This is a genomic window from Exiguobacterium sp. s145, from assembly GCF_018618835.1.
Taxonomy (GTDB): Bacteria; Bacillota; Bacilli; order Exiguobacteriales; family Exiguobacteriaceae; genus Exiguobacterium_A; species Exiguobacterium_A artemiae.
This window is the reverse complement of record NZ_JACSMV010000004.1, coordinates 57,672-114,124: the sequence shown is the minus strand read 5'-3', so window position 1 is coordinate 114,124 and position 56,453 is coordinate 57,672. Positions and strand designations below refer to the sequence as shown.

Sequence of the window (56,453 nt, the reverse complement as noted above, 5' to 3'; positions counted from 1 at the left end):
CATCGACTGGGCGAATGAACTGGAACCTGTCGCGAAAAAAGTTTATGTCACGTACCGGAAAGACTGCTTCACAGGGCATGAAGCCCAGGTCGAACAGCTTGTGAACAGCTCCGCCGTTTGTCTATTAAACACGACAATCCATAAGCTGATTGCGAGCGACGACCACCACCGGATTGCCTCGGTCGAACTGATCGATTGCACGACGAACGAAACGGTGGCGCTTGAAATTGATGAAGTCATCATCAACCACGGTTATGAGCAGGATGCCGAGCTGCTGGCGAACTGTGATCTCGATTTACAACAGGTTGATGATTTTTATATCGCTGGAACAGCATCAAGTGAATCGAGTGTACCTGGTCTCTACGCGGCAGGAGATATCCTGTCGCATGAAGGAAAAGTCCATCTCATCTCAGGTGCTTTTCAGGATGCGGCGAACGCCGTCAACCGGGCGAAAAAATATATTGAACCGGAGGCACCAAAAGTCGCGATGGTTTCGTCCCATAATGAAGTCTTTAAAAAACGAAACCGGGAATTGATTCAGGAAATGGTCAATCAAAACCGTTGAAAATAACGAAATAGCAAAGAGACGGCTTCTGTTTTTTAAACGGAAGCTGTCTCTTTGTTTGTATTGTACTATAACAGAACGGTTTGACAACGGTCTGTATTTAGGACAAAATGCTCTTATGTGTTTTTAAATGTGTGAAATTAAGGAGGAAAATTATGGCAGTAACGAAACGTAAGCCACTTGGTTTGGCTTGGCAGATTTTAATCGGATTGATTCTCGGGATTACCGTCGGTGGTATCTTTTACGGGAATCCACATGTCGCGGAGTGGCTGAAGCCAATCGGTGATATTTTTATCCGGATGATGAAAATGATCGTCGTCCCAATTGTCTTTACAACCATCGTTCTCGGTGTCTCGTCAGTCGGAAGTCCAAAAAGTCTCGGACGCCTTGGCGCAAAGACGCTTGGTTACTTTACGATCGTCACGATGATTGCCATCTTTACCGGATTATTTGCAGCAAACCTTGTTGAGCCGGGAGCCGGCATCAACATGGCGACACTCGAAAAGACGGATATCTCGACGTACGTCGCAACAGAAGAAACAACGAAAGATCAAGGTCTTGTCGAGAAAATCGTCAGCATCGTGCCGACGAACATCTTGGACGCGATGGTGCGTGGCGATATGCTGGCCATCATCTTCTTCTCCGTTCTGTTCGGACTCGGTGTCGGATTCGCGGGTGAAAAGGGCTTACCGGTCGTCCGCTTCTTCGAAGGGGTCGCAGCAGCGATGTTCAATCTGGTTAACATCGTCATGAAGTTCGCTCCGATCGGTGTCTTCGCTTTGATTGGTGTTACGGTCTCGACGTTCGGAATCGAATCACTCGGATCGCTCTTTAAATTGATTGGAACATTGTATGTCACAGCACTTCTTTTCATGGTCATCGTCTTCGGATCGATCATGAAATGGGTCGGGATTCGTGTTTCGGATTTTGTCCGTGTTTTCAAAGATGAATTGCTCTTGACGTATTCGACGGCATCGTCGGAAACGGTGTTACCACGTGTCATGGAAAAACTCGAAAAAATGGGTGTTCCAAAGTCGATTGTCAGTTTCGTTGTTCCGACGGGTTACTCGTTTAACCTTGATGGATCAGCACTGTATCAAGCTCTGGCGGCGTTGTTCATCGCACAGATGTACAATATTGATTTATCAATCGGTACGCAGTTGACGCTTGTCTTCGTTCTGATGTTGACATCAAAAGGGATGGCTGCTGTACCGGGCGTTTCGTTCGTAGTATTACTCGCGACACTCGGGACAGTCGGTATTCCGGCAGAAGGACTTGCCTTCATCGCCGGGATTGACCGGATCATGGACATGATGCGGTCTGTCGTTAACGTAACAGGAAACACGCTCGCTTCACTCGTCATTGCGAAGTGGGAAGGTGTTCTGGATTCCGACCAGCTCGACGAATTCATGTCGACGGAAGGTAAGCAGGATCAAATCAAGAGTGCATAATATGACAGCAGACCAGATGAATCGTCATCTGGTCTTTTTTGTATTCCTGTGGTGTCCTGTTTGTCACGCCCGTTTTTCTCTGACGACAGCGGCTTGCCTGTTCCTGACGGAAGCGGAGCTTCCTTTTCCCGCAGAAGTCGGGTGGTGAACATACGACACCTACTCTTCGAAATCATAGCCGCTAATAAAAAATGAGATCACCGAGTAAATTCGGCGATCTCATTTTGCATTATTTCTTGTCGTCTTTCTTTTCCTGTTCTTTTTTGATCATCTTCTTGGCTGCCATCCGGAAGCGGAAGATGAGGTAAAGACGATAAAAGTCGACGGCTGCGAACAGTGTTAAGAGAATCGTCCAGAAGTTAAAGACTGTTCCGGCCTCAATCGAGTTGGTATAAGCGAGGTACATGAACAGAATACCGAAGATGGCATAAAACAATGCCATGAAGTTTGAACCTTGTCGCATGAAAACACTACCTTTCGTTAATTAAGTCGTTGCGTAGAGGGCAAGCACGACGATGCCGTTATTAAAGACGTGAATGGCAATCGGTGCGATGATGCGGCGGGTCTTGACGAAGACGAGCGAGAAAACGAAGCTCATCGCGACGTAAATCAAAAATTTATTATCTCCGTGAATCAAACCGAAGATGACACCGCTGAGAACGAAGCTGAAGATGAAGTTCAGTTTGGTCGACAAATTTCCGAACATGATATGGCGGAATAAAAACTCTTCCATGATCGGACCAAGCAGGACGACCATGACTTGAAGAATCGGAATGACCTGGATGGCTTTCATGATTTCATCCGTATTCTGTGATTTCGCGATGTTCTCGATACCACCGGATAGCCAAGCATCCACCAGATTGACACTGATCAGCGAGACATACAACAAGACGATTCCGATCCCGATCCACTTTAACGTATCCATCGTATCAGTCTGATTGCCTTCAGCTTTCCACTTCTGCCAATCGGGACGCAAACAATAGAAGGAAACGATGACGGCTACAGTAAAACCAATCGCGAGCCACCAGCCGAGAACGCTCGGAATCTGACTTTTGGAGAGGAAACTTGGGAAGGTTGCCGGGACAAGTTGCACGATTAAATAAATCACGATCGGAATGACGTGACGGATATGCCACTTCTCAGCCATGTTAAACGGCAGATTGACGGAATTTTTCATTGTTCGGGACACAACTCCTTTAATGAAGGTACTGTCCCGATTGTAACAAACAAACCGACCGGGCGCACGAATGGTGATGGTTCAAAGATGGCGATTTCGGGAAAACGCATAAGGGTTCGGGCTTGAATTCCAACTGAAAACCGTTTAAGATAAAAATATGTTAGCACTCCAATTAAGTGAGTGCTAAAAAACAGTCATGTTCAAGGAGGATGTTTCGCATGTTAAAACCACTTGGTGATCGCATCGTGATCGAAGTCGTTAAAAAAGAAGAAACAACACTCGGAGGAATCGTTCTTCCTGGGTCAGCGAAAGAAAAGCCGCAAGAGGGTAAAGTCGTCGCTGTCGGTACAGGCCGTGTGACGGAACAAGGTGTCCGTGTACCACTTGAAGTGAATGTCGGGGACCATGTCATCTATGCGCAATACGCAGGGTCAGAAGTCAAAGTCGATGGCAACGAATACTTAATTTTACGCGAAAGCGATATTTTAGCAGTAGCAAACTAATCAAAGGGGGATTTCAGTCATGGCAAAAGATATCTTATTCAGTGAAGAAGCACGCCGGGCGATGCTTCGCGGAGTAGACGCATTAGCGGACGCAGTCAAAGTGACAATCGGACCAAAAGGACGTAACGTCGTTCTCGAACGTAAATTCGGTTCACCACTCATCACGAATGACGGTGTGACGATTGCAAAAGAAATCGAACTCGAAGATCACTTCGAAAACATGGGTGCGAAGCTCGTCGCAGAAGTCGCGTCGAAAACGAACGAAATCGCAGGGGATGGTACGACAACAGCGACAGTCCTCGCACAAGCGATGATCCGTGAAGGACTTAAAAACGTCACAGCGGGCGCAAACCCGATGGTCATCCGTAAAGGAATCGAAAAAGCAGTTCGTCGTGCAGTCGAAGAACTCCACGCTATTGCAAAACCAATCGAAGGCAAAGAAGCAATCGCTCAAGTAGCGGCGATTTCAGCAGCTGACGAAGAAGTCGGTCAATTGATCGCGGAAGCAATGGAACGTGTCGGTCAGGACGGCGTCATCACAATCGAAGAATCACGCGGCTTCACGACGGAACTCGATGTCGTCGAAGGAATGCAGTTCGACCGTGGGTATGCGTCACCGTACATGATCACGGATTCCGACAAGATGGAAGCGGTCCTTGAGAACCCGTACATCCTGATCACGGATAAAAAGATTTCGAACATCCAGGAAATCCTGCCGGTCCTTGAGCAAGTCGTTCAACAAAATAAACCGCTCTTGATCATCGCGGAAGACGTCGAAGGCGAAGCACTTGCGACACTCGTCGTCAACAAACTCCGTGGAACATTCAATGCGGTTGCCGTCAAAGCACCAGGTTTCGGAGACCGTCGTAAAGCGATGCTCGAAGACATCTCGATCGTGACAGGCGCAGAACTGATCACGGAAGAGCTTGGTCTTGATCTGAAAGAAACACAAATCACACAACTCGGCCGTGCGTCGAAAGTCGTCGTTTCAAAAGACAACACGACAATTGTCGAAGGAAACGGACACAGTGATTCAATCACAGCGCGTGTCGGAGCGATCCGTTCGCAAATCGAAGAAACGTCAAGCGACTTCGATCGTGAAAAACTGCAAGAGCGTCTTGCAAAACTCGCAGGCGGCGTAGCTGTCGTCAAAGTTGGGGCAGCAACGGAAACGGAACTGAAAGAACGGAAACTCCGGATTGAAGATGCACTCAACGCGACACGTGCAGCCGTCGAAGAAGGAATCGTTGCCGGTGGAGGAACAGCCTTCATCCACGTCACGAAAGCCGTTGAATCGATTCTTGCCGTCACGACTGGTGACGAAGCGACAGGTGTCAACATCGTCCTTCGTGCCCTCGAAGCACCGCTCCGTCAAATCGCGGAAAACGCCGGTCAAGAAGGTTCAGTCATCGTCGAGCGTCTCAAACATGAAGCGCAAGGCATGGGTTACAACGCAGCAACGGACGAGTACGTCGACATGATCGAAACAGGAATCGTCGATCCGGCGAAAGTCACGCGTTCAGCACTTCAAAACGCAGCATCTGTTTCAGCGATGTTCCTAACGACAGAAGCCGTCATCGCCGACAAACCGGAACCAGCCGGTGCACCTGCAATGCCTGATATGGGCGGCATGGGTGGAATGGGCGGAATGATGTAATCTAGCTATAAAATGGCGCTGATTAGTATAGGTTTGTAGTTGTACTGTATTAGGAAACGCCATTTTATAATTAACTTTCGGGGAGACCCTTTGTAAGTTCTTTGAACTTATAGAGGGTCTTCTTTTTTACTCTGTTAGTACAAAACTTCTTTCGCAGTTTATCTTATGCATGATAATTTCTATTGAGTATGAAAGAATATTTTTTGAATTCTTTAAAAAGAATAGTAAATATTTTTCAGAAAATGCAATTGTAAATCAGGAAAACTATATAATTAAAATCTAATAAACGGCAACGCTTTAAGGGGGATGAAGAATGAAGAATAGGATTCATATAATGGGTGCTTCGGGATCCGGAACATCCACACTGGGCAAAGCTTTAGCAGAAGTTCTTCCACATAATTCTTTAGATACAGATGATTATTTTTAGATATCTAAGTTTACTAAACAACGTTCCATACCTGACAGAATAGAAATGCTGAAAAATGACTTGTCGTGTTCCAAACAATGGGTTTTATCTGGAGCAGTTGTAAAGTGGGGAGAATGCTTAGAGTCTTATTTTGATCTCGTTATTTTCTTATGGGTTCCACTAGAAATAAGACTTGAAAGACTACAGCAACGGGAAATAAATCGGTATGGGGAAAAAGTATTACCCGGTGGTAGCAAATATGAACAATCACAAGCCTTTTTGGAATGGGCTGCTCTATATGACAATGCTGGTGTGGAAGTTAGAAGTAAAGTTTTGCACGAAAAGTGGATGGCTGGATTATCTTGTCCGATATTGAGAATTGAAGGAGATTATTCAATTGAAGAATGTTTGTCGATGGTTAAAGCATACTTGAGTGAGGATCATTCGAATTAATTTTGTAATTCATAAGAAATCTTTAATATTTTTACGTGAAGTATTATTTTAAAGATTACATAGTGAAGTGTGATTGAAACGGAGAAACTAAAGAAATCGTGATTCAGTTATTAAAAGATCAGTTTATAGCTATCTTTAACGTAGTCCACGAATCTTTTCCGATTATTAGAAAGTTCTCCCTGTCTCATTGACAGTATTTGATCTTACACAGAAACGTTATACGAAAATTCATTGGAGAGTCGTCTTCCGTATGAAATTCTGAGGCTGGATTTTTAAAAGGATTCCCGAATCAAATGCTTGAGTTAAGTTCGAGAATCCTATTTTTGTTCTCTATTAATTACTGTGTTCGAGATTAAGATTTAACTTAAAGTAGTAAAATAAAAATCTTTTTGTACTTCATTATTGTTCTTTCCTGTATGGCTTGTAATGAAGTTAGATAACTCTTCAATATTTGATGTAGAAATTAAGTTCTTGAAATGATCAATAATGAAATCATAATCTTCAAAGTAAATACTTTTATAACTAGGATTATTAAAAATTAATAAGTATTCTTCATAGTCTCTAGATTTCATCTTATCAATAACTTGGATGAGAATTTCGTTCCAATTTTTCGATCTTTTAGAGTGTACAACATTTTTTACTTTAGATTCATTTTGACTCTCATTATTAATTTGCTGAATATATTGCTCGATTTCAAGTTTTGCGCTTATAAGTTCTTTGCGCTTCATGATATTTAATCGTGGCAGAATTTCTTTCTTATATCGATTATGTTGGTTTTTTCGATGATGCATTTTTATTTTATTTTTTTCTTTATTGTTAGTATGTAGTTTATTTATTTCTTGTATGGCAGAAGGAGCAAGTGCTGCTACACTTCCCCAATTCTCCTTGAGAAATTTTGCTGCTGGAGGAGCTGTTTTTTTCAACAAGTCTAAGACTGGTTTTGCTGGTATTTTCGCCATTTCAATTCTCTCCATTCTTTTTTTATCTTATCATTATTATGACATATTTTAATGGTGCTCAATCTTTTGAAATCATAGATTCTTAAAAATGAAATTTCATTCTAAAACGAGAAGGTGAAAATTATGAGAAGAAATAATGAAATCAAAATTAATTCTTTAAAGAAATACTCGATAAAGTTTGTTAACGATGCAAACGATCCATTTTCAATCATCGGAAAGATTCGCCCAAGTTTTTCGAACGGCGTCTGGTCCTACGAAGAAGAGTTATATGATACTCCCTCTGAAATCCGTTTTCCGGATGACAAACTGGATTGGTCTGCTTATATCGACAGCAATGAAAAAATCGTCTTGTTGGCCTTCTATGAAGACGCGTGCATTGGACAGATCCGCCTCGTTAAAGACTGGAACCGGTTTGCCTATATTGAAAACATCGCCGTCAAAAAGGAGTTCCGGAAAAGCGGTGTCGGTCACTTGCTGCTTGAAGCAGCTGAAACCTGGGCGAAGGAACAATCGTTGATCGGCTTGTCGCTTGAAGCGCAAAATGATAATCTGATTGCCTGCCGTTTTTACGTCAAAGAAGGGTTTGTCCTCGGCGGAGTGGATACACTGAAACAGTCAGCTAATCCTCATATTGATCTGACACTATACTGGTACAAAATTTTTCCCGAAACTGAAGGAACATCCGATGAACAAAGATGAATTAATCGCATTAGCGGAACAGATGTCAATCGATGAGTATGTGTACGATGAAGAACGGGGTTATTCCACGAGTGAAGGGTCGCCGTCTGATTTGGCGTATGAAACGGCACGTCGCTTTCAGGATGTTCAAATGCTTCCTGTGTTAATGGACCTGCTTGAACAGACGAAGCGACTGGAAATGAAACGGTATTTCTACTTTATGCTTGGGACGATTGGAATGAACACAGGTGACGTCCGTGTTGCTGATTTATTATTAGAACGGCTGGCGCAGGAGACGAAGCCGACACTGATTACCAGTATCCTTGATGAACTGGCGAACCAGGAACGGGTGAACGATGCGACGGCTATCATCCGGTATGTGGAGGATTCCCGTTCGGCTATTCGAAATTCGGCGATTGATGCACTCGGCTCCTGTCGGGGGGCTTTAGCAGAAGATGCGTTAATTCGATTTATTATGACTTCCACCGATTCGTTTGAGATCATGAGTGCGAATTTTGTGTTGGCAACCGTCGGAACGGAGCGGGTGATTCCGTATCTGTTACCGCTCCTCGATCATCCGACAGGTGATGTCCGGCACTCGGTACTCCATGCGCTAAGTGAACTCGGAGACGACTCGTTCCTGCCACTGTTTATAAAAGGTTTGGAGGATCGGTCGGTCGACGTCAAAGCATACGCCTTGCTCGGAATTGCGAAACACGGAGATGCATCTGCTATTCAACCGGTCATCAAACGGCTGAAGACGATGTTGAAGCGGCAGCGGCAGATTCAAAGTGATGATGCCTTAGTTGCACTGCGTTTTTTGCATCGCTATCGACAATCGGATAAGACGATTCCGGTGTTATTTGACTGGATCGTCACAAAAAAATGGGATGTCCTGTTTGACGACGAGCAGCAGTGGTTGCAGGAGCATCTCGAAGGTAACAGGTGATTGGCATAATCGAGATGCATCAACAATCAAAAAAAGACGAAACCGGATTAAAGTCCGGCTTCGTCTTTTTTACTTCAACCCGTTCTTTTCAATGATCGCGTCCGACAGACGCAAATCGTTTCGGACCTGTTTCGTCTGCGGTCGGCACATGTCGCGCGCGACCGCTTCTTTTGTCGAGACGTCATAACACGTGCCGTTGCCCGCTTTCCCGGTCAGCTTCGCTTGGTAATAGTAACCTTTATAGCGGAATGAACCGTCGCGAAACGCTGTTAGGTTTGGTTCGTCATCGAGTAACGAGTGTCCTGCCATATACGGGGCATCGAGATTGAGTAAATCGACGATCGTCGGGGCAATATCGATTTGCCCGCCGTTTTCTTGAATTGTTTCACCCGTGTCCTGATTCGGTTTTTTGATGAACAGCGGTACGCGGCGGTCGAGTTCAAAAGCATCGACGGCATTGTCGATTTGCGCTTTTTGCTGCATCTCCCCGTCTTTGTTCGTCAGACCGCTGTCATGGTCACCGTAAAAGATGACGAGTGTGTCATCCCACATGTCTTTTTTCTTCAATTCCTTGACCATCTGTCCGACGGCCCCGTCGACATAACGGATCGTTTGATAATACCGTTTCAGCATCGGATCCTTGTAACTCGACAAATCCAGTTGCTGTTCGTCCTTCGGAATTTCATATGGCGTGTGACTCGTCAAAGCGACGAGGAAGGAAAAGTACGGTTCTTTTAACGTTTCCATGTGTTCAATCGATTTTTGGAAAAATTGTTTATCATTTAATGCCATACCGATTTTCTTTTGTTTCGGATAATCATCCTGGCTGAAAAAATGTTTGAAGCCGATATTTTGATAGACTTGATCGCGGTTCCAAAAGCCTTTTTCATAGGCATGCATGGCAGCCGTGTCATACCCGTTCGTACGCAACAGATCCGGCAGCGCGTCAAACTCGTTATCCGGGAACCGGGTGTAGACGGAACCGGATTTCAACGGATAAAGCGACGTGTTCGTAATGAATTCGGCGTCCGAGGTCCGCCCTTCGTGTGTCTGATGATAAAACGACGGGAAATACAGCGATTCTTTTTTCAATTTGTTTAAGTTCGGTGTTAAGGTCTGACCGTTGATCTGTTGATCGATGACGGAAGCCTGGAATGATTCGAGCTGCACCAAAATGATGTTCGGTTTCTTCGCAGCACCACTCGTGCCGGAAGTCGTATTTTTATCGACTTGCTGTTGTTCGGCCTTCGTCAAACCGTCTGTTGAACCAAGTGCACTTTGAATGCCTCGAACCAGGTCGACTCCGTGGTATCCCCAAAACCCGAGCTGGTAATAGTCACGCATATCGGATACGGACCGGCTGAGATGCTGGTCTTCTTTGACGATGCTGTACGAGAGGGGGACGGCAAACAGAACGGCACCGGTGAGAAAAGTCAGTCCGGCTGTCTTGCGGCGTGTCTTTTTCGCGATAGAAAACGTCCGATGTCGCATAAAGAATAAAAATCCGAGGAAAATCAGGCTGTCCGCAAACAGTAAAAAGTCCTTCGGCAGGATCAAAGCGGCAAATCCGCTGCTGACATCACCCATCTGCATCATCTGTGACATCAGGGAGACGGACAGGAAATCGTTAAAATAGCGGTAATACCACATGTCGGAAATCAGCAACAGGCTGTGGGCGATCAACAGACCAAGCCAAATCCAACGGCGTTTTTTCCATTCAATCAATAAAGTCCAACTTGATAACAGCAGCATGCCGCCGAGGTTCATGAAAAATAGGTCAACCGGGAAAGCTGTATCGGTATAAAAGCTGAACAGCACGAATTTTAACGTGCCCAGTAATAAGTAAAAAGCGTAGCCGAGTCCAATCATCATTTGCTCCTAACGTTCGTCGTAGTCGTGAGATAATCTATACCCTTAACCGGACGGGAACGAACGTTTGAGTCGGCTGTAATGTGGAAAGTCCGTTGACCTGATTTATCAAAAAACATCGGAATAAAGAGAAAAAATGGAATAAAATAGAATTAATCACTGAATTTTGAAAGGATGTTCTACATACATGAACTGGAAACATTGGATGGGAAGTGTCGCGGTCGTCTGCGGAACCTGGTTAACACTGACGACATTGACAGAAGCAGCACCGTACGACATTAAAAAGAATGATCAAGCCATCATCGGGTTTTATGATCTAGAAACGAAGCAGACGACACCGTATCCAAGCGGCGTTTCACCGTATGCGTTCCTGCGGGCGGACTCTGCGGACAAGACATGGTTCCTGTTCCAGGACGATTATTTTGACGAAAGTTTCCAGCCGTACTATTTGATGAACGCCAAAACCGGTACATCGGAAGAAGTAAAGCTTCCGGCCAACCTGGAATATTTACGGGTTCTCGATCAAAATCATTTTATGGCACGTGGGATTTCGGATGCGTTTCATGTAGTAGAGCGGCAGGGAAATGAATTCGTCATCAGCGACACACTAAAAGATGGACGCAGTCCGTCCGTTCAGTGGATCAGTCCAAATCGTTTCTCCCTGATCCGGGATGGGATTGCCGACTGGTACGATGTGAAGACAGACGGGACGTTTGAAAAAGTCCGGACCGTCGAAGTAAACAGCTTTTCTCCGTTGACCGGCGACTGGATTCTTGATTTCAGCAAAACCGCAGTGATTCGGAATGTCGAAACGAATCAGACGTATGCTTTACCGAATAAACGGACTGACCAGATTGTCCGCGGCGCCTATGAAGCGGCAGACCGTTTGTACATTCAATTGACGGAAGAGGACGAGACTAAAGACGATCATCAATCCACTTCTCTGTATGTTTTAAACAAGCAAACAGGACAAGTCACAACACTCGTCGACTATTCCGATCATTTGGCACAAGAACTCCTGACCGACGGACGCGCCGTGTACCGGGTGAACGGACAAACGACGCTGCTCGATTTTAAGGATTACTTGCGTCAGCCGATTGCGATTGATGATCAGACGAAAGCGGACACGGTATTTCTAGAGAAGGCGGTATTGACGCCGGAAGTCCAACTGACGCGAATTGACGGAACGACGGAGCCGCTTGCACTTCGAGATGTTACGTTTACGGGAGACGTCGATCAGGAAAACGGCGTCCGGATTCCGACAAGTCAAAAGCGGATTTACAATACGGCCTATACCGTCGCTTATACGGCAGAAACAGGTGTCGTCCTGAAAGACACGACGCGTTATCAGCATAAACGCTATTTGACGGCGACGCTTGATTCATTGAAAGAAGTCAAAGAAGGAGTCTATACGTATCAGGTTAATCTGGGACAAGCCGATGTACCGGTCAATGTCTTCCGGCAGGATGGAACACGCCTCAACAGTGCGGTATCGGATGAGAAGGGGATGCTGACCATCGGACTCGGCACGACCGGATTACTCGGACAAACGGTCTCGTTTAAAATTGGTGACGAAAATACGTTCGATCAGAAAACGACTGTGCAACGGACGATCGCCGGATACGAAATTCCACGTGTGACCCAGTCGACGAATACGAACTTTAAAACCTTTACGTACCGGTTGGAGAGTAAACAGGACGGTGGAACGTATACCGTCTATCAGGGAAAGAAAAAAATCACAGCCATTCCGGCAACGAAGAAAACGGAAGTGACGATCCCGTATACCGATCAATTGGCCGAGTACCGGATTGTCCGTTCCGGCAGTTACGTCTCGAAATCACTGTCGTTAAAAGACAGCGTGATGTTGTACAGTACGTTAAACAACCCGTTGAACGACGAGCAGACGACGATTGACGGCGCACTTGATGCAGATGCGTGTTACGGAAAACTCTACATCGACGGCAAGTACACAGCGTATATTGATCGGAAGAAAACGCGGATTTTCGCCATCCCGACCAAACCGTTGAAAGCCGGTCAGGTCGTCAAGCTCGTGACACGCAAAGGAACACAACTGCAGGTATCCGAGCAACGGGTCGTTGCAGCCGGTAATCCGACGCTGAAATCGTACACGACGACACTAAGTCCGACAAGTACAGCCTGGAAGGTCAAAGCGACAAAAGGAAAAACGATTGTCGTGACGATCAATCAAAAGCGGTATACAAAAACCGCGACAGGCAAAACGCAGACGATGACGTTCCCGAAACAAAAACGCGGCACACGGGTGACGGTCCATGCGGAATCAATCAAATTACGCAAGAGTAAAATCTTTACGCTGACTGTAAAATAAGGCAGATAGAATACGACTCTTCCACGCTGGAGGAGTCGTATTTGTTATGGGGAAAAACGAATACATTGTAAAATTTAATTTCTAAATGTTGTGGATTTTATGAGTATTTTACTTTAGGATGAATTGGTGCGTGTCTAACAATGAAGGAAAAAATTTCAATTCAATTTTTTCGGCATAAGAAAAAAGTATAGGAGCTAATACAAAATGAATCAACCGAATTACCAAGAAATGCAGCCTCAAAAACTCATTAACACCAAAAGTCAGTTCCGGCCTGAAATCGAGGGGTTGCGCGTTGTCGCCGCCTTGCTCGTCGCGGTCTATCATATCTGGTTCAACCGTGTCTCGGGTGGTGTGGATGTTTTCTTCGTCATCTCCGGCTTCCTGATTACGACGTCGATTATCTCGACAATCAACCGGACGGGTGAATTTCGTTTCCTGCCTTACGTCACGAAACTCATTAAACGGCTGTTGCCGTCGGTCCTGTTTATTTTGGCCGTCGTCCTGATTCTCAGCTCGTTTTTACTGCCGCAATCGATTTTAGAGAAGACGGTTCGTGAAGTCGTCGCCTCGATGTTCTTCTATCAAAACTGGCAGCTTGCCATCTCGAGTACAGATTATCTGGATGCAAGCCAGATGAAATCACCGGTCGAACACTTCTGGGCCCTGTCGATTCAAGGACAGTTCTATATGATCTGGTTCGTTCTGTTCTCATTCATCTTATGGATGGTCAAGAAGTACACGATTCAAAATGCAAAACCGATGATTAACACGATTTTAGGCGTGTTGTTCGTGACGTCTTTAAGCTATTCGATCTATTTAACCGAAGTCAATCAGCCGTGGGCGTATTTCATCACGATGACGCGCGTCTGGGAATTCGCCTTAGGCAGTCTGCTTTGCATCAACCTGTCCTCGATCCACATTCCGAAATGGATGGCGACGTTGATGGGCTGGCTCGGACTGATTGGTCTGGTCCTGACCGGGATCCTCTTTAACGTCTCGCAAATGTTCCCAGGATACATCGCCCTTTGGCCGATGACGTGTGCGCTGTTCATCGTCCTGTCCGGAACACGCGACACGACATTCGGCATCAAACGTTTCCTCGGATCAAAGCCGATGGTCAAACTCGGAGGAATCGCTTTCGGAATTTATTTGTGGCACTGGGTCCTGCTTGAGTTCTATCGTTACAACGTCCAGCAGACACCGGGGATGTTGACAGGAACATTAATCATTCTGTCGTCGATTCTCTTATCGTATCTGATGACGGAATTCATTGAGAAACCGATCCGCAGTGCAAAAGTCGATCGGTCGGCTTTCAAGAAGCTCGGTATCATGATCAGTATCAATGTTCTGTTGATCGGCTCACTCTTCGGACTGAAGTATTTCGAAGAACAGGAATTAAAGAACGGTGTCAGCGCCAGCGATTATCCGGGAGCAATGGCCATCAAGAATCCGGAGAAGACGCCGGAGCACGATCCGTTCCCGTCCTATGCGAACGTCTTTGACGACTTGCCGCTTGTCCACACGGACGGCACCAATCAGGTACTGAGTAAAAGTGACATCAAAGTCGGCGAATACGGTGAGACCAAAGACTATATCGCGACGATTGCCCTGGTCGGCAGCTCGCACTCGGAGCAATGGTTCGGAGCGATTCACGAAGCGGCAAAAGGTGAAAAGTACCGCATCTTGAACATCACCCGCTCCGGGACACGCTTCTCGACGGGTTACGAGGATGACACCTTAAAAGGCATCTGGAACAAAAATGTGCTGGAGTATTTGAAGGATGCTGATGTCGATTTGATCATCTCGCACGTCACGGCGGCGAATTCGACAAAAGATAAGATTCACCAACAGATGGTCGACCAGATGCAGTATGTCAAAGACGAGTACGGTATCGACGGTCTGGCACTCCGGGACAACCCGCGTTACAGCTTCAACGTCCTGGAGTCGCTTGAGACGTCGAGCATCAAAGAAACAACGAAGAAAATGAATGCCGAAGTCAATCAACGCGATGAAGCGTACTGGAAAAACTTCGAACAAACGAATAAGTCCCTCTATAAACTCGACTTGACGGATTACTTCCGTGTCGACGGCGAATTCCGTCCCGTGATCGGGAACGTCGTCATCTACCGTGATATCAGCCATATGACGAATTCCTATGCGGAAAGCTTCGGACCGGTCTTCAAACAGAAACTGAATGAAGTCGTAACGGATATCCTGGAGAAAAAATAATCGGATTAAGCATCAATCAAACTCTTCCCCCTGGTTCAGGCGGAAGAGTTTTTTGATGGCGAAAACAGGTTCTTGGAATAATTTAGGGAATATAACAGGGAACGTAAAAGGGGGAATCATCAATGATAGAAACAGAACTCGCACAACGCTTTCGGATCTTTGCCGAACGGGAGTGCCGCGACTCCAGTCCGTTATACGAATACCTATCACTCGAAATTGCTGAGGATCCGGGCATCCTCGATCTATGCCGGCATGCGCGCGACGTTCAGCCGGTCCCGAACCTGCTGTTTGGCGCCGTCCATTACCTGTTGCTCAAAGGCATCGATCATCCGCTTGCCGCTTATTATCCGAGCGTGTCGAAACAGCCGAATCCGTTTCATGATGCGTTTGCCGATTTTAAGTCATTTTGTACGACATATGAAGCCGAGTTGATTCCGCTCCTTGCGCAACGTCTCGTCCAAACGAATGAAGTCCGGCGTTGCACCTATCTGTATCCGGTCTTCAGCCAAATCCATGAGCAGACACAACAACCGCTTGCGTTGCTTGAAATCGGGACGAGTGCCGGATTACAGCTGCTGTTTGATCAATACGGTTATGAATACGGGAACGGGGAGACGGTCGGGAATCCGGCATCACGTCTTCAGCTGACATCGGTTATCGAGGGGAACGACACACCGGTCATCCCGCAGACACCGCCACCGGTTACGATGCGGACGGGACTCGATCTGAATATCGTCGACTTGAATGATACAGACGAACAGTTATGGCTGAAAGCATTAATCTGGACAGAACACCGGGAGCGGCTCGCGATGTTCGAGGCGGCAGCCGGTTATGTTGAAGAATTACCGTTGAAGCTGGTCGAAGGGGACGGAGTCCGTTTATTGCCGCACTATGCAGCCGAAACACCGGACGACAGCATTCTCTGTATCTTTCATACGCATGTCGCGAATCAGATGCCGCTTGCGGTCAAAAAAGAACTGTTGCACGTCGTCGGGGAAATCGGCCGGACACGGAATCTTTACCATGTGTATAACAACGTCCAGGACCGGTATTTGCATCTCGATGCCTACATCGACGGTGTGTTGACCGAGCAGACGATTGCCGAGACGGACGGACACGGTCGCTGGTTCAAATGGTTAGTTACGCAAGAGGTATAATTTTTTCTTGAATTCAAGATAAAAAGCGTTACTTTATCCAAAAAACGGGAAAAGACGACATGTACCTCCATCGTCCGTCACTGTTTTTGAAAAAAGGAGCGAAGTCATGTCTAATGTGAAACTGGCTGTCATCTATTACAGTTCGACCGGAACCAATCATCAACTCGCCACCTGGGCGAAAGAAGCAGGAGAAGCGGCCGGCGCTGAAGTCCGCCTTGCGAAAATCAAGGAGACGGCACCGGCAGAAGCGATTGCCTCGAATCCACTCTGGCAAAAACATACCGATGCGACACGCGACGTCGAAGAAGCGACACCCGACCTGCTCGACTGGGCGGACGCGATCATCTTCAGCGTCCCGACCCGTTACGGACACGTTCCGGGACAATTCCAACAGTTCCTCGATACGACAGGCGGTCTTTGGGGACAAGGGAAACTCGTCAATAAAGTCGTCAGTGCGATGTCGTCTGCGCAAAACCCGCACGGCGGACAGGAAGCAACCGTCCTTGCCGTCTATACATCGATGTTCCATTGGGGTGCCATCGTCGCAGCACCAGGGTATTCGGATCCGGTCCTGTTCGCAGCAGGCGGAAACCCGTACGGAACGACGGTCACTGTCGATCAGGACGGAAACATGGTCGAATCGGTTGAACCTGCTGTTCGTCACCAGGCGAAACGGACGGTCGATATCGCCAGCCGCATTAAAGGATAAGGAAAAACCGCGCCGTTCCGAAAAGGAACTGGCGCGGTTTGCTTATGCATTAGGTTGTGTTAACGGTAAATCGACCGTAAACGTCGAACCTTGTCCTTCGATTGATTCGACATGGATTTCGCCGTCGTGGGCACGGGCAATCTCACGACAAATCGATAACCCGAGTCCTGTTCCACCGATTTTTCGGGTATCCGAATTATCGACACGATAAAACTTTTGGAACAGTTCGCTCATCGCGGAAGCGGGAATTCCGATTCCGTGATCGGTAATCGCGATGGTTACCCGATTAGCGTGTTCCGTCAAACGAACTTCAATTGAGCCGCCTGCCGGGGAATACTTAATCGCATTGTTAATCAAGTTTCCGAACAGCTGACGAATCTTTTTCGTATCGGCCTCAATCAAGAGCGACGAAACGTCAGTCAAGATGCGAATGGTATGTGTAGAAGATGAAAGACTATGAAGTTGCTTCAAATCCTTCAGCATCGCAAGTAGATCAAACGGTTCGAATGTATACTGCTGCCGGTTGGCTTCCATCCGTTGCAGGTCGAGGAAGTCGTTGATTAACAAGGACAGTCGTTCGGTTTCCGAATGGACCGCTTTCAGATATTTCTTTTGACGATGTGGAGGGAGATCCCGTTGGATCATCAACTCGGTGAATCCGTAAATCGACGAGAGAGGTGTCCGTAATTCATGGGAAATTGTTGAGACGAGTTCGTTTTTAATTCGGTCAATTTCGACTTCATTCGTCACGTCACGTAAAACGAGAAGAATCCCGCGGAATTTTCCGCCGTAATGGATTTCTTCCGAGTATGTCTTGATGAAACGTTTTTCACGATCGATCGAAAAGGTAATACCTTCTCCGGTTTCACGATTAATGAAGGTTTGGTGCAGATATCGTTCGAATTCAGAGAGCTGATCCACGCGATTTTTCAGATAGGTGATCGAGTCGTCGATTTCAATCAACCATTCTGCTTTCGAGTCGACGGCAGATGGGTGATCGAATAAATCGAGTAACGGACGATTGATTAATTGAATCGGTCCGTCGGGTTCGATGTAGACAATCGATTCGCGGATCGAGTTCAACAAGCGGGCCGTTTTTTCCCGTTCCCGTCCAATCTCGTCAAACGTCCGCATCCGGAGTAACGATAAGGCCAGCTGACGTGCAAAGGCAGCAAGCTCTTCTTGTTCCTGCGGGTCAAATGGATGATGGAGACGCATCAGGTAGATATAGGCGATGATCTCATCGGTGCTGGCATCAAGAACCGGTGTGATGGCAACCGCGCGTTGGGCAAACTGAGCGATGTGCGGCACTTTATCCTTTCGTGCGCGGCGGATGACAGGTTCGATCGTCGCAATTAAATCATCTTGTTCTTGTTCCGTCAGGCCGTAGGAAATGATATTCGTCACCGTTGTTCCTTCTTTGAAGATCAAGGAACCGTTCGTTGAATCGGTAATCTCGACCATCTTTTCGATGACGGCCGGATAAGCGGTGACTGTGTCACGGGAAGCAAGCGTTTCCGTCAGCTGATTCCGGATTTTCAAGTGTGCTTCGTTCCGTAAGGTGAGTCGCAGCGCTTGTTCTAAATTATCATTGGATGACATCAACCGGTGTTTATTATCGGTCAGGGCCGTCGCCATTTGATGGAACGATTTGCTGAGCTCACCGATTTCGTCGGTCCGATTCATCGGAATCAGCGGTGCGGTATGTTGCCCTTGGGCGAGCAGCTTACTTTCTTTACTGAGGAGCTGGATTTGACGTGTCGTCCGTTCGATGAACGGTCGAATGATCAACAGGATGACAAGAAAGAGAACCAGTAAGTTGACAAGCCAAATCCATTCCGCATATTTCGTTTGCTTGATTAGTTTGTCCTTGGCCATCATTTCTTTTGCCTGGAGACTCGTCCGGTAACTCGTGAAGACACTCTCCATCGTGTTGACGCTTTTTCGCATCGTTTCGCTGTCGGAAGCATTCATCTTAAATTTCCGGTCCGGATCCTGTTTGACCTGCGGCATCATTGATTTCAAACTTGGCATTTGCAAAAATGCTTCATTGACGGTGCCGTCTTGTTTTGCTTTGACATATTTAATTAAACTCGGCATGACGAACGTCGTATACGACGTGTACAGAGAGCGGACGTCGTCTGCATAAATTTTATCCCCACGGTAAATCCCGTTTTCTTCAAACCATTTCGTCTGTGTTTCGAGAGAATCTGCTTTTTCCTGAACCGTTTTAAGTACGTCATCATCTCCAAAGACAAGATAACCACGCATCTCATACTGTAAGGACTGCCAGTCGTCCCACAAGGACGTCGCCCGTTCCTGACGCTCACTGATCGCATCAAGACTTTTTTTTGCGTCCATCACTTGATGGTTTGTATAAAAATAAGCAGCAATCGAAGAGACGGAAAGGGTAAGGAGTATGAGGTAAAAAGCAGACATGATTTGCCGGCTGATTTTTTGATTGAACCATTTTTTCATATGATTGTGGATGCCCCTTTGCTTCAGCGTTCCGTATTGAACATAGATGTAATTACTATACCTATTTCTTACCGTAATCGTACATTTTTTAGACTCAGAAATACAGTGTTATTAGAAAATTATCTTAAATACAAGAAATTCATACCAGAAAGTGCTAAATCAAGGGTAAGGATTAAGTTGAAGGGCAGATGTCCTTTGGCAGGGAGAATGCAGAAGTACTAACAGTTTGAAATGAAAGGGGAGAAGAAGGATGAATTATCGATTTTTAGCGGTGCTGTTCGCAGCGGATGCTGCCATCCTCATTATCGGAGGAATGTTGCTGCGCGATACATTTCAGTACGCACCGGTCATCGGCTGGGCGGGAGGACTCCTGTCATTGTTTGCGGCCATCGTCTTTTCAATGAAACGTCAAAAAAGCAGATAATCGAAAAACAGGATGTTCTTTCTCTTTCGAGAAGAACGTCCTGTTTTTTAGCTTAATGCTGTTCGACGACAATTTTACCAATCGTCTTGCCACTTTCGACGAGGCGGTGGGCTTCTTTTAAATTCTCTGCATTCAGTCCGATCAACGTCTGAGTGACGGTCGTCTCAAGTGTTTCTTCCTCGAGCCAAGTCGCGATGCGGGTCAGAATTTCATGTTGGCGAATCATGTCCGGTGTCTCGAACAGGGAGCGGGTGAACATGAACTCCCAGGCGAAAGTGGCACTCTTTTGTTGCAAAGCGCTGAGATTGAGTGCCTGGTCCGTCTCGACGATACTGCAGATAGTCCCTTGCGGTGTGATGACATCGACCATCGCATCAAAATGCTGATCGGTCGCATTCAGACAAAAAACGTAGTCGACATACGAATAACCGAGTTGTTCAAGTTGTTCCCGGAAATCTTCGTGATGGTTAATCGTATGATGGGCGCCGTGTGCTTTCGCCCAGTCGATCGTTTCCGGACGGGAAGCGGTCCCGATGACGGTCAGGCCGGCATGGTTCGCAAGTTGTGTCGCAATCGATCCGACACCGCCTGCTGCACCGATGATTAGAATCGTCTTCTTGAGATTTGATTTGGCATCAAACGTGATATGCATTCGGTCAGTTAAAGCTTCATAAGCTGTCAAGGCAGTGAGGGGAAGCGCCGCCGCCTCGCTGAACGTCAAACGTTCCGGCTTCTTCGCAACGATTCGTTCGTCGACGAGCTGGAATTCACTGTTGGAACCCGGACGATTGATGGCGCCCGCGTAGTAAACTTCATCCCCGACGGAAAAGAGGGAGGCGTGATCACCGACTTCAACGACGACGCCGGCTGCATCATAGCCGATGATTTTCGGTTCCTGTTCGTCCGTGCCCTTAGCCCGGACTTTCGTATCGACCGGATTGACGGAAACGGCTTTAATTTCGACTAGCAGATCGTGTCCTTTTGCGACGGGACGTTCCAGTTCAAGATCAATCAGACTGTCGGCTTCCGTAATCGGTAAGTGTTTGTGGAATCCAATGGCTTTCATCTGTTGCATGACAAAACATCCTTTCAGAGATAAGTATCTTTTGAACTTTTCCACGCGTCATGAAAAACGAAACCCGTCTGAAATTAGAAAACCGGTTTCCTTCCTGTGAGGTCCGTCTATTGGATTGGAAATTTGTAGTAAAATATAAACGGTGGATCTCACTAAAGGAGTCGAACTGTATGCATGATGTCATTTCTTTTCCGGCTGCCCCGACACAATCGATCATTGAACAGTATTTAGTCCATGCCCATCCGTACCCGCGCTCTTATCAACCGGCAAAGCTGATTGCGCTTCGGCGGGAACGGGGAGTCATGAACCGGCTTTACCGGACGGAACGGGAACTGATTCTCCGGCCGGGCGAACCGATTGCTCCGCAAGTGCAACGTCTGTCGCTCGAGCAACAACAGCGTTTGCTCGGCTATATCGAAGCGCGGCAAAACAGTTTCGGATTTGAAGAAGCCGAGACGTACAAGTTTTATCTGCTGGAAGTCGCTTATGAATTACGTCATCTCCCGCGGACGAGTCAGCCGCTTCGGGCCCATACGTATTATCAGCTGGAGGAATTGCTGTCCGGCAAACCCTTTGTTCTCCATGCGACGGCTCGCCGGCGACGGTAAGTTTTCCTTTTCAAAAAGAGGATGACGCAAAAAAGAAGAGTGGTAGAATTGTACGCTGTTCCCATTATCTTTGGAGACTGATTACTGAGTCAGCCGATGTTTGATTTAGAGGGCCGGAGTCGGAGTCGGTTTGGCACCCGTCTTCGCATAGGCCGCATCAATGTCAGAGCGGATTTTTTTGACCGGCGTACCTTGTTGGTAAGCGACGATTGATTGGGCGGCGATATCAAGACACGTTCCGCACGTAATCCCGTGTGTCGTCCAAGTCGTTTTTCCGTCTGCCCTTTGATCGGCAATGAAGCAATCATAGTTACTTGTGTGTCCGGCGGATTCCCCGCACCCGCAATAACACGGCATCTTTTCAAGCAGATCCCGATGTTTGGCGACAGACAGGTAGATCGTCTGAATCGAAGAATCCGTTTCTTTTAGGAACGCCGGTGCAACGCCTGGCGACGTCGTCTGTTCTAACTGATCGGCACTTGTGTGCGTCTCATGGGCCTCATGATTAGCATGCGAGTCGGTCTTTTGTTCCGTCTGTCCGCAGGCACCGAGGGCAAGCGTCGCCGACAGTGTCATGATCATCCATCCGGGTTTTTTAGGCATCTTCATTCCTCCATCACTCATTGATTCTTTCCTTAGTATACGGTGGAAGAATCCACGAAGGGAAAGACAGGGATGGCGATTCGATGACAGTTCTTATCGCGTTAATTGTTGTTCGATCGTATCAAAGTTCGCTTCCATCATCGTCAAGTACGTTGAACCGTCTTTTCCTTTTGCGCCGAGAGAATCGGTGTAGAGGGTTCCACCGATCGGAACACCGGTTTCGCGGGAGACGGTCTCCATACTGCGCCGGTCGACACTCGTTTCGACGAACAGCACCGGAATGTCCCGTTGCTTGATCAAATCAACGATCCGCCGGACTTGATCGGGCGTCCCTTGATTATCGGAATTAATTTCCCAAATGTAGTCGGCTTTAAAGTCGTAGGCGTCGCTAAAGTATTTAAAGGCGCCTTCACTTGTGAGCAGATGGCGCTTGGCGTCCGGAATCGCAGCAAACCGTTTCTTCGCTTTTGTGTCGAGCGTCTTCAATTCTTTGATATAAGCCGAAGCATTTTTCTCATAATCGGCTTTATTTGCCGGATCTTCTTTAATTAATCCAGCTTTGACGTTTTCAACGTATTGAATACCGTTGCTGAGGTCAAGCCAGGCATGAGGGTCAGTTTCCTGTTCTTTTCCGGCGGCCGTCAAATACTTTGGTTCGACGCCTTTACTTAAGGCGTAGACCGGAGCATCCTTGCCGTCCTTATTTGTACTGGAGCGGAGTTTATTAAACCAGGAACCGCCGGCTTCAAGATTCAGACCGTTGTAAAAGACGACATCAGCGTCCGCCATCTTCCGGACATCGGTCGGCAACGGATCGTATTCGTGCGGATTTTTGCCGACCTTGACCATGCTGTGGACGTCGACATGTTCACCGCCGACGACACGGGTCATATCTTCTAAAATCGAATAGGTCGTAACGACTTGCAGTTTTCCGTCGTCGGCAGAATCGGGAGCACAGCCGGCCAGTAAACCAGCGAGACCGGCTAAGGGAATCAATCGTTTGAATATCATGTCGTGAGCTCCTTTTTCGGTGATTTCCATTTCCGGAGCAATCCGTGGCGCGGTGAGAAGATGAACACCAGCGCAAACAAGGCGGTCGCGACCAGGACGATCGAGGCTCCGGACGACAGGTTATAGGTGAAGCTGAAATATAGACCGACGACGGAAGCAATCGTTCCGAGACCGGCAGACAGAAAAATCATCCGCGACAACCGGTTCGTTAACAGATAAGCGGTCGCCGCCGGGGTAATCAACATGGCGACGACGAGAATGATACCGACTGTCTGAAGCGAGGCAACCGTGACGAGCGTCAGCATCGTCATCAATAGGTAATGGATCAATCGTGTCGACAGACCGTAAGCGGCAGCCATCGTCGGATCAAATGATGTCACGAGCAGTTCTTTGTAGAATAGGAAAATGGCACCGAGCACAATCAGACCGATGGCGAGCGTCATCCACATATCGCTCGGACGGACGGCGAGGACGTTTCCAAACAGGATATGGTACAAATCGCTGCTGCTGCGTAAAAAAGAAATCAGGATGATACCGAGCGCAAAGGCTGACGTAAATAAAATGCCGATCGCCGTATCATTTTTGATCCGGCTGTTTTGACTGACGAAACCGATTCCGAGTGCGGTCAAAAGACCGGTTGCGACAGCACCGATGAAGAAATTGATTCCGAGCAGATACGAGATGGCGACACCGGGCAGGACTGCATGGGAGATGGCGTCACCCATCAGCGACATTCCGCGTAAAATGATGAAACAACCGATGACCCCGCAGATGATGCCGACCATGACGGATGTCACGAGGGCTTTCTGGAGAAAATCGTATTCCGTCAGGGCGTGGATGAAATCGATGATCGTCATGACGAAACCTCCACTTTCTGCAGGAAGGCAAGCGGATTGCCGTAAGCTGCTTCGATGAGATCAGCATGCAGGACGTCTTGTGGCGGACCGACCGAAATGATCCGTCGATTGAGAAGCAGCAACGTGTCGAAATAGTCGGCTGCTTTACTTAAATCGTGGTGGACGACGAGGATCGTCTTGCCTTCATCGCGCAACACTCGCAATAAATCGATGATGACTCCTTCACTGCCGGCATCGACCCCGACGAACGGTTCGTCGAGTAATAACAGGTCGGCTTCCTGCGCTAAGGCGCGAGCCAAAAAGACACGTTGTTGTTGACCGCCGGACAGTTCACCGATTTGACGGTCGGCGTAATCGAGCATGCCGACCCGGTCGAGACAGGCGCGCGCCCGCATCCGGTGCTGTTTCGTCGGCCGCTTGAACAAACCGAGCTGCGGATAACAGCCGATCAGGACAGCATCGATGACCCGAATCGGAAAATCCCAGTCAATCGCACTGCGTTGGGGAACGTAAGCAACCTGTGTCCGCGCCTGTTTCGCGGATTGACCAAGCAGACGGATTGAAGTCGCTTCTGCCGGAATCAATCCCATGATGGCTTTGATGAAAGTCGATTTGCCGGCACCATTCGGACCAATGATTCCAATGAGTTGACCGGATGTCAAGCGGACGGACAGACGTTCAAGTGCAGTCGTCTCGAAATAGGAGACGGATAATTGGTCGACTTCTACTGCATGTAGCATAAAAAAACTCCTTTCCGGTTCATGAACTTTGATTAGGTAATGAATGTTTCCTTAGGGCAACAAAAAGTGTAAAAAAAAGAGTTTGTTTATTGTCAGTTATTATTCTTTAGACTAATAATGTTTCCTTAAGGCAAATTTTAAGGTGCGACGAAAGAAATGTCAACTGCTTTCATCAATCGCTCTTTTTGAAAGCATCGTGCTAAGATGGGAGAGGAGAAAAAGTGGGGGTGAGAGGATGAGTCAGCCGGAGGAACAGCAGTGGAAGCTGCTGTTACTGGAAGCATTGGTGAAAGAACGACGGGAAGAAGCACAGCAGGTAATCGAAGAAGTCTATCCATACGACTTAGCGAACTGGTATGGTAAACTCGGAAAAACGGAACAGGAACGGCTCCTCCGTTACCTGGATCATGAACGGTTGGCCGACGTCATTGAGGAACTGGAGATCGATGAGCAGCTTGAGGTCATACGGCGTTTAGATGTCGATCACGCGGGACACGTCATGGATTTAATGGAAAATGATGATGTGGCAGACATCCTGGAAGAACTGCCGGACGATGAAGTCGATCGTTTATTATCCGGCATGCGTCCGGATGAGGCACTTGTCGTCCGCAACTTATTGACGTATCCGGCCGAGACGGCAGGACGCCTGATGACGAACCGGTTCATTTGGGTGACGGATGAGTCGACGGTTGGCGAAACGATTGAAAAGATGCGCGATTACATCGAATACTCGGAGACGATCAATTACGTTTATGTCGTCAATCAACTGAGTCAGCTCGTAGGTGTCATTTCCTACCGTGATTTAATCCTCGCAAGTAACGACGAACGGATTGCGGACGTCATGGACCGGAAAGTCATCAGCGTCTCGTCCGAGACCGATCAGGAAGACGTCGCGAAGATGTTTGAACGCTACGATCTGGTCTCGTTACCGGTCGTCGAAGGGGATGTCCTCGTCGGATTGATTACGGTCGATGATGCCCTTGACGTCTTACGGGAAGAAGCAAATGAAGACATCGAAAAGTTGTCGGCGTCCGGGAAATCGATTGATTTTGATACGAAACCGTGGGTGGCCGCAACCCGGCGTCTGCCGTGGTTGATTTTGTTATTATTTATCGGACTCGTGTCCGGATCGATTATCAGTCAGTTTGAAGAAACGTTATCCAAAGTGGTCGCGTTGGCATTTTTCATGCCGATGATTGCCGGAATGACGGGAAATACCGGAACGCAGTCGCTGGCTGTCGTAGTCCGTGGTCTGATTACGCGTGAAGTCGACAAACGGGTCGTCACGCGGCTGATCATTCGGGAATTACGGGTCGGTCTGATCATTGGTGTGACGTGTGGGATTTTGATTGCCATCATCGCCTACGTCTGGCAGGGGGATCCGATTCTTGGTCTCGTCGTCGGCAGTTCACTGATCATTACATTGATTTTTGGAACATTAGCCGGAACGATTATTCCATTGATCTTGCACCGTCTGAATATCGACCCGGCCATCGCATCCGGCCCGCTCATCACGACGCTGAACGATATCCTGTCGCTGCTCGTCTATTTCGGGATTGCGACGGCCTTCATCAGCCGTTTGATGTAACACAAAAAAGTATCGTTCTGCCGAATCTGTCGAGATCCGGTAAAACGATACTTTTTTTGACTTTCATTTAGAAAAGAAGTTCTCGGTTCAGCGGATCCAGACGGCAAGTGGTCCAATATCATCGAAGCCGGCTTCAAGTGCCGTGATCAATTGATCGCCATACTCATAGCCGACGAGAGGCTGTCCCGGGAAGTGAGCCGAACTGAGCCGGATGATATCATCCCAGAGTCGTTCATCGAGATAATCGGACGTCAAATGCGACAGTCCGGTCGTTTGACCGTTGGAATAGGCGATAAATCCGGTCTGCTGCGCATCCGAAAAGAACAGCCGGACATCGGTTCGTTCGAACAACGTATCCGGCAAGTCGTGCGTCTCGATGAAGGCGAAGAAACGTGCTGCTTCCTCGGAAGTCGTCACGACAGTCCAGTCTGGCGGGAGCGCACGCCGGTCGAGAATCGGCGGACGGACAATCCATTCCGCCGTGAACAGGTGTGTCAGACCGGCAAGTGAAAAATCATAGCTGGCGGTGCAATCCTTGATACTGTTGACACCGGTCAGATCGAGTTGCTGTTGATGCGCCCGGACCATCATTTCCGGATAGAGCGGCGGGACGTCGCCGGTCGCTTTCCAGTGATCCTCTGTTTCCGTGACGGTACATCCGTTCAGCTCGCAAATCAGACGACACCAGTCGAAGTTATTTTGAATGGCTGCTTGCCGCATGAAGGCATCTCCTTTCAGTCTTCCTGTTCCTTAATCAAGACATAGGCGAGTGTAGCAATCAATGTAAGGAACAAACCGCATCCGATCGTAATATAGGCCATCGTGAAGACTTTGCCGAGTGTCGTAACGGGAGCGAACGTCGGATGCCCGACCGTGCTCAGCGTCGTGATACAGAAATACAGCGCGTCGACGACGGTTAAGTTTTCTTGCGTGCTGTAAAAAATCGTTCCGGACAGTAACGTCAACAGGCACAGGATCAATAGACCGCGGAAGTAGGATAACTGAAAAGCATGGCGTAATCCTTTAAATAATCGTGAAAAAATCGCAAGCATGGAAATCATCGTGTGCCTCCTTCGGACGGTCGTTGAATCGATTCGAGTGTATCATGAATCCGGTATCCGTTTTTACCATTGTATTTGATGTGATACATGGCCTGATCGGCATGATGAATCAACGTATCCAAGCTGATGCCGTGATCGGGTGAATAACTCAGTCCAATGCTCGTTCGAATCTCGATCAACTCTTCTGCGAGTATAAACGGATTGTCCTGGAAGGTCTCTAAGAGCGAAGCTGCGAACCGGTGCAACTGGTCCGGTGTCTGATTCGGCAACAGTAAAAAGAATTCATCGCCGCCGACCCGGGCAGCGAAACCGGGCGGCTTAACGGTCCGTTCAAGCAGCTGAGCCAAGTGAATCAAAAAGGCATCGCCGATTTGATGACCGTACGTATCGTTGATGCTTTTAAAGCCGTCGAGGTCAACGACGACGACCGTGACACTGTCCTGCCCGAGAATGGCTTGCCCGGCTCGTTCGTAAAAGTTACGCCGGTTGGGGATTTTCGTTAACGGGTCATGATAGGCGAAAAAGCGGATCGTCTGCTCGGCTTCCTTAAAGGACTGGATATCCCGAATCAGCAACATCCCGTGTAACTCCTGTTCGATGAAGACAAAGTCGGCGTCCATGACGACATACCGTTCCTGTTGTTCGAGCGTCAGGACCTTTGTTTCGTATTCGTTGAATTTACGTTGAGAAGCAAAGTGGACCTCATAATGCTGAAGCCAACCCTGTTGTTTTTTCTCCGGCAGGTAGTCGGCGAACGGCTGACCGGACAGTTTGTGTTCTTTCAACAATGTATGAGCCGCGGGATTCGCACTCTCGATTCGGCCGTGACGGTCGAGCAACAGAATCGCCGAAGGATTCAGATTGTACAGCGTCGCAAACCGTTTCTGGTAAGAGGCGAGATAATCGAACCGGCGCATGGCGATCGTCAGAGCACCGGCCCAAAACAGTCCGCCGTACATATAGGCGTAGGGCGGCATGACACCGTAGAACGAGTTGTATCCGAAGACGATATCCCAGACGAGAACAAGGAGCGCAACACTCAACAGGACATTGATGATTCCCCGGCGCGCATCCCGCAACTGGGTCCGTGCATAAAACAGTAAACCGATCACGAGAAGGTGGAAGACGTTCCCGACAGTCATCGTGATTAAGTACGAGGCATTGAACTCCGGATAGATGAAGGCGCCGATCCGTTCAAATTGCTGACTGTTGATGACGTTCGTCTGAAAGGCATACGTGATCAGAACAATGACCATTGGTGCATAAAAGATGCCCGGGTAAAGGAACCGCGGCATCTTTTTCCACAGATTCGAGACACGGAAGATAAAGTGGAGCGATGTACTGAAGACGAGTAGTCCGGCATTCCCAAACCAATACGTCACGAAAGCCGGACTCATCGAGACGGGCGCAGCGTTTCGGAAAAATTCACCGAGAAACAACATTCCGTAGGCGAAAGTAAAAAGACTCAGCAGCCGGTGTTGCGAACGTTTTGGATTGCGTAACAGGATATCGACGGCCATATAGAACATGATGAACGTCGGAATCAAATAGACGGCCGTATACAAAAATAAGGGAGTCATGAAAAATCGTCCTTCTAAAATGAATTTAAAGAGATAGCTTCATTATAGAAAGAAGAAAAGGACGAATCTGATATGTTTTGAACAAAAGGGGAATCAGTCTAAATTTAGTGTCAGTTGCCGGGTTTTGAGTGTCCCGACGAGACCGGACGGATCGTTTGCCGTTTTATGGGCGACGAAGGCTTCGTCTTCCGGAGCGGTCCGGACACGCAACGGCTTCTCATCGGCATGGACGAGTTTAAAGATCAACTCGGCGATCGTTTCCGGCGACTGGCGCTCGGCGTGCCGGACGCGGTACGTCCGTAAATAACTTTCGATGATCGGTTTGAAATCATCTTCGTGCAATCCGCCTGTCTGCTCAAGACGGTCGAGGACGCTTGCTGTGAAGTTCGTCTCGACGGCAGCCGGTTCGATCAACGTGACATCGATCGAGAAAAACGGTTTGTAATAAGTAGCTAAGCTTTCGAACAGTCCTTCAAGCGCAAACTTGCTGGCACAATAGATTTCGTTCATCGGCTGACCGACAAGTCCGCTGATGCTCGAGGTGGCTAATAAATGACTGCCGTTCGGAGCGGCTTTTAAAAGCGGCAGACAACATTCAATCGTCCGCATGACACCAAACACGTTGATATCAAACAGCTGAGTGATTTCATAACTCGTCGCTTGTCCGAGTGCGCGTAACAAGCCTTGTCCGGCGTTGCAGAATAAAGCATTCAAATGAACAACTTCTTGCTCAATGACGGAGACGGCCTGTTTTAAACTCATCAGGTCCGTGACATCGACTTCAAGGAAATGCAAATGCGGTAAGGCGGCTTTTTCCAGTGCCGGAGTCAGTTCACGGGTTCCGGCATATACCGTCCATCCTTCTTCAGCAAAACGTGTCGCCGTCGCGAGACCGATCCCGGACGAAGCACCGGTAATGAAAATCGTACGCATGCGTCATTCCTCCTCTTGAATTCCAGGCTATACCATTCTTTACCCGAATTGAGCGAAGTTATTTTAAGTAAAAATTGCATTATGTAATGTAAAAACTTAAAATGAAGAAAAAGAGCAGGAGGAAAAGGAAGATGGCTCAACAGGATCGACTTCAACAAATGCGGGAATGGATCAAGACGACACCTGAAATTTCACTCGATCAGCTGATGGAAGAGTACCGTATTTCGCGTGATACGGCCCGGCGTGATTTGATCCAGCTCGAGCGGGAAGGAAAAATCATCCGTGTCAAAAACGGTTTGATCCGTGTCGGGACAAACACGACCGTTCAGTACGACCGGCGGACCGAACAGCCGGAAAAGAACCGGATTGCGAAACACGCCGTCCGGTACGTTCAGCCGTACCAAAAAATCATCCTCGATGCAGCTTCGACGGTCGCCCGGATGACGGTTCATCTGCCGGCGCAACCGATTCAAATCATTACGAATGCACTGGATGTCGTCGAACAACTGGAGGCCCGTCCGGAAATTGATCTGTACGTGACTGGAGGAAAATGGGACCGGCATGCACGCAGTTTAGTCGGGATTAAGACGGCGGATGATATTTTGAACTATCAGGTCGACCGTGTATTCCTTGGAGCATGCGGGCTGACGGAACAGGGGATATTCGCGGAAAATCTGGAAGAAGCAATCGTGAAAAAGGCGATGATCCGCAGTAGCGCGGAAGTGATTGTACTGGCAGACCATACGAAGTTCGAGAAACGTTTTCTGCACAAAGTCTGTGATCTTGATCAGATCGACATTTTGATTACGGATGAACGCCCGACCGAACAATGGCAAAAGTGGCTGCAAGAAGCCCATATCTTGCTCGAAACAGCAGAGGAGGAACAAACATGACGACGATTCAAACGACATTAGTCGGATTCGGATTTTCAGCCGTAACGTTTCACGCCCCATTGATTCAAGCGTTGCCCGAATATACGGTCCGGCAAGTCGTATCCAGCCAAGCCGATAAAGTGGCGGCTGTTTTCCCGGAAGCCGATGTGATCGAAACACTCGAAGAGGCCTTACAGGATGAACAGACGGAACTTGTCATCATTACGACACCGACAGCTTTACATTTTGAGATGGCGAAACAAGCCATCGAAGCTAAAAAACATGTCCTGCTCGAAAAACCGGCCGTCGTGACGATGGAAGAGGCAATCGAACTGCAACGTCTCGCAATGCAACACGGCGTCTCTGTCGCCGTCTATCAAAACCGCCGTTACGACGGTGATTTCCTGACGGTCGAACAGTTGGTCGAGATGAATGAAATCGGAGATTGGCAATTGTTCGAATCACGGTTTGATCGCTATCGTCCGGTTGTACGGGATCGCTGGCGGGAAAAAGCAGGACCGGGTTCCGGTATTTTATTTGACCTCGGTTCACACTTGATCGATCAGGCGCTCGCTTTGTTCGGGGAACCGGATGCAGTCGTCGGGGATGTTTTATCCCAGCGCGACGGAGCGGAGACGGATGATGGATTCCACATTACGTTATTTTACGGAAAGCGTCGCGTCATCCTGCGGTCCAATTCCTTTATCCAAGGGGCAACGCCGCGGTTTGAATTGCATGCGACACGCGGAAGTTATCTCAAATACGGAATGGATCCGCAGGAAACGCGCCTTGCGTCCGGACAAACAATTGATGCCGCAATTGGTCAGGAGGAAGCCGTGAATTACGGATATCTGCAACTTGCGGATCATCCGGCGGAACGATTGGCGACACTTCCGGGGAATTACCTTGGTTTTTACAAAGCACTTGCCGAAGGTTTGAAGACGGGTGACGTGCCGGTCGATTTGACGGATGCACTCAAGACGATGCAAATCATCGAAGCCGTTCGTTTGAGCAGCGAGAAGGGACGGAAGATTTTCCGGAAGGAGTGGGAGCAATGAATCTGACGGAATTGTTGGTACAGGAAGAAACGCTGACGTTACGTCAGTTTACGAATCACGATGCCCTGCGTGCCGGACGATATGTCATCGACCGGGCAATCGAGGAGCAACTCAGCGTCGCCGTCGAGCTGAAACGGAACGGACAACGGCTGTTTTATGCGGCACTCGACGGAACGGCACCGGATCAGGAAGAGTGGATTCGGCGGAAATCGAACGTCGTCCTCCGTCACGGACACAGCTCGCTCTACATGCGACTGTATAACGAAAGTAAAAACCGGTCCTACCACACGATGTATGCGGTCAATCCAGCCGACTATGCCGACGCCGGCGGATCATTTCCGGTCCGGGTCGCGGGTGTCGGTGTCATCGGAACGATTACCGTATCGGGCTTATCGCAGGAAGCGGATCATCAGCTCGCGGTGGAAGCCCTGACTTTTTTAAAAGGATGAACAGATGAAAAAACGAGGCTGACTCAAAAAGGAATCACTCGTCTTTTCACGCCCTTTCCTCAGGCGAGACACAAGCCAGTTTTCCTGCCTCGTTTAGGCAGGGAAACGGGTCTTGTTTGTCTCTGACAGCGCAAAATGCGCTTTTCCCTGTAGGAGTGGCGTGAAACGAGTGATTCCCTTATTTTTGTAGGGACTGACTTTTGAGTCAGCCCTATTTTTGTATGGTCTCAAGAAGCCATCGAGTCGGAAGCAGGCGCTTCGACCCGTCGTTTGTTCCCGCGGTAAATAAAGAACAAGGCGGCTAACATAAACAACAGACCGGCAAAACGTTTCAAATCAAACGCGACTTCGACGCCGCCGAATGTTCCGAAGTGGTCAAGCACCATTCCGGCGGACAACTGTCCGATGACGGTTGCGATACTGGCTGCCGTCACCCCGATTTTCGGGACGGAGAGAATGGTCAGGAACAGATAACTGACACCGAACCAGACGGCACTGAGCTGCCACCGGGGTGCATCAAGAATTAACAGGACATCTCCTTGTCCGAAAAAGAGGACGGCGAGTGCAAGCAGGAGCATGCCGGTGAAAAAAGTTAAAAATGTACTTTCCAGTGCGCCGGCTTTTTGACCGAAGGCACCGTTGATGGAAGACTGGGCACTGAGGAGAATTCCTCCGAGCAGTGTCATGCCGAGTAATGCGATATTCATCAAGTTTCCTCCTTCTTAGAAAATCAAAAATAGCGCGACGACCATCAGGCCGGATGCGATTAATTTGTCTTTGTTAATGGCGACGCGGGGACTTCCGAGCCATCCTTTATGTTCAATGACCATGCTGGCGATCATCTGACCGATGATGACGCTGATCATGGCGAGACCGACACCGACGAGCGGGATGCTGATGATCAGGATCGTCAAATAAATACTTCCGAGTAATCCGCCGAGCAACGTCCATTTCGGAGCTTTGAATGTATAGCCAAGCGAACCTTTTCCAAAGAAAAGGGTGATGATGCCGATGATGATTGTACCGGCAAAGAAATTATAAAAGCTGCTTTCGAGTTTACCGATACTGTTACCAAGCTCCCCGTAGATGGCGCCTTCGATACTGAGCGCAATCCCGGCAAGTAAAGCCAACAGGTAATAAATGAATTTCACAATCCGTTCCTTCTTTCTTTTCCAAATCTACATATCGAGAATTGTCGATATATGAACAAAGGAAAACCCCTTAGAGTTCTCCTTTTAGATACTCTGCCAACTCGTTAATCTTTTCTTCATTTCGACGGTAATACGTCCACTTGCCGTGACGTTCGGATTCGAGCAATCCGACTTTTTGTAACATCGCCAAGTACTGGGATACCGTGGATTGGGACAGGTTGGCCTTCTCCTGGATATCACCGACACAGACGCCTCCTTTTTCAGCGAGATTCGTTGACAAGTGAGCTGCCGGTTTGTTGAAATGAGTTTCCGGATCTCTGAGCCAGCGCAGGATGTCGAGACGGACTTCGTTCGACAATGCTTTAAAAAGATCTACTTGTTGTGTCATGCCATCAATCTAATCGATACTTTCCGATATGTCAATTCATCGGTTTGAGTCGGCAAAAGCGGTTTTATCCAAAGTGTGCGTGATTTTTTCACCGGAAACGAGTTGAAATCCGAGACCTTGATAAAACGGATCGGCCTGTTCGCTGTATAAGACGAGTCGGTCATACGTCAAAAAGGCTTCAGACATGATTTTTTCAAGCAATGCCGTCCCGATTCCATGTGACCGGGCTTCCGGCAAGACATAGACATGACGGATCCGGCCGGTTCGGGCTTGACCGGATTGTTTCATATATCCGCCGCACGCGAGGACTTGATTGGTTGTCGACAGGGCGACGAACATCGCTTCCCCGTCTTCTTGAAACGATTCCTCCCGGCGGTTGCGTAACATTCGCTCGACGAGTTGGAATCCTTCCTGCGAACTTTTAGCGAGCAACGGAAGCCAGTTGTATCCATCAAAGTCGTTTACCCGTTCAATTGTCACATCCATCCGTGATTCCTCCTTCTTTTCTCTTGGATTATTCCTTTTTCAGGCCCCTCAAAAACCCAATTTTCTTTTTCGATGAATCTTTTTTTACGAGAGACTGGATTTTTAAAAGCCCTTTTGCGTATAATGAGAAGTAATGGATTGAACGCAAATGAAAGGAAGTGGCCGTCACAATGAGCCTCAGCCGTTTAAGTAAAGAAGAAATTACTGATCTTTCACTGATTAACTTCGTCAATGAAATGCTGCAAGAAGCGGGCGAACAGCCTATTACTTTCGATGACATCACAAAAGAAATCGAAAAATATCATACGTTTAAAAATGAAGAGGATAAGTTCGAGAAACTTGCCCAACTCTATACGGACATGAACATCGACGGAAACTTCGTTAACGTCGGAGCTAACCGTTGGTCGCTTCGTGCATGGTATCCGTTCGATAAATCGGACGAGGACTTGGTCATCGAAGCGCGTCAACGCGGTGAACTCGATGAGTTCGAAGAAGAGTTTAACTACGATGCAGAAGAAGATGAGTTCGAGACAATCGAAGATGATCTCGATACATTCGCGAAAACTGCTGATTATGATGCAGCAGATGACAGCGAAGAAGATACATTCAAAAAAGTTGCGGTCATTGATGACCTCGAAGACGATTTGGATGAAGAAGACCTCGAAGATTTCGAGGAAGATGACGAAGAAGTTTAACAACCGCAACCTGCCATTTTTGAACATGAAAATGGTAGTTTTTTCGTTGACGGCTGACACAGGTACGTGTGATTTTTGTCTTTAAAAAATCTGCTTGACGAAGTTTTCGGAATGACGTAAGTTAGTCATGGGCTTCTTTAAGCAACGTGCTTAATTTCAGCAAAAGTGTCTCCTGTGAATGGGGGCACTTTTGCTTTTTTATTTTTTAACGACCTCTGACAGATTTCTGGACTCGAGAAGGGAGCAATTTAATCATGACAAAGTATATTTTCGTAACCGGTGGGGTAGTATCTTCGCTCGGTAAAGGGATCACGGCAGCATCACTCGCTCGTCTCTTGAAAAACCGTGGCCTGAACGTCACGATCCAAAAATTCGACCCGTACATCAACATCGACCCGGGAACGATGAGCCCGTACCAGCACGGCGAAGTGTTCGTCACGGATGACGGTGCTGAAACGGACCTTGACCTTGGTCACTACGAACGGTTCATCGACATTAACCTCAGCCAAAATGCAAACGTGACATCCGGCCGGATCTACTCGACGGTTCTGAAAAAAGAACGTCGCGGGGATTACAACGGTGGAACGGTTCAGGTCATTCCGCACATCACGAATGAAATCAAAGACCGTGTCTTCCGTGCCGGAAAAGAAACGGGCGCAGATGTCGTCATCACAGAGATTGGTGGAACAGTAGGGGATATCGAATCGCTTCCGTTCATCGAAGCCATTCGTCAGGTGAAAAACGATATTGGGAAAGAAAACGTCATGTACGTTCACTGTACACTCGTTCCGTATCTTGCCGCTGCAGGCGAGCTGAAGACGAAACCGACACAACACAGTGTTAAAGAACTCCGCAGCTACGGGATTCAGCCGGATATCATCGTTCTTCGTGCAGAACATGATGTACCGCAAGAAATGAAAGATAAAATTGCCCTCTTCTGTGACACACGTCCGGAAGCGGTCATTGAAGCAAAAGATGCGTCGACACTTTACGAAGTGCCGCTTAATCTGCAACGTCAAGGCATGGACCAACTCGTCTGTGACTACTTCAAATTCGATACACCGGCTGCTGACATGACTGCTTGGAAGCAACTTGTCCACACCGTGACACACCTCGAGAAGAAAACGAAAATCGCTCTCGTCGGGAAATATGTCGAACTCCGTGATGCGTACATCTCGGTTGCAGAAGCTTTGAAACACGCCGGTTTCGCCTTTAACAGCGACATCGAAATCGACTGGATCAATGCAGAAGACGTCACGCGTGACAACGTTCAGGAATTACTCGGTTCAGCAAATGGAATCCTTGTCCCGGGCGGATTCGGAGAACGTGGAATCGAAGGGAAAATCGAAGCGACACGTTTTGCCCGTGAAAACAACGTCCCGTTCTTCGGAATTTGCCTCGGTATGCAACTGGCGACAGTTGAGTTCGCCCGTAACGTCTTGAATCTTGAAGGTGCCCACTCGGCGGAAATCGATCCGGCGACACCGTATCCGATCATCGATTTGTTGCCGGAACAAAAAGACATCGAAGATCTCGGCGGAACACTTCGTCTTGGTCTGTATCCGTGTAAGCTTGAAGACGGTTCAAAAGCGCGTGCTGCTTATTCGAGTGAACTCGTTTACGAACGTCACCGTCACCGTTATGAGTTCGGCAACGAATTCCGTGAACAGTTCGAAGCGAACGGCATGATCTTCTCTGGTACGAGCCCGGATGGCCGTCTCGTTGAAATCATCGAAATCCCGGAACACAAATGGTTCGTCGCTTGTCAGTTCCACCCGGAATTGATTTCGCGTCCGGAACGTCCGCAAGCCTTGTTCCATGACTTCATCCAGGCATCACTTGGTGAGTAAGAATTAAAGTGAATGACCAACAACCCTGTTTCCAAATCGGAGACAGGGTTGTTTAGTTTATTACTATAGAAGAAAAGCGTCATTCCCACTCTTCCGTCATCTCTTGTAACTGTGTCAAAATATGCGTCAACAGGAAGGCACACAGTGCCAGACTCGGCAAACCATGACGGGAACCGTCCTCAGCCGGAAGCAATCCTTTATCGAATTTCAGAGCGAGCGGTGCAAACGACCGTTCGAGTGTTTCCGTCACATCACCAAGTGTGATGATTGAATACGGCGTATGCCATGCATCATAGCGGGCAAGTGACGCGAGTAGATCGGACCGTTCCGTATCCGGTGTGAAAATCAACACCCGGTCGACGGCATGCAACGTTTTATGATCCTTAATTTTCGTGACACGCTTCATCTGGTCCGGACCGTCGGACAGCATCGGATACAGTCCTTCAAACTCGCCGTAGGCATCGAGATAGACTTTTCCTTGACCGACGAGTGCCTGCGCAAGCAGACGGACGACATCGAATAATTCGTCTTCCTGTTTTGTAAGCGTTTGTAGTTTTCCGTTGAATTGTGTCGCTAAAATTTTCAGCATTTCTAACATCCTTTCTAAATTTCTCTCACACACAGTATATAGCAAGTTTTGCTTTCATGTAGAATGGAAATAACTAGAGGAGGAGTGTGGGAGATGAAAGGAAGATTACTCATCGCGGAAGATGAACCGGGGATTCGGAATTTACTGGCACAATTGTTTCGGGCGCAAGGATATACGACCGATGTCGCCGTCGATGGTCTTGAGACGATTGAACGGCTCAAGGAGACGGAATACGATTTGTTATTGATGGATGTCAACATGCCGGGGCGGACCGGTCTTGAAGTCCTGCGTCATCAGGATGAGGTCGGACGACGGATCCGCACGATTCTGATGACCGCTTTAGACGAAAAAGAAGCGATGGATGAAGCGAAACGACTCGGTGTCGTTGCCTTCTTCGGCAAACCGTTCGACATCTTTGAATTAAAAAAAGAAGTGACTGTGCAAATTTCGAACGATGTAAGCGGTTAATCCTTCACGTCGTCGTCACAATCCTAAATTCGGAGTGAAATGCTGTACGTTCCGGTGAATCAGTGTGTTATAATCAGTCTGAAAATGCACGTTTACGTGTAAGTAGCGATCAAAACAGAGGAGGATGTCATTATGCCATTAGTATCTATGACAGACATGTTAAACAAAGCTCTCGAAGGTAAGTACGCAGTAGGTCAATTCAACATCAACAACCTCGAGTGGACTCAAGCAGTACTCGGTGCAGCTCAAGAAGAGCAGTCACCAGTTATTCTTGGAGTATCTGAAGGTGCAGCACGTCACATGGGCGGATTCTACACTGTTGTTAAAATGGTAGAAGGTCTCGTTCACGACATGAAAGTAACAGTTCCTGTTGCAATCCACCTCGACCACGGTTCGAGCGTTGAAAAATGTAAAGAAGCGATCGACGCTGGATTTACATCTGTAATGATCGACGATTCACATAGCCCGATCGACACAAACATCGAAACAACAAAAGCTGTTGTTGAGTATGCACATTCGAAAGGTGTTTCAGTAGAAGCGGAAGTTGGTACAGTTGGCGGACAAGAAGACGACGTCATCGGTGATGTCATGTACGCGAAACTTGACGACTGCGTTCGTATCGTCAAAGAAACTGGTATCGACACGCTTGCTCCTGCACTCGGTTCTGTTCACGGACCATACAAAGGTGAACCAAACCTTGGTTTCACTGAAATGGAAGAAATCCGTAACGCAACAAACCTTCCACTCGTTCTTCACGGTGGAACAGGAATCCCGACACACGATATCGAAAAAGCAATTTCGCTTGGTACTTCGAAAATCAACGTCAACACGGAAAACCAAATTTCGTTCGCGAAAGTGGTTCGTGAAGTCTTGGCTGAGAAACCAGAAGCATATGACCCACGCGTATTCATCGCACCAGGTCGCGAAGCAATCAAACAAACTGTCATCGGTAAGATGCGTGAGTTCGGTTCAAGCAACAAAGCTTAATTTTCCATGCCTAAAGCACGGTAGACACTCGTCTATCGTGCTTTTTTTCATCTAAATCAGCAGATTGTTTTGGAAAACGTTAGGACTTCTCACCGAAAAAATTTATAATGGAGGAGTAAGCGATTTCAAGGGATACTTTAAGGGATGAAAGGGGAAAGAGAGAGATGAGATTTTTTATCGACACAGCAAACGTAGAGGATATTAAAAAAGCACATAAAATGGGGATTTTAGATGGGGTTACGACAAACCCGTCACTCGTCGCAAAAGAAGGCGTCGATTTCCATACACGACTGCGCGAAATCTGTGAGATCGTCGGAGACGTCTCAGTCAGCGCTGAAGTCATTGCCCTCGATGCAGAAGGAATGATTCGGGAAGGGAAGGAACTTGCTCAGATTGCACCGAACATTACGGTAAAGGTTCCGATGACACCGGCAGGACTTGAGGCTGTTGCAGCACTTTCAAAAGAAAACATCACGACGAACGTCACGTTGATCTTCAATCCGAACCAGGCCTTGCTTGCGGCACGTGCCGGCGCGACATACGTATCGCCGTTCCTCGGTCGTCTGGATGATATCGGGCAAGACGGAATGGGGCTTGTCGAAACGATTGCCCAAATCTTCGTCATTCATGATATTCCGACACAAATCATCGCGGCTTCTGTTCGTAATCCGGTTCACGTCACGAATGCGGCGCTCGCTGGAGCAGACATTGCGACGATTCCGCTTAATGTCATTGAATCACTGACGCAACACCCGTTAACGACGCAGGGAATCGAACGTTTCCTGGCTGACTGGGAAAAAGCGCAGCAATAACAGATTGTAGAGAAAGGTTGATGGAATGTGGACATTTTGCATATCGTAGGACAACAACGTCTTGAAGGAACCGTCATGATCAGTGGATCGAAACAGAGTGCGATTCCGTGTCTCGCGGCAGCACTGCTGACCAATCAACAGGTCATTCTTGAGGGGGTACCGGACATTGGCGATGTCGCGACGATGATCCAAATCATTGAGATGCTTGGAGCCGTCGTAACACGTCAAGGCGATATGGTGACGATTGACCCGAGTCATGTCGAACCGATGCCGCTCACCGGGACGGATACACGGAAATTACGTGGATCCATTTACCTGATGAGTGTTCTCGCGGCGCGATTCAAACAGGGGGTCGTCGGTCTGCCCGGTGGTTATGCCATCGGTCCTCGACCGATTGATTTACACATCAAGGCACTGGAACGACTCGGTGTCGAGATGCGAAATGAACAAGGGGTTTACTACATGAACGTCGAAGAGTTGAAGGGAAACCGGATTTATCTGGACCTTCCTTCATTCGGTGCGACTATTAGTGCCTTGCTGGTCGCTGTCATGGCGGAAGGAACGACGGTCATTGAAAATGCAGCGTGTGATCCGGAAGTCATCGACGTGAGTACGATGTTGACGAACATGGGTGCGAGTGTCAAAGGTGCAGGGACCGATGAGATTCGAATCAAAGGCGTCGAGACGCTTCAAGGATGCCGTCATACGTTAATTCCGGATCGGATGGAAGCAGGGACGTTCCTGGCAATGGGAGCCGTCCTCGGCCGCGTGACGGTTGATAACGTCATTCCGTTACATCTTGAAAGCATCATTCAAAAGTTGGAACGGTTCGGGGCTAAAATCGAGTTGGCGGATGATTCGGTCACAGCGTCCATCGATATGGCGAAACCGATTGATATTCGTGTCTTTCATTACGGAGGATTTCCGAGTGATCTGCAACCGGTCATTTCGGCTGTCCTGTTGAAACCCAAAGGCGCAAGTGTCGTCGTCGACAAGCTGTATCCGCAACGTTTCCGGCATGTCCAGGAAATGCGGCGCCTGAATGCACGGATTACCCACGAAGACGCTTCAATCATCATCCGCGGCGGTGAAGCATTGCGCGGTACTGAAATTGAAGCCCATGATCCACGTGGTGCCGCGGCACTCGTATTAAGTGGAATGCTTGCTTCCGGTGAAACGTTATTACACCATGCAGAAGTACTTGATCAAAGCTACGAACGGTTTGACGAGAAGTTAAAAGGACTCGGCGCTCTTGTTTGGCGCGAAACGGTTTAAGGTTTTCAGTTAGGGAGAGGGGATTATACACATGGAGAGAAGTTTATCAATGGAACTCGTACGCGTAACAGAGGCAGCAGCACTGGCTTCGGCACGCTGGATGGGGAAGGGCTTGAAAAACGAGGCGGATGATGCAGCAACCAGCGCCATGCGTGATGTATTTGATACGATCCCGATGAAAGGAACAGTCGTCATCGGCGAAGGGGAAATGGATGAGGCACCGATGCTGTATATCGGTGAGAAACTCGGAAATGGATACGGACCGCGTCTTGATGTCGCAGTTGATCCGCTTGAGGGGACGAACATCGTCGCCAAAGGAACATGGGGTGCACTCGCAGTTCTTGCAGTCGCAGATGCCGGTGATTTGTTACACGCACCGGATATGTACATGGATAAAATTGCGGTCGGACCGGAAGCAGCAGGACATATCAGCTTAGATGCGACAATCGAAGAAAACATCGCTGCAGTCGCAAAAGCGAAAAACAAAGAAATCGAAGACGTCGTCGTCTCGATTCTTGACCGGGAACGCCATGAAGAAATCATTCAACGTATTCGCGCAACAGGGGCCCGGATTCGTTTGATTGGTGACGGAGATGTCGCGGCAGCCATCAATACAGCTTTCCCGCACACCGGGATTGATATTCTGCTCGGTTCAGGCGGGGCGCCGGAAGGTGTTCTTGCAGCCGTTGCCTTAAAATGTCTCGGCGGAGAACTTCAAGGCCGTCTCTTACCGGCGGATGAAGCAGAAGTCGCACGATGCAAGAAGATGGGCATCGAAGATCCGTCGAAAATCCTTATGATGGATGATCTTGTCACGGGAGATGACTGCATCTTCGCAGCAACCGGTGTCACGGACAGTGAGTTGATGAAAGGTGTTCAATTTAGCGCGCAAGGCGGTCAAACACACTCTGTCGTCATGCGGGCGAAATCGGGAACGGTTCGTTTTGTCGAAGGGATTCATTCGTTCAAGAAAAAACCAAAGCTCGTTATTAAGTAATCGGCATTGCAAGCTTATCCAAAAGAATCTACGTTTTCTTCACCCGCTTTCCTCGGGCGAGACACAAGCCGCGCCTACTTTGTCCAAATGGACAAGTAGTCGGGTCTTGTTTGTCTCTGACAGCGCGGAACACCGCGCTTTTCCCGTAGGAGTCGAGTGAAGAACGTCATTCTTTTTAAATCGATGATGTATTGCACAAGGGAGATGGATTTTCGTAAATTCGAAAATCCACCTCCCTTTTTTGCATGCAGAGAGTAAAAGATTTCGTTTGAAATGCTTGGTGGTGCATTGAACTTCCCTGTCCGAGAAAACAGAGCTGACTCAAACGTCAGTCTTTACAAAGATGAGGGTGGCAGATTATTATTCTGCCACCCTCATTCCGTTTAAACAGGGATCACTTGCTTCACGCCACTTCTACAAGAAAAAGCAGCGAGCTTGCGCTGTCAGAGACAAACAAGACCCGGTTTCCTGCCTGGATGAGGCAGGCTGGCTTGTGTCACGCCTGAGGAAAGGGCGTGAAAAGACGAGGGATCTCTGTTTGAGTCAACCTTGTTTGATTATTGTATGCCGGAACTGTTTGTCGCAAGAAACTCTATTAATGATTGGCCGGAGCCTGCAACTGATGTGTCATCTGAACGAGTTTCCGGCGGGAGAAGAAACGGGTCATGAAGACATACACCGCATTGCTGCGACCGGGGATGACAAGCGTTTTTCCCTTCATGTATCCGGTGAACGAGAGTTGCGCGACGGTTGATGCGTCCATGATGCCGGGGCGCTTGAACAATCCGGACGCTGCAAGATCGGCCGTTTTGGCAAAATCCGTATGCGTCGCTCCCGGACAAACAGCTGTCACCTGAATATTGTAAGGGGCGAGCTCGTCTGCCAAAGCTTCCGAGAAACTGAGGACGTACGCTTTTGTCGCATAATAGACGCTCATCAAAGGACCGCCGTGAAAAGACGAGGTCGAAGCAATCTGAATGATCCGTCCGCCACCCTGTATTTTCATTCGCCGGGCAAAAGCTTTCGTCAAATGTGTCAGTGCCCGGATATTGACGTCAATCATATTGAGTTCGCGTGCTAAATCCGTCTCGATGAATTCCCCGTACAGACCAAACCCGGCATTGTTGATTAAAATATCGACCGGAGTGTTCTCTGTCGCACGTAACAGGGCTTTAATTTGAAGCGATTGCCCGATATCATATGGAAGCACGACGGCAGATCCACCGCGTTGTTCGACAAAGTGTTTCGTTTCGAAAAGTTGTTCGGCGTTCCGTCCGACCAGTAACAGATGATCTCCCTGTTCCGCATGCAGATAAGCCAGTTCGCGACCGATTCCGGCAGATGCGCCGGTGATTAATACGTTCATGACATGTCCTCCTTAGATAATCGGGTAGAAAAAAAGCGATCGAGCCGATGCTCAACCGCTTGGTAATTTCAATTATAGGTATGAACCCGCGCCGACAAGGCGTGAACCCCAGTAACCTGATTTGAAGCTAGAGTATTTAACGCCGCCTGTTTCTGAGTTAACCATGCTTGTTTTGCTTGTTGCCATACCGACGTGCTGAATGCCGCTACCGTGTGAGAAGAAAACAAGATCTCCAGGTTGAACGTTTGAAACACTTACTTTTCTAGAAGAAGCATATTGTGAAGAAGACGTACGTGGCAATGTTTTGCCTGCTGCTTTTTTGTAGACGTAGCTTGTGAAACCAGAGCAGTCAAATCCACGAGTTGTCGTTCCGCCCCATACATAAGGAGTTCCTTTATGTTTTGCTGCTTCGCTGAGAAGGCGTGTACGTGTTGAAGATGAAGTTGTTGATTTTTTAGCCGTTGAAGTAGAAGACTTATATGTTTTCGTATACTGTGTCGAAACGTAACGTGTTTTCCCACCGTATGAAATTTTAGTCCAGCTGCCTGATTTACCTTTGTATGTAAATGTTTGGCCTGCGTTTACTTTACCAACGATGCTTGCTTTTGTAGAAGGGCCCGTACGAACACGTAATCCGCTGTCTGTGATCTTAACTTTAGTTACTGTAGAAGCTGCTTCAACCTTACCTGTTCCCACTGATGCAAATCCTGAAACCACTAATGCTGCTGTCGCGACCGATGCTAGAAAACGTTTCATATGTGAAATCCTCCATGTCATTTTAAAGTAGTTTTGAAAACCGAGTTATATGATGTATCTCATTAAGTGTTTGTTTAAGCAGTATGCCTTACAACTGTGTAAGTTTTTCTCTGCACGATTATCTTAGCATGCGGATACATGAAAACGTTTTTTCAGTTCCGCTACAAAACATGACGTTTTTGTAACATAATTGCAATAATATACTCGAATATTACAAAGAAGAAATTCCCATTTCTTAAATCACGACGAAATGGATGAAATGTGATACCTTTAATTCACGAAGAATCTACAACATGATCTTTTGCACCATGAAGAAAACATCCTTTGCTCCTGAATTTATACGAAGAATAGGTGAATGCATATGCCAACTGAAAAAACTGACAAACCAGAACGTTCCTATACACTTGCTCAACTCAGTAACCTGACATTAAAAGATTTATATGAGATCGCTAAAACAAAAAACGTACCGCAGTACCGTGAGGCTCGTAAGCGCGAATTGATGTTCAAGATTCTTAAAGCGCAGGCAGAATCCACCGGTCTTTATTTCCTCGAGGGGGTACTCGAAGTCATCCCCGGAAACCCACAAATGCAAAATGACGGCGGCTTCGGCTTCCTTCGTCCTATCAACTACTCGCAATCCTCTGAAGACATCTATATCGCCGCTTCACAAATCCGCCGCTTTAATCTCCGTAACGGAGACGTCGTGACTGGGAAAGTTCGTCCGCCAAAAGAAAATGAACGGTTCCAAGGCTTATTAAGTGTGGAAGCCGTCAATGGAGAAGCGCCGGATACAGCCCGGAACCGTCTGTTCTTCCCGGCATTGACACCAATCTATCCGGATCGCCTGATGCGTCTTGAGACAGAACCGCGTCATTTGTCGGTCCGGGTGATGGATATGATTGCCCCGGTCGGATTTGGCCAACGCGGTTTGATTGTCGCGCCGCCAAAAGCAGGTAAGACTTCTCTATTAAAAGAAATCGCCAATTCAATCCAGGTGAATCATCCGGATGTTGAATTGATTATTCTGTTGATTGACGAACGGCCGGAAGAAGTGACGGACATCGAACGTTCTGTCCCTGGAGCGGATGTCGTCAGCTCAACGTTTGACGAAACACCGGACAACCACGTTCGGATTTCGGAACTTGTGTTGGAGCGGGCGATGCGTCTCGTCGAGCATAAAAAAGATGTCGTTATTTTAATGGATTCGATTACACGTTTGACGCGTGCTTACAACTTAACGGTTCCGCAAAGCGGACGGACGTTGTCCGGGGGGATTGACCCGGCAGCCTTCCACAAACCAAAACGCTTTTTCGGTGCAGCCCGGAATATCGAACACGGCGGCAGTCTGACGATTCTCGCGACGGCACTCGTCGAAACCGGTTCACGGATGGATGATGTCATCTATGAAGAGTTTAAAGGAACTGGAAACATGGAACTGCATCTGGACCGGAAATTATCCGAGCGCCGGATTTTCCCGGCCATCGATATCCGGAAATCCGGAACACGGAAAGAAGAGTTGCTGTTACCGAAGGAGCAACTGGATGCCTTATGGACGATCCGCCGGACGATGAACGAGTCCAATGAGTTCGTCGACAGCTTCTTACGCAAGATCCGGGATACAAAAAATAACGAAGAATTTTTCGTCGAACTGGAGAAAGAAAAGAAGAAACCCGTCCGGCGTGCGCCTGTGAAGCCACGTGTGACGAAAACCGACACAACGACTTGAAAATAGGTATTGCGGGGCATGAAAAAATCGTTTAGTATAGGAAGGTAACTTACTCTGGCTCAGCAAATGAACCAGGGCGGAAGGAGAGAAAACAACCATGAAACAAGGAATTCACCCAAACTACAACAAAGTTGTATTTATGGACTCAACTACTGAGTACAAATTCTTGACTGGTTCTACACGTTCTTCGAACGAGACAATCACTTGGGAAGATGGAAACGAGTACCCACTCATCCGTGTGGATGTGTCTTCGGACTCGCACCCATTCTACACTGGTCGTCAAAAGTTCAACGCTGCAGACGGTCGTGTCGATCGCTTCAACAAAAAATACGGCCGCAAGTAATTGCGACTTCAGTATTAAAAAACAGCCTGTCTCCTTCACTGGAGCAGGCTGTTTTTGTATAGGCTGAATTTGGCACGGTACGTCAGGTACGTCTTCAGAACGAAGGACAGACCGATTGCACCCGCAGCACCGACCAGGTAAGGGAGTGTATCCGGATTGTTCGCGAAATGTTCGAGCAGTAGACTGAAGGAAAAATGACGCCCTAAAAAATATCCGGCTCCTAAAAAAACACTGATCCAAATGAGAGCACCTGTATACGCATAGGTGGCGAAGATCCGGAACGGCATTTTCGAGACACCGGCAAAAAAGGCGGACAACTGCCGAAGACCCGGTATGTAGTAACCGATGATTAGGACGGTTTTTCCGTAACGTAAAAATCCGGCTTCGGCTTTAAAGATATGTTTTTCAGAAATCCGTAATTTCGGAGCCATTCGATGCAGTAACGGCATTCCGAGCTTCAAACCGAGCACGTAGCTGATCGTCATACCGATGCAACTGCCGGCATAGGCGGCAAGAATCGTTCCGACGAGCGGTAAATCACCGTGATGCATCCAAAATCCTGACATGACGAGTAACGTCTCGTCCGGAACCGGAAGACCGACGATTCCACCGGCCAGAAGAATTGCGAGTCCGAACGCTCCATATTGGTGGAGGACTTCGTGTAATATGTGATGAATCGGAGTCACCTTCCTTCAAAGAAACTTCTCTTTCAGTGTACAGGAAATACATACCAGTTGAAATGAGAAGATGAAGAAAGTGGCGAATTTGGCAAGGGTTTTTGATTTTTAGAAGTCAATCCTTTTTCTCAATTTAGATTCGGGCTATACTCGTTAAAGTGACTAATTTAGAGGACGGTGTTTACGATGATGCATGTGATCAATCAATATGGTTGGATTGAAGTGATTTGCGGAAGTATGTTTTCCGGCAAGTCGGAAGAACTGATCCGTCGTGTCAGACGGGCACAGTATGGAAAGTTACCGGTTCAAGTGTTCAAGCCGGCAATCGATGACCGGTATCATGAGGAACACGTCGTGTCGCACGTCGGCAATTCGGTCATCGCGATTCCGATGGCGACGAGCCGTGATGTCTATGCAGCAGTGGCGGAAGAGACGCAAATCGTCGCAATTGACGAAGTTCAATTTTTTGACGATGAGATTGTCGCCGTCATCGAAGCACTGGCTCAAGATGGCAAACGCGTCATTTGTGCAGGCCTCGATCAAGATTTTCGGGCAGAACCATTCGGCAAGATGCCTGAATTATTGGCACGCGCAGAATTCGTGACGAAATTACAGGCGATTTGTCTGTCGTGCGGCGATCCGGCATCGCGGACCCAACGATTGATTGACGGAAAACCGGCCAACTACAATGATCCGATCATTCTGGTCGGGGCGTCTGAGTCCTATGAACCACGTTGCCGCCATTGCCACCAAGTACCGGGGAAACCACAACCGTTGCAGGAATGGAAAAAGCAACAACATAATTAAGCAATACAAAAAAGCGAACGATTCCCGGCAGTCAGGCCGAAGAATCGTTCGCTTTTTTGGGGTTCAGCCGGTCTGTGTCAAGTGGCTGAACTGTTCGACGAACTGCAGCGTTTCGCGGACAATCGTTTTTTGGTCGTGGTCAAGCGTTGCGACGTGGTAGGAGTCAAGCAGACAGTAACTGCGCTTATCTGCTGCACCAATCGTCCGGTACAAATAATCCGAACAGATCGGTGGGACGACATGATCCTCGGCAGAATATAAAATAAGCGTCGGAATTTGAATCGTCGCGAGGTGTGGTCGCGTCTCCTCAATCAATCGTAACAGTTCCGAAGCGCAGACGGCGGGGACAAGATCATAGATGATTTCAAAAGCCGACTGTTTGATATCAGGGACACTTTCCGGAAGATAGACCGGACAATCGGTGAACGACAAGGCTTCGTAGGCAGGGACGGACAAGGCGGCATTGATGGTGATGATTCCTGCGACCGGGAGTCCTTCAGCGGCAAGTGACAGGGCAAGTGTCGCGCCCATCGATTGGCCGACGATGAAGACGGATTCGCATCGTCCCGCCAATTGTTCAAAGCCGTCCCGGACGCTCTGCTTCCAGTCATCGGCCGTCGCCGCTTCGAATTCTCGCAGATCCGTCCCATGCCCGTGCAGGCGTGGCGCATGGACGGAAAAACCGTGTGCTGCGAACTGTTCTCCTACAGCCCGAACACTTTGCGGCGTTGCATTAAAACCATGACAGAGCAAAATGCCGACGGATCCGCGTCCTAAGGAAAAGGCTTCGGCACCCGGTATAACAGGATAAACCATACTCATCATCTCGTCCTCCATTTCAAAAATAAAAACCCGTTTGGCTTTGGACGCAAACGAGTTTCTCGTGTGTATCATCCAAAGCAATTGCTTTGCTGGTCGGAGCACCTTGCCGATCGGCAGGTTGCCGTGGAGTCCTAGAGCCAGGTCTCTCGTCCACTCTTGATATATCGTATAGGAATTGTCGGATTAATCATTGAGAAGATGATAGCATTGACGGAAAGGGATTGTCAAACTCTCTTTATACGGCGTCGAAGAGCTTTCGGGAATCCGTCCTGTCCCGGGTTGCTGATCGATATGGGTCATATGGTTTATTTTTGAAAATATGGTTGACCTTTAAAAGATCTTTCTGTAGTGTAAAAATTAGTTTTACGACATAAGTTCAACCGGCAACAATACACATATGAATTTCATACCGCAACACTTATCCAGAGAGGTGGAGGGACTGGCCCTACGAAACCTCGGCAACAGACTCATTATGAGCACTGTGCCAATTCCATCAGACAATTGTCTGAGAGATGAGTCGAGTGGATTCTGCCATTGTGCGGATCCAGGTCTCTTCTTGTTTCTTAAGAAGAGACCTTTTTTGTATTTTGAAGGGGGAAAAAGTGGTGATTACATTCAAAAATGTAAAAAAAATCTATGAAACAAATGATCAATCGATTGCTGCGCTGAATGGCGTGGATCTCGAAATCCGAAAAGGCGAAATCTTCGGCGTCATCGGTTTCAGTGGAGCCGGGAAAAGCTCCTTATTACGTTGCGTCAACCTGCTCGAACGGCCGACATCCGGCAGTGTGACGGTCGATGGACAAGATTTGACGACACTGTCGGCGAAGCAGTTACGGGAGGCGAAGCAACACATCGGGATGATTTTTCAGCACTTCAACCTGCTGGATTCGAATACAGTATTTGCGAACGTCGCTAAACCGCTCGTCTTAAAAGGTGTCAAAAAAGATGAGGTCGAGCGGCGGGTCACGGAACTGCTGGAGTTCGTCGACTTGGCGGATAAAGCTGATCACTATCCGGATCAGCTATCAGGCGGACAGAAACAACGGGTCGGGATCGCCCGGGCACTCGCCACCCAGCCATCGGTCCTGTTATGTGACGAAGCGACATCCGCTCTTGATCCGCAAACGACCCAACACATATTGCGTCTGCTGAAACAAATCAATCAGGAATACGGCATTACGATTTTACTGATTACCCATGAGATGGGGGTCATCCGTGAAATCTGTGACCGGGTCGCCGTCATTGAAGCCGGTCAGCTGATTGAATCAGGGACCGTGTTCGATGTCTTCTCGAACCCGCAGACGGCAACGGCGAAAAACTTCGTCCGCTCCGTCATGCAGGATGAGATTCCGGCCTCGGTTCAAAAAGTCATCGATCAACGGGATGCCGGCCATCACATCTACAAAATCAACTTCCTCGGGGCAGGGACGGGACAACCGCTCTTATCGCAGGTCGCAAAACGGTTTGATGTCGATCTCAACATCCTGCACGGCAGCATTACGGAACTGCAAAACATTCCGTTCGGCAGTCTGCTTGTTGAACTGATTGGCGACGCGACGGAAATCAAGCGGGCATTACAATATATCGATCAGTCGGATGTCATCGTCGAGGAGGTGCTCGCAGATGCTAGTTAATTACACGGACATCTGGACTGCTTTTCTGCAGACGTTGACGATGGTTGGACTGTCATTACTCTTTTCGACATTGATTGGTTTACCGCTCGGGATTCTGCTTGTCGTGACACGCAAAGGAGCGTTGCTCGAACGAATTCCGTTCTTCAATGTCCTAAGCGGCATCGTCAATATCTTCCGGTCCGTTCCGTTCATCATTCTGCTCGTGGCAATCATTCCGCTGACCCGTTTAATTGTCGGATCGTCAATCGGAACACAGGCGGCAATCGTTCCGCTCGTCTTTTACGCGGCACCGTACATTGCCCGCCTGATCGAAAGTTCGTTGCTTGAAGTCGATACCGGTGTCCTTGAGGCAGCGGAAGCGATGGGGGCGACACCGTTGCAGACGATTTTCCGTTTTCTGTTGCCGGAAGCGCTCAGCTCGCTTGTTCTGAACCTGACGATTGCGACGATTGGTTTGATCGGCGCATCAGCAATGGCCGGGGCGATTGGTGGCGGTGGACTTGGTGACTTGGCGATTACTTACGGTTACCAACGGTTTGATACGACGGTCATGATCATCACGGTCGGAATTCTCGTCATCTTGGTTCAAGGGTTACAGACGACAGGCAATCTGTTAGCACGAAAAATTCGGAGACACTAAACAACTACAAATAGAGAAAAAAGGGAGAGATGAAAGATGAAAAAAGGTTTAGCGATTGGTGCAGCATTAACGACGGTATTGTTTGCGGGATGTGCCGCTTCCGGAGAAGAAGATCAAAAGACGGTCAAGCTCGGAGTCAGCGGTTCTGATACACAAGTCTGGGAATACGTCGCGAAAAAAGCGAAGAAAGAGGGCATCACGATTGAACTCGTCAAGTTCTCCGACTACGTCCAGCCGAACCTCGCCCTGGCGGAAGGGGAGATTGATGCGAACTCCTTCCAGACGGTCTCTTACTTTAACGCCTTCAAAAAAGAACATAAGTTAAAACTGTCGCCGATTGCGACGACGGTCATCGCGCCGATGGGGATTTATTCGGATAAGGTCAAGGACGTCAAAGACATTCCGGTTGGCGGAAAGATTGCCGTTCCGAACGAAGCGACGAACATGGGTCGGGCATTGCTGTTGTTGCAGGAAGCCGGCTTGATTAAATTGCCTGACGACTTTGACGGCAACGGCTCCGTCGATAAAATCGTCGAGAATCCGAAAAAACTGAAGATTGTCCCGGTCGTGGCCGGTCAGACACCACGCGTTCTGCCGGATGTCTCAGCCTCGATCATCAATAATGGAATCGCCGTCGATGCCGGCTTTAACCCGATCAAGGATTCGATTCTCCATGAAAACGAGACGGCCAAACCCTACATCAACATCATCGCGACCCGGACGGAAGACAAAGATAAAAAGACGCTCAAGAAAATCGCCTCGCTGTACCAGCAGGATGACGTCGCCGCCTTCATCAAAAAAGAGTACAAAGGCAGCACGATTCCAACGTTCGTCCCTCTCAGCGATATCGGAGAATAACCAAAAACCAAAAGGAGCGTGACCCAAATGACGATTCAGACGATACGGGAAAACCTGACACAAACGATTGAACAGGATATTGAACAAAAACGCGAGTCGTATCTCGAGACAAGCCACCGGATTCATGCGACACCCGAGATTGGGAACGAGGAATATTTTGCGTCACGTCATCATGCGGAACGGCTGACGGCGGAAGGATTTACAGTCGAACTTGGTGTCGCGGGACATGAGACGGCATTCCTCGCCCGGAAAGTTTCGGATAAACCGGGAGCGACGATCGCTTTTCTCGCTGAATATGACGCGTTACCGGGGATTGGTCATGCGTGCGGGCACAACATCATCGGCACGACGAGTGTCGCGGCAGCGATTGCGCTCAGCAAGGTCATCGATGAGGTCGGCGGCAGTGTCGTCGTCCTCGGGACACCGGCGGAAGAGGGCGGACCAAACGGCAGTGCGAAGGGCAGTTTCGTCAAACATGATCTGCTGACAGGGATTGACGCGGCTTTGATGGTTCATCCATCTGGACAGACCCGGATCACCGGTTCGTCGCTTGCCGTCGATCCGCTCGATTTTGCCTTCACCGGCAAACCGGCACACGCGGCGGCTTCACCGGAAGAAGGAATCAATGCGCTTGACGCCGTCATTCAATTGTTTAACGGGATCAACGCGTTACGGCAACAGTTGCCGAGTGATATCCGGATTCACGGCATCATTACGGATGGCGGAGATGCGCCGAACATCATTCCCGAGTACGCGAAGGCCCGCTTCTTTATCCGGGCGACGACACGCGAACGGCTGAACGCGGTGACGAAGAAAGTCAAAGCGGTTGCCGAAGGGGCGGCCCTTGCGACCGGAGCGACGCTTGAGGTCATTGCCTTCCAAAATGAGGTCGATAACCTCCTGTTCAACCGGACGTTTGACGAGATTTTCCGGGAAGAAGCGACGGCACTTGGAGAAGATGTCAAGACCGATGAACGACCGGGACTCGGCTCGACCGATGCCGGAAATATCAGTCAAGTCCTGCCGACGATCCATCCGTACATCAAGATTGGCGTAGACGACTTAGTTGCCCATACCGAAAGTTTCCGGGAGGCGGCAAAATCGGAACAGGGCGACGAAGCTTTGATTACGGGAGCCAAAATTCTGGCGCGGACGGGATTACGTCTGCTGACGGATGATTCGTTGCTTGGCACGGTCAAACAGGAGTTTCACGACCGGAAAAACGGATACTTGGCGTAACCGGAACAGATAGAAGTATGGACTTCCCCACCGGATCTTTTCATGATGACAGGTCGGGGAATCCATACTTTTTTTTCGGCCTCGCGAAAAAGAATACAAATTCTTTTTTGTATTTTAAAATAACCTGTGCTAGTCTTGACCTGTACAACTGAATAACCAGTTCTTCGGGGTAGGGTGAAAATCCCAACCGGCGGTGATGCGATTTTTAAATCGACGAGCCCGCGACCCATAGTGTACGCACTATGGCTGACTTGGTGTGATTCCAGGGCCGACGGTAAAGTCCGGATGGGAGAAGAACGAAAAAATGTGCTTGAAACCATTTTCTGAAAAAATCTGTTCGGAAAAAGGTCTATTTCTGTATGCTTTTAACAGAAAACAAGACGTTTCTTTCGTGACCCTTCAATCATGACGCCCTGCATCTGCAGCGGCGTTTTTTCTTTTGAAAGGAGCGAAAATATGAATAATCGAATGCATCAGGCGATGCAATTGGCACGGATGTTAGACGGACAAACCAGTCCGAATCCGAGTGTCGGTTGTGTCATTACGAAACATGGAAAAGTGCTTGGCTTCGGCGCCCACCGGTTTGCGGGTGGGCCGCATGCGGAAGTCGAAGCGTTAAACATGGCAGGAGAGGCGGCGCGTGGTGCCGATCTCTACGTGACGCTCGAGCCGTGTAACCATCATGGAAAGACACCCCCCTGTACGGAAGCGATTTTAGCTGCCGGCATCAAGCGGGTGTTCGTCGCGACCGAAGACCGTCATGCGATCGTCGCCGGACAAGGCATCAAGCGCCTGCGCGACGCGGGACTGACGGTCGAAGTCGGACTGCTCGAAGACGAAGCCGTTCGCTTTTATACACCGTTTTGGCAAAGTCTCAAGCGTAACCGCCCTAACGTCACCGTCAAAGTCGCACAAAGTTTAAACGGAATCGTCACGACAGGTGAACAACGCTTTATCACGTCACTTGCAGCACGAGAAGCTGGACGTGAGCTGCGGGCGACACACGATGCCATTCTCGTCGGAAGTGAGACGGTATTGGTCGATGATCCCGCGTTGACATTACGGACGGAAGCAGGACCGGAACCGATCCGGATCGTCGTCGACCGGCGCGGACGTTTGCCGGAAACGGCCCAAATTTTCCGCGACGGCCTCAATACGACATACTGGCTGACGGAACAACCGCGTGTCTCCGCTCAATCGAACGTCACGGTTCTCGTCGGCACGTATGCGACGCCGGAGCAGATTTTAGAGACGCTCTATGCACAAGGCATTCGCAGTGTATTGATTGAAGGCGGACCGACGATTCAGTCGGCGTTTTTAGAAGCCGACCTTGTCGACCGTCTTGAGGTCTATCAAGCGCCATCCGTTCTAAAGGGAATGCCGGGATTAGCAAGTGCTGTCGAAATCGAAGACCGGTTTGACTTAACGGCTGTCGCACCAATCGGGCAGGATGTGCATCTGCGCTACGCGCGGAAAGGAGACGGATCATGTTCACAGGATTGATTGAAGAAGTCGGAACGCTCAAACGAAAAGTTCCGCGACCGAATGGTCTGGCGCTTGAAATTGAAGCGCGACATGTACTCGAAGGAACAAAAATCGGTGACAGTATCGCGGTTGACGGGATTTGTTTGACGGTCACGGCGATGACTTCGACGGCTTTTACGGCAGATGCCGTGCACGAAACGATTCGGGCGACGTCTCTTCAGACCTTACGGGTCGGCACACCGGTTCAACTCGAACGGGCGATGCCGGCAGACGGACGGTTTGGCGGTCATTTCGTCAGCGGACATATCGACGGAACGGCTCGGTTCTTAAGCCGGCGCCCGGACGGTGAAGCGATGGAATACCGGTTTGAGACCGGTGACTGGCGTAAGTATTGTATTCCGAAAGGTTCGATTGCGATTAACGGAACGAGCCTGACGATTCAGCACATCGAGACAAACAGTCTGACCATCTCGTTGATTCCGCATTCGCGGCAGGTGACGACGTTTGACCGGTTGCAAAGCGGATCGCTCGTCAATATCGAGTGTGATTTAATGGCAAAACATCTGTATCACTTTACGCAGCAGGAACAAAAGACGGATTGGTCGGCATTTTTAGGAGGCGGAGCAGGATGAACGGATTTGATCTTGTAGAAGAAGCGGTGGAAGACTTAAAACACGGACGTCCGATCATCGTCTGTGATGATGAAAATCGGGAAAATGAAGGAGATCTGATCCTCCTCGCGGAACATGCGACACCGGAACAGATCAACTTTATGATCACGTACGGGAAAGGACTTGTCTGTGTCCCGGTCAGCCCGCAACTTGCAGCACGCCTTGAGCTGAACCCGATGACGGATGTCAATACCGATCCGCACGGGACGGCATTTACGATCAGCATTGATCATGAAGACGCGAAGACCGGCATCAGTGCCGCGGAACGTGCTTTGACGATTCAACGGATGCTGACGGACGGGCCTAAACAATTCAAACGTCCCGGTCATATCTTCCCCTTGATTGCAAAAGAGGGCGGCGTTCGCGAACGACGCGGTCATACGGAAGCCGGTGTCGATTTGGCCCGTCTTGCGGGAAGTGCTGAAGCAGCCGTCATTTGCGAAATTATTCTCGAGGACGGAACGATGGCCCGTGTGGATGATTTGCTGACGTATAAAGAAGTCCACGGGCTGAAGATGATTACGATCGATGCGCTTGTTGCCTATCTTGAACGTCCGGTCCGACGGGAAGCGGACGTCCTGCTTCCGGCGGTGCATGGCGCATTCCGGATGCTCGGTTATACGACGCCCGATCAAAAAGAGCATGTGACCGTTTTATCAGGAGAGCCGGAAGACGGGATGCTCGTTCGGCTGCATTCCGAGTGTCTGACGGGAGATGTCTTCGGTTCTAAACGGTGTGATTGCGGTCCGCAACTCGACGCGGCACTGGAACGGATTGGTCAGGAAGGCGGAGCCGTTCTTTACTTGCGGCAGGAAGGACGCGGCATCGGTTTAATGGCAAAACTGAAAGCCTATGAGTTGCAGGAACAGGGGCTCGATACGGTCGAAGCAAATCATGCGCTCGGCTATGCGACAGACTTACGCAATTATTCCGTTGCCGCCGCTATGTTGCACGATTTGGGAGTCACGAAAATCCGTCTGATGACAAATAATCCTGAAAAACAGCAGGCGTTGGAAAACGAAGGGATCACAGTGCTTGAACGGGTTCCGCTTGAAATTGCGGCGGTTCCGGAAAACAAACAGTATCTGCAGACGAAACAAACGAAACTCGGGCATTTGCTCGACATCCAAGGAGGAAACTAACATGGTATTCGAAGGATTTTTAACAGGTGAAGGACTGCGCGTCGCGATCGTCGCAGCACGATTCAATGAATTGATCACATCAAAATTAGTCGGTGGAGCGAACGATGCGTTCCGTCGCCACGGCGTCGCGGCGGACGCTG

57 protein-coding genes, 1 pseudogene and 3 riboswitches (2 of these 61 cut by a window edge) are annotated in these 56,453 nt (G+C 48.6%); of the genes and pseudogenes, 35 read left to right on the top strand and 23 right to left on the bottom strand.

Annotated features, from left to right (window positions below):
• Both KNQ07_RS06355 and KNQ07_RS06350 read left to right on the top strand, forming a co-directional pair.
• Positions 1-565, top strand: partial view of an NAD(P)/FAD-dependent oxidoreductase gene (locus tag KNQ07_RS06355; protein WP_012371635.1) — the 3' portion only. 494 nt of this gene lie to the left of the window's left edge; only the last 565 of its 1,059 coding nucleotides appear in the window; its start codon lies off the left edge, out of view; its stop codon occupies positions 563-565.
• A 155-nt stretch (positions 566-720) separates the two neighbouring features.
• Positions 721-2,016: a cation:dicarboxylate symporter family transporter gene (locus KNQ07_RS06350; protein WP_214765489.1), complete on the top strand. Its 1,296-nt coding sequence runs from the start codon at positions 721-723 to the stop codon at positions 2,014-2,016.
• Positions 2,017-2,245: 229 nt separating this feature from the next.
• On the opposite strand, the gene KNQ07_RS06345 is transcribed toward KNQ07_RS06350, so the two are convergent.
• Together KNQ07_RS06345 and KNQ07_RS06340 are read right to left on the bottom strand one after the other, a co-directional pair.
• Positions 2,246-2,479 carry a DUF4305 domain-containing protein gene (locus KNQ07_RS06345; protein WP_214765486.1) on the bottom strand — a complete coding sequence of 78 codons (234 nt, stop codon included), beginning with the start codon at positions 2,477-2,479 and terminating at the stop codon, positions 2,246-2,248.
• A gap of 21 nt (positions 2,480-2,500) precedes the next feature.
• Positions 2,501-3,193, bottom strand: coding sequence for a CPBP family intramembrane glutamic endopeptidase (locus tag KNQ07_RS06340; RefSeq protein WP_214765484.1), 693 nt, complete (start codon positions 3,191-3,193; stop codon positions 2,501-2,503).
• A gap of 218 nt (positions 3,194-3,411) precedes the next feature.
• On the opposite strand from KNQ07_RS06340, the gene groES reads away from it, so the two are divergent.
• From groES to KNQ07_RS06325, 3 genes and pseudogenes are all read left to right on the top strand, one after another.
• The gene (gene groES, locus KNQ07_RS06335) at positions 3,412-3,696 is read left to right on the top strand and encodes a co-chaperone GroES (RefSeq protein WP_012371631.1); all 285 of its coding nucleotides are present in this window, start codon (positions 3,412-3,414) and stop codon (positions 3,694-3,696) included.
• A 19-nt stretch (positions 3,697-3,715) separates the two neighbouring features.
• Positions 3,716-5,353 (top strand): chaperonin GroEL, encoded by a 1,638-nt coding sequence (groL, locus tag KNQ07_RS06330; protein WP_214765481.1) that lies wholly within the window; start codon positions 3,716-3,718, stop codon positions 5,351-5,353.
• Positions 5,354-5,666: 313 nt separating this feature from the next.
• Positions 5,667-6,212 (top strand): annotated as a pseudogene (locus KNQ07_RS06325) (ATP-binding protein).
• Between the two features lie 359 nt (positions 6,213-6,571).
• Here KNQ07_RS06325 and KNQ07_RS06320 read toward each other — a convergent pair.
• Entirely contained in the window at positions 6,572-7,171 is a 600-nt protein-coding gene (locus KNQ07_RS06320) for a hypothetical protein (RefSeq protein ID WP_214765478.1), read from the bottom strand.
• A gap of 123 nt (positions 7,172-7,294) precedes the next feature.
• Between KNQ07_RS06320 and KNQ07_RS06315 the strand changes: the two genes are divergently transcribed.
• Together KNQ07_RS06315 and KNQ07_RS06310 are read left to right on the top strand one after the other, a co-directional pair.
• Entirely contained in the window at positions 7,295-7,870 is a 576-nt protein-coding gene (locus tag KNQ07_RS06315; protein ID WP_214765475.1) for a GNAT family N-acetyltransferase, read from the top strand.
• Positions 7,857-8,798: a HEAT repeat domain-containing protein gene (locus KNQ07_RS06310; protein ID WP_214765472.1), complete on the top strand. Its 942-nt coding sequence runs from the start codon at positions 7,857-7,859 to the stop codon at positions 8,796-8,798. Before KNQ07_RS06315 ends, KNQ07_RS06310 begins: the two co-directional genes overlap by 14 nt.
• 69 nt (positions 8,799-8,867) lie before the next feature.
• On the opposite strand, the gene KNQ07_RS06305 is transcribed toward KNQ07_RS06310, so the two are convergent.
• Positions 8,868-10,670, bottom strand: a complete 1,803-nt coding sequence (locus KNQ07_RS06305) for an LTA synthase family protein (RefSeq protein ID WP_251139489.1) — start codon at positions 10,668-10,670, stop codon at positions 8,868-8,870.
• A 184-nt stretch (positions 10,671-10,854) separates the two neighbouring features.
• Between KNQ07_RS06305 and KNQ07_RS06300 the strand changes: the two genes are divergently transcribed.
• From KNQ07_RS06300 to wrbA, 4 genes are all read left to right on the top strand, one after another.
• On the top strand, positions 10,855-13,014 hold the full coding sequence (locus KNQ07_RS06300; RefSeq protein WP_214765470.1) for a hypothetical protein: 2,160 nt from the start codon (positions 10,855-10,857) through the stop codon (positions 13,012-13,014).
• Between the two features lie 204 nt (positions 13,015-13,218).
• Positions 13,219-15,243, top strand: coding sequence for an acyltransferase family protein (locus tag KNQ07_RS06295; protein WP_214765468.1), 2,025 nt, complete (start codon positions 13,219-13,221; stop codon positions 15,241-15,243).
• Between the two features lie 122 nt (positions 15,244-15,365).
• Positions 15,366-16,400 (top strand): DUF2332 domain-containing protein, encoded by a 1,035-nt coding sequence (locus KNQ07_RS06290; RefSeq protein WP_214765467.1) that lies wholly within the window; start codon positions 15,366-15,368, stop codon positions 16,398-16,400.
• Between the two features lie 106 nt (positions 16,401-16,506).
• Positions 16,507-17,109 carry an NAD(P)H:quinone oxidoreductase gene (gene wrbA / locus KNQ07_RS06285; protein WP_012371621.1) on the top strand — a complete coding sequence of 201 codons (603 nt, stop codon included), beginning with the start codon at positions 16,507-16,509 and terminating at the stop codon, positions 17,107-17,109.
• A gap of 42 nt (positions 17,110-17,151) precedes the next feature.
• Here the strand turns inward: wrbA and KNQ07_RS06280 are convergent, their stop codons facing one another.
• On the bottom strand, positions 17,152-19,587 hold the full coding sequence (locus KNQ07_RS06280; protein WP_214765465.1) for an ATP-binding protein: 2,436 nt from the start codon (positions 19,585-19,587) through the stop codon (positions 17,152-17,154).
• A gap of 250 nt (positions 19,588-19,837) precedes the next feature.
• Here KNQ07_RS06280 and KNQ07_RS06275 point away from each other — a divergent pair, with 250 nt between their 5' ends.
• Positions 19,838-20,011: a hypothetical protein gene (locus KNQ07_RS06275; RefSeq protein ID WP_012371618.1), complete on the top strand. Its 174-nt coding sequence runs from the start codon at positions 19,838-19,840 to the stop codon at positions 20,009-20,011.
• A gap of 52 nt (positions 20,012-20,063) precedes the next feature.
• Here the strand turns inward: KNQ07_RS06275 and KNQ07_RS06270 are convergent, their stop codons facing one another.
• Positions 20,064-21,077 carry a zinc-binding alcohol dehydrogenase family protein gene (locus KNQ07_RS06270; RefSeq protein WP_214765531.1) on the bottom strand — a complete coding sequence of 338 codons (1,014 nt, stop codon included), beginning with the start codon at positions 21,075-21,077 and terminating at the stop codon, positions 20,064-20,066.
• Between the two features lie 179 nt (positions 21,078-21,256).
• Here KNQ07_RS06270 and KNQ07_RS06265 point away from each other — a divergent pair, with 179 nt between their 5' ends.
• On the top strand, positions 21,257-21,694 hold the full coding sequence (locus tag KNQ07_RS06265) for a hypothetical protein (RefSeq protein WP_214765463.1): 438 nt from the start codon (positions 21,257-21,259) through the stop codon (positions 21,692-21,694).
• Positions 21,695-21,799: 105 nt separating this feature from the next.
• On the opposite strand, the gene KNQ07_RS06260 is transcribed toward KNQ07_RS06265, so the two are convergent.
• The 4 genes from KNQ07_RS06260 to KNQ07_RS06245 form a co-directional block, all read right to left on the bottom strand.
• On the bottom strand, positions 21,800-22,297 hold the full coding sequence (locus KNQ07_RS06260) for a PCYCGC domain-containing protein (protein WP_214765461.1): 498 nt from the start codon (positions 22,295-22,297) through the stop codon (positions 21,800-21,802).
• Positions 22,298-22,390: 93 nt separating this feature from the next.
• A complete protein-coding gene (locus KNQ07_RS06255; RefSeq protein ID WP_214765459.1) occupies positions 22,391-23,308 on the bottom strand; it encodes a metal ABC transporter substrate-binding protein in 918 nt (305 codons plus the stop codon).
• Entirely contained in the window at positions 23,305-24,165 is an 861-nt protein-coding gene (locus KNQ07_RS06250; RefSeq protein ID WP_214765457.1) for a metal ABC transporter permease, read from the bottom strand. Before KNQ07_RS06250 ends, KNQ07_RS06255 begins: the two co-directional genes overlap by 4 nt.
• On the bottom strand, positions 24,162-24,905 hold the full coding sequence (locus KNQ07_RS06245; RefSeq protein ID WP_012371612.1) for a metal ABC transporter ATP-binding protein: 744 nt from the start codon (positions 24,903-24,905) through the stop codon (positions 24,162-24,164). The genes KNQ07_RS06250 and KNQ07_RS06245 overlap by 4 nt, the downstream gene beginning before the upstream one ends.
• Before the next feature lie 235 nt (positions 24,906-25,140).
• Between KNQ07_RS06245 and mgtE the strand changes: the two genes are divergently transcribed.
• Positions 25,141-26,493, top strand: a complete 1,353-nt coding sequence (mgtE, locus tag KNQ07_RS06240; RefSeq protein WP_214765455.1) for a magnesium transporter — start codon at positions 25,141-25,143, stop codon at positions 26,491-26,493.
• 87 nt (positions 26,494-26,580) lie between these two features.
• Here mgtE and KNQ07_RS06235 read toward each other — a convergent pair whose 3' ends face one another.
• The 4 genes from KNQ07_RS06235 to KNQ07_RS06220 all read right to left on the bottom strand — a co-directional run bounded on the left by KNQ07_RS06235 (position 26,581) and on the right by KNQ07_RS06220 (position 30,067).
• A complete protein-coding gene (locus KNQ07_RS06235; protein ID WP_012371610.1) occupies positions 26,581-27,213 on the bottom strand; it encodes a hypothetical protein in 633 nt (210 codons plus the stop codon).
• A 14-nt stretch (positions 27,214-27,227) separates the two neighbouring features.
• Positions 27,228-27,554, bottom strand: a complete 327-nt coding sequence (locus tag KNQ07_RS06230) for a potassium channel family protein (RefSeq protein ID WP_014971462.1) — start codon at positions 27,552-27,554, stop codon at positions 27,228-27,230.
• Positions 27,551-29,134, bottom strand: coding sequence for a sensor domain-containing diguanylate cyclase (locus tag KNQ07_RS06225; protein WP_214765453.1), 1,584 nt, complete (start codon positions 29,132-29,134; stop codon positions 27,551-27,553). Before KNQ07_RS06225 ends, KNQ07_RS06230 begins: the two co-directional genes overlap by 4 nt.
• A 93-nt stretch (positions 29,135-29,227) precedes the next feature.
• Positions 29,228-30,067 carry an SDR family NAD(P)-dependent oxidoreductase gene (locus tag KNQ07_RS06220; RefSeq protein ID WP_214765451.1) on the bottom strand — a complete coding sequence of 280 codons (840 nt, stop codon included), beginning with the start codon at positions 30,065-30,067 and terminating at the stop codon, positions 29,228-29,230.
• A gap of 131 nt (positions 30,068-30,198) precedes the next feature.
• Between KNQ07_RS06220 and KNQ07_RS06215 the strand changes: the two genes are divergently transcribed.
• From KNQ07_RS06215 to KNQ07_RS06205, 3 genes are read left to right on the top strand one after another with little or no spacing between them, the layout of a single operon-like run.
• Positions 30,199-30,960 (top strand): DeoR/GlpR family DNA-binding transcription regulator, encoded by a 762-nt coding sequence (locus tag KNQ07_RS06215; protein WP_214765449.1) that lies wholly within the window; start codon positions 30,199-30,201, stop codon positions 30,958-30,960.
• Positions 30,957-31,997, top strand: a complete 1,041-nt coding sequence (locus KNQ07_RS06210; RefSeq protein WP_214765447.1) for a Gfo/Idh/MocA family oxidoreductase — start codon at positions 30,957-30,959, stop codon at positions 31,995-31,997. The genes KNQ07_RS06215 and KNQ07_RS06210 overlap by 4 nt, the downstream gene beginning before the upstream one ends.
• Complete coding sequence (locus tag KNQ07_RS06205) at positions 31,994-32,446, top strand: heme-degrading domain-containing protein (RefSeq protein ID WP_214765445.1); 453 nt, start codon at positions 31,994-31,996, stop codon at positions 32,444-32,446. The genes KNQ07_RS06210 and KNQ07_RS06205 overlap by 4 nt, the downstream gene beginning before the upstream one ends.
• A 227-nt stretch (positions 32,447-32,673) precedes the next feature.
• Here the strand turns inward: KNQ07_RS06205 and KNQ07_RS06200 are convergent, their stop codons facing one another.
• The 4 genes from KNQ07_RS06200 to KNQ07_RS06185 form a co-directional block, all read right to left on the bottom strand.
• Positions 32,674-33,153, bottom strand: coding sequence for a DMT family transporter (locus KNQ07_RS06200; RefSeq protein WP_012371603.1), 480 nt, complete (start codon positions 33,151-33,153; stop codon positions 32,674-32,676).
• A gap of 15 nt (positions 33,154-33,168) precedes the next feature.
• A complete protein-coding gene (locus KNQ07_RS06195; RefSeq protein WP_012371602.1) occupies positions 33,169-33,597 on the bottom strand; it encodes a DMT family transporter in 429 nt (142 codons plus the stop codon).
• A gap of 70 nt (positions 33,598-33,667) precedes the next feature.
• Positions 33,668-33,985, bottom strand: coding sequence for an ArsR/SmtB family transcription factor (locus KNQ07_RS06190; protein WP_214765443.1), 318 nt, complete (start codon positions 33,983-33,985; stop codon positions 33,668-33,670).
• Between the two features lie 36 nt (positions 33,986-34,021).
• The gene (locus KNQ07_RS06185) at positions 34,022-34,471 is read right to left on the bottom strand and encodes a GNAT family N-acetyltransferase (protein ID WP_012371600.1); all 450 of its coding nucleotides are present in this window, start codon (positions 34,469-34,471) and stop codon (positions 34,022-34,024) included.
• Between the two features lie 170 nt (positions 34,472-34,641).
• Between KNQ07_RS06185 and rpoE the strand changes: the two genes are divergently transcribed.
• Both rpoE and KNQ07_RS06175 read left to right on the top strand, forming a co-directional pair.
• Positions 34,642-35,166, top strand: coding sequence for a DNA-directed RNA polymerase subunit delta (gene rpoE / locus KNQ07_RS06180; RefSeq protein WP_012371599.1), 525 nt, complete (start codon positions 34,642-34,644; stop codon positions 35,164-35,166).
• 254 nt (positions 35,167-35,420) lie between these two features.
• Positions 35,421-37,016 carry a CTP synthase gene (locus tag KNQ07_RS06175; protein WP_012371598.1) on the top strand — a complete coding sequence of 532 codons (1,596 nt, stop codon included), beginning with the start codon at positions 35,421-35,423 and terminating at the stop codon, positions 37,014-37,016.
• Between the two features lie 79 nt (positions 37,017-37,095).
• Here KNQ07_RS06175 and KNQ07_RS06170 read toward each other — a convergent pair whose 3' ends face one another.
• Positions 37,096-37,605 carry a DUF2529 family protein gene (locus tag KNQ07_RS06170; protein WP_214765441.1) on the bottom strand — a complete coding sequence of 170 codons (510 nt, stop codon included), beginning with the start codon at positions 37,603-37,605 and terminating at the stop codon, positions 37,096-37,098.
• 93 nt (positions 37,606-37,698) lie between these two features.
• On the opposite strand from KNQ07_RS06170, the gene KNQ07_RS06165 reads away from it, so the two are divergent.
• The 5 genes from KNQ07_RS06165 (at position 37,699) to glpX (ending at position 42,144) form a co-directional block, all read left to right on the top strand.
• The gene (locus KNQ07_RS06165) at positions 37,699-38,073 is read left to right on the top strand and encodes a response regulator (RefSeq protein WP_214765439.1); all 375 of its coding nucleotides are present in this window, start codon (positions 37,699-37,701) and stop codon (positions 38,071-38,073) included.
• 132 nt (positions 38,074-38,205) lie between these two features.
• Positions 38,206-39,060, top strand: coding sequence for a class II fructose-1,6-bisphosphate aldolase (gene fba, locus KNQ07_RS06160; RefSeq protein WP_012371595.1), 855 nt, complete (start codon positions 38,206-38,208; stop codon positions 39,058-39,060).
• A gap of 164 nt (positions 39,061-39,224) precedes the next feature.
• The gene (gene fsa, locus KNQ07_RS06155; protein WP_012371594.1) at positions 39,225-39,872 is read left to right on the top strand and encodes a fructose-6-phosphate aldolase; all 648 of its coding nucleotides are present in this window, start codon (positions 39,225-39,227) and stop codon (positions 39,870-39,872) included.
• A gap of 27 nt (positions 39,873-39,899) precedes the next feature.
• Positions 39,900-41,147, top strand: coding sequence for a UDP-N-acetylglucosamine 1-carboxyvinyltransferase (murA, locus tag KNQ07_RS06150; RefSeq protein ID WP_012371593.1), 1,248 nt, complete (start codon positions 39,900-39,902; stop codon positions 41,145-41,147).
• Positions 41,148-41,178: 31 nt separating this feature from the next.
• The gene (glpX, locus tag KNQ07_RS06145; RefSeq protein ID WP_214765437.1) at positions 41,179-42,144 is read left to right on the top strand and encodes a class II fructose-bisphosphatase; all 966 of its coding nucleotides are present in this window, start codon (positions 41,179-41,181) and stop codon (positions 42,142-42,144) included.
• Between the two features lie 595 nt (positions 42,145-42,739).
• On the opposite strand, the gene KNQ07_RS06140 is transcribed toward glpX, so the two are convergent.
• Positions 42,740-43,510, bottom strand: a complete 771-nt coding sequence (locus KNQ07_RS06140; protein WP_214765435.1) for an SDR family NAD(P)-dependent oxidoreductase — start codon at positions 43,508-43,510, stop codon at positions 42,740-42,742.
• 72 nt (positions 43,511-43,582) lie between these two features.
• A complete protein-coding gene (locus KNQ07_RS06135) occupies positions 43,583-44,266 on the bottom strand; it encodes a C40 family peptidase (RefSeq protein WP_012371590.1) in 684 nt (227 codons plus the stop codon).
• Between the two features lie 361 nt (positions 44,267-44,627).
• Between KNQ07_RS06135 and rho the strand changes: the two genes are divergently transcribed.
• On the top strand, positions 44,628-45,992 hold the full coding sequence (rho, locus tag KNQ07_RS06130; RefSeq protein WP_012371589.1) for a transcription termination factor Rho: 1,365 nt from the start codon (positions 44,628-44,630) through the stop codon (positions 45,990-45,992).
• 97 nt (positions 45,993-46,089) lie between these two features.
• Positions 46,090-46,335, top strand: coding sequence for a type B 50S ribosomal protein L31 (locus KNQ07_RS06125; RefSeq protein ID WP_012371588.1), 246 nt, complete (start codon positions 46,090-46,092; stop codon positions 46,333-46,335).
• A 35-nt stretch (positions 46,336-46,370) separates the two neighbouring features.
• Here the strand turns inward: KNQ07_RS06125 and KNQ07_RS06120 are convergent, their stop codons facing one another.
• On the bottom strand, positions 46,371-47,021 hold the full coding sequence (locus KNQ07_RS06120) for a DedA family protein (RefSeq protein ID WP_012371587.1): 651 nt from the start codon (positions 47,019-47,021) through the stop codon (positions 46,371-46,373).
• Between the two features lie 177 nt (positions 47,022-47,198).
• On the opposite strand from KNQ07_RS06120, the gene KNQ07_RS06115 reads away from it, so the two are divergent.
• Positions 47,199-47,819, top strand: coding sequence for a thymidine kinase (locus KNQ07_RS06115; protein WP_012371586.1), 621 nt, complete (start codon positions 47,199-47,201; stop codon positions 47,817-47,819).
• Positions 47,820-47,882: 63 nt separating this feature from the next.
• Here KNQ07_RS06115 and KNQ07_RS06110 read toward each other — a convergent pair whose 3' ends face one another.
• The gene (locus tag KNQ07_RS06110) at positions 47,883-48,641 is read right to left on the bottom strand and encodes an alpha/beta hydrolase (protein WP_251139488.1); all 759 of its coding nucleotides are present in this window, start codon (positions 48,639-48,641) and stop codon (positions 47,883-47,885) included.
• Between the two features lie 62 nt (positions 48,642-48,703).
• Positions 48,704-48,807: riboswitch (SAM riboswitch) on the bottom strand.
• Positions 48,808-49,056: 249 nt separating this feature from the next.
• Positions 49,057-49,160, top strand: a riboswitch (SAM riboswitch).
• An 86-nt stretch (positions 49,161-49,246) separates the two neighbouring features.
• Here KNQ07_RS06110 and KNQ07_RS06105 point away from each other — a divergent pair.
• From KNQ07_RS06105 to ribH, 8 genes are all read left to right on the top strand, one after another.
• Positions 49,247-50,278, top strand: coding sequence for a methionine ABC transporter ATP-binding protein (locus tag KNQ07_RS06105; protein ID WP_214765431.1), 1,032 nt, complete (start codon positions 49,247-49,249; stop codon positions 50,276-50,278).
• A complete protein-coding gene (locus KNQ07_RS06100) occupies positions 50,268-50,918 on the top strand; it encodes a methionine ABC transporter permease (protein WP_214765429.1) in 651 nt (216 codons plus the stop codon). The genes KNQ07_RS06105 and KNQ07_RS06100 overlap by 11 nt, the downstream gene beginning before the upstream one ends.
• Before the next feature lie 36 nt (positions 50,919-50,954).
• Positions 50,955-51,776: a MetQ/NlpA family ABC transporter substrate-binding protein gene (locus tag KNQ07_RS06095; RefSeq protein WP_034770134.1), complete on the top strand. Its 822-nt coding sequence runs from the start codon at positions 50,955-50,957 to the stop codon at positions 51,774-51,776.
• A 27-nt stretch (positions 51,777-51,803) separates the two neighbouring features.
• Complete coding sequence (locus tag KNQ07_RS06090) at positions 51,804-53,015, top strand: M20 family metallopeptidase (protein WP_214765427.1); 1,212 nt, start codon at positions 51,804-51,806, stop codon at positions 53,013-53,015.
• A 156-nt stretch (positions 53,016-53,171) separates the two neighbouring features.
• Positions 53,172-53,316: riboswitch (FMN riboswitch) on the top strand.
• A 155-nt stretch (positions 53,317-53,471) separates the two neighbouring features.
• Complete coding sequence (ribD, locus tag KNQ07_RS06085; RefSeq protein ID WP_214765425.1) at positions 53,472-54,518, top strand: bifunctional diaminohydroxyphosphoribosylaminopyrimidine deaminase/5-amino-6-(5-phosphoribosylamino)uracil reductase RibD; 1,047 nt, start codon at positions 53,472-53,474, stop codon at positions 54,516-54,518.
• Entirely contained in the window at positions 54,503-55,132 is a 630-nt protein-coding gene (ribE, locus tag KNQ07_RS06080) for a riboflavin synthase (protein WP_012371579.1), read from the top strand. The genes ribD and ribE overlap by 16 nt, the downstream gene beginning before the upstream one ends.
• Entirely contained in the window at positions 55,129-56,313 is a 1,185-nt protein-coding gene (ribB, locus tag KNQ07_RS06075) for a 3,4-dihydroxy-2-butanone-4-phosphate synthase (protein ID WP_214765423.1), read from the top strand. Before ribE ends, ribB begins: the two co-directional genes overlap by 4 nt.
• A gap of 1 nt (position 56,314) precedes the next feature.
• Positions 56,315-56,453, top strand: the start of a protein-coding gene (gene ribH, locus KNQ07_RS06070) for a 6,7-dimethyl-8-ribityllumazine synthase (RefSeq protein WP_012371577.1). It continues 320 nt past the right edge of the window; only the first 139 of its 459 coding nucleotides appear in the window; its start codon is at positions 56,315-56,317; its stop codon lies off the right edge, out of view.

Excerpts from the sequence above, each read along its gene's own strand:
- KNQ07_RS06350 (WP_214765489.1), top strand. The coding sequence starts at position 721 with ATGGCAGTAACGAAACGTAAGCCACTTGGTTTGGCTTGGCAGATTTTA.
- KNQ07_RS06345 (WP_214765486.1), bottom strand. The coding sequence starts at position 2,479 with ATGCGACAAGGTTCAAACTTCATGGCATTGTTTTATGCCATCTTCGGT.
- KNQ07_RS06340 (WP_214765484.1), bottom strand. The coding sequence starts at position 3,193 with ATGAAAAATTCCGTCAATCTGCCGTTTAACATGGCTGAGAAGTGGCAT.
- groES (WP_012371631.1), top strand. The coding sequence starts at position 3,412 with ATGTTAAAACCACTTGGTGATCGCATCGTGATCGAAGTCGTTAAAAAA.
- groL (WP_214765481.1), top strand. The coding sequence starts at position 3,716 with ATGGCAAAAGATATCTTATTCAGTGAAGAAGCACGCCGGGCGATGCTT.
- KNQ07_RS06320 (WP_214765478.1), bottom strand. The coding sequence starts at position 7,171 with ATGGCGAAAATACCAGCAAAACCAGTCTTAGACTTGTTGAAAAAAACA.
- KNQ07_RS06315 (WP_214765475.1), top strand. The coding sequence starts at position 7,295 with ATGAGAAGAAATAATGAAATCAAAATTAATTCTTTAAAGAAATACTCG.
- KNQ07_RS06310 (WP_214765472.1), top strand. The coding sequence starts at position 7,857 with ATGAACAAAGATGAATTAATCGCATTAGCGGAACAGATGTCAATCGAT.
- KNQ07_RS06305 (WP_251139489.1), bottom strand. The coding sequence starts at position 10,670 with ATGATGATTGGACTCGGCTACGCTTTTTACTTATTACTGGGCACGTTA.
- KNQ07_RS06300 (WP_214765470.1), top strand. The coding sequence starts at position 10,855 with ATGAACTGGAAACATTGGATGGGAAGTGTCGCGGTCGTCTGCGGAACC.
- KNQ07_RS06295 (WP_214765468.1), top strand. The coding sequence starts at position 13,219 with ATGAATCAACCGAATTACCAAGAAATGCAGCCTCAAAAACTCATTAAC.
- KNQ07_RS06290 (WP_214765467.1), top strand. The coding sequence starts at position 15,366 with ATGATAGAAACAGAACTCGCACAACGCTTTCGGATCTTTGCCGAACGG.
- wrbA (WP_012371621.1), top strand. The coding sequence starts at position 16,507 with ATGTCTAATGTGAAACTGGCTGTCATCTATTACAGTTCGACCGGAACC.
- KNQ07_RS06280 (WP_214765465.1), bottom strand. The coding sequence starts at position 19,587 with ATGAAAAAATGGTTCAATCAAAAAATCAGCCGGCAAATCATGTCTGCT.
- KNQ07_RS06275 (WP_012371618.1), top strand. The coding sequence starts at position 19,838 with ATGAATTATCGATTTTTAGCGGTGCTGTTCGCAGCGGATGCTGCCATC.
- KNQ07_RS06270 (WP_214765531.1), bottom strand. The coding sequence starts at position 21,077 with ATGAAAGCCATTGGATTCCACAAACACTTACCGATTACGGAAGCCGAC.
- KNQ07_RS06265 (WP_214765463.1), top strand. The coding sequence starts at position 21,257 with ATGCATGATGTCATTTCTTTTCCGGCTGCCCCGACACAATCGATCATT.
- KNQ07_RS06260 (WP_214765461.1), bottom strand. The coding sequence starts at position 22,297 with ATGCCTAAAAAACCCGGATGGATGATCATGACACTGTCGGCGACGCTT.
- KNQ07_RS06255 (WP_214765459.1), bottom strand. The coding sequence starts at position 23,308 with ATGATATTCAAACGATTGATTCCCTTAGCCGGTCTCGCTGGTTTACTG.
- KNQ07_RS06250 (WP_214765457.1), bottom strand. The coding sequence starts at position 24,165 with ATGACGATCATCGATTTCATCCACGCCCTGACGGAATACGATTTTCTC.
- KNQ07_RS06245 (WP_012371612.1), bottom strand. The coding sequence starts at position 24,905 with ATGCTACATGCAGTAGAAGTCGACCAATTATCCGTCTCCTATTTCGAG.
- mgtE (WP_214765455.1), top strand. The coding sequence starts at position 25,141 with ATGAGTCAGCCGGAGGAACAGCAGTGGAAGCTGCTGTTACTGGAAGCA.
- KNQ07_RS06235 (WP_012371610.1), bottom strand. The coding sequence starts at position 27,213 with ATGCGGCAAGCAGCCATTCAAAATAACTTCGACTGGTGTCGTCTGATT.
- KNQ07_RS06230 (WP_014971462.1), bottom strand. The coding sequence starts at position 27,554 with ATGATTTCCATGCTTGCGATTTTTTCACGATTATTTAAAGGATTACGC.
- KNQ07_RS06225 (WP_214765453.1), bottom strand. The coding sequence starts at position 29,134 with ATGACTCCCTTATTTTTGTATACGGCCGTCTATTTGATTCCGACGTTC.
- KNQ07_RS06220 (WP_214765451.1), bottom strand. The coding sequence starts at position 30,067 with ATGCGTACGATTTTCATTACCGGTGCTTCGTCCGGGATCGGTCTCGCG.
- KNQ07_RS06215 (WP_214765449.1), top strand. The coding sequence starts at position 30,199 with ATGGCTCAACAGGATCGACTTCAACAAATGCGGGAATGGATCAAGACG.
- KNQ07_RS06210 (WP_214765447.1), top strand. The coding sequence starts at position 30,957 with ATGACGACGATTCAAACGACATTAGTCGGATTCGGATTTTCAGCCGTA.
- KNQ07_RS06205 (WP_214765445.1), top strand. The coding sequence starts at position 31,994 with ATGAATCTGACGGAATTGTTGGTACAGGAAGAAACGCTGACGTTACGT.
- KNQ07_RS06200 (WP_012371603.1), bottom strand. The coding sequence starts at position 33,153 with ATGAATATCGCATTACTCGGCATGACACTGCTCGGAGGAATTCTCCTC.
- KNQ07_RS06190 (WP_214765443.1), bottom strand. The coding sequence starts at position 33,985 with ATGACACAACAAGTAGATCTTTTTAAAGCATTGTCGAACGAAGTCCGT.
- KNQ07_RS06185 (WP_012371600.1), bottom strand. The coding sequence starts at position 34,471 with ATGGATGTGACAATTGAACGGGTAAACGACTTTGATGGATACAACTGG.
- rpoE (WP_012371599.1), top strand. The coding sequence starts at position 34,642 with ATGAGCCTCAGCCGTTTAAGTAAAGAAGAAATTACTGATCTTTCACTG.
- KNQ07_RS06175 (WP_012371598.1), top strand. The coding sequence starts at position 35,421 with ATGACAAAGTATATTTTCGTAACCGGTGGGGTAGTATCTTCGCTCGGT.
- KNQ07_RS06170 (WP_214765441.1), bottom strand. The coding sequence starts at position 37,605 with ATGCTGAAAATTTTAGCGACACAATTCAACGGAAAACTACAAACGCTT.
- KNQ07_RS06165 (WP_214765439.1), top strand. The coding sequence starts at position 37,699 with ATGAAAGGAAGATTACTCATCGCGGAAGATGAACCGGGGATTCGGAAT.
- fba (WP_012371595.1), top strand. The coding sequence starts at position 38,206 with ATGCCATTAGTATCTATGACAGACATGTTAAACAAAGCTCTCGAAGGT.
- fsa (WP_012371594.1), top strand. The coding sequence starts at position 39,225 with ATGAGATTTTTTATCGACACAGCAAACGTAGAGGATATTAAAAAAGCA.
- glpX (WP_214765437.1), top strand. The coding sequence starts at position 41,179 with ATGGAGAGAAGTTTATCAATGGAACTCGTACGCGTAACAGAGGCAGCA.
- KNQ07_RS06140 (WP_214765435.1), bottom strand. The coding sequence starts at position 43,510 with ATGAACGTATTAATCACCGGCGCATCTGCCGGAATCGGTCGCGAACTG.
- KNQ07_RS06135 (WP_012371590.1), bottom strand. The coding sequence starts at position 44,266 with ATGAAACGTTTTCTAGCATCGGTCGCGACAGCAGCATTAGTGGTTTCA.
- rho (WP_012371589.1), top strand. The coding sequence starts at position 44,628 with ATGCCAACTGAAAAAACTGACAAACCAGAACGTTCCTATACACTTGCT.
- KNQ07_RS06125 (WP_012371588.1), top strand. The coding sequence starts at position 46,090 with ATGAAACAAGGAATTCACCCAAACTACAACAAAGTTGTATTTATGGAC.
- KNQ07_RS06115 (WP_012371586.1), top strand. The coding sequence starts at position 47,199 with ATGATGCATGTGATCAATCAATATGGTTGGATTGAAGTGATTTGCGGA.
- KNQ07_RS06110 (WP_251139488.1), bottom strand. The coding sequence starts at position 48,641 with ATGAGTATGGTTTATCCTGTTATACCGGGTGCCGAAGCCTTTTCCTTA.
- KNQ07_RS06100 (WP_214765429.1), top strand. The coding sequence starts at position 50,268 with ATGCTAGTTAATTACACGGACATCTGGACTGCTTTTCTGCAGACGTTG.
- KNQ07_RS06095 (WP_034770134.1), top strand. The coding sequence starts at position 50,955 with ATGAAAAAAGGTTTAGCGATTGGTGCAGCATTAACGACGGTATTGTTT.
- KNQ07_RS06090 (WP_214765427.1), top strand. The coding sequence starts at position 51,804 with ATGACGATTCAGACGATACGGGAAAACCTGACACAAACGATTGAACAG.
- ribD (WP_214765425.1), top strand. The coding sequence starts at position 53,472 with ATGAATAATCGAATGCATCAGGCGATGCAATTGGCACGGATGTTAGAC.
- ribE (WP_012371579.1), top strand. The coding sequence starts at position 54,503 with ATGTTCACAGGATTGATTGAAGAAGTCGGAACGCTCAAACGAAAAGTT.
- ribB (WP_214765423.1), top strand. The coding sequence starts at position 55,129 with ATGAACGGATTTGATCTTGTAGAAGAAGCGGTGGAAGACTTAAAACAC.